The 44062-nt window shown below is 44.6% G+C and carries 31 protein-coding genes and 4 pseudogenes; 21 read left to right on the top strand and 14 right to left on the bottom strand.

All coding sequences use genetic code 11. The features are described 5' to 3' along the window. From RIG27_RS17590 to RIG27_RS17580, 3 genes and pseudogenes are all read right to left on the bottom strand, one after another. Positions 1-531: pseudogene (locus RIG27_RS17590) on the bottom strand (hypothetical protein); the annotation flags it as partial. Positions 532-1823: 1292 nt separating this feature from the next. Further along, on the bottom strand, positions 1824-2798 hold the full coding sequence (locus RIG27_RS17585; RefSeq protein WP_446347236.1) for a LysR family transcriptional regulator: 975 nt from the start codon (positions 2796-2798) through the stop codon (positions 1824-1826). A 669-nt stretch (positions 2799-3467) separates the two neighbouring features. Further along, positions 3468-4814 carry a TldD/PmbA family protein gene (locus RIG27_RS17580; RefSeq protein WP_446347234.1) on the bottom strand — a complete coding sequence of 449 codons (1347 nt, stop codon included), beginning with the start codon at positions 4812-4814 and terminating at the stop codon, positions 3468-3470. A gap of 111 nt (positions 4815-4925) precedes the next feature. Between RIG27_RS17580 and RIG27_RS17575 the strand changes: the two genes are divergently transcribed. The 3 genes from RIG27_RS17575 (at position 4926) to RIG27_RS17565 (ending at position 11195) form a co-directional block, all read left to right on the top strand. Then, the gene (locus RIG27_RS17575) at positions 4926-5675 is read left to right on the top strand and encodes an FkbM family methyltransferase (protein WP_446347232.1); all 750 of its coding nucleotides are present in this window, start codon (positions 4926-4928) and stop codon (positions 5673-5675) included. 204 nt (positions 5676-5879) lie between these two features. Next, positions 5880-7082 (top strand): pentapeptide repeat-containing protein, encoded by a 1203-nt coding sequence (locus tag RIG27_RS17570; protein ID WP_446347230.1) that lies wholly within the window; start codon positions 5880-5882, stop codon positions 7080-7082. Between the two features lie 504 nt (positions 7083-7586). Next, positions 7587-11195: a beta strand repeat-containing protein gene (locus RIG27_RS17565; RefSeq protein WP_446347228.1), complete on the top strand. Its 3609-nt coding sequence runs from the start codon at positions 7587-7589 to the stop codon at positions 11193-11195. A 24-nt stretch (positions 11196-11219) separates the two neighbouring features. On the opposite strand, the gene larA is transcribed toward RIG27_RS17565, so the two are convergent. Further along, the gene (larA, locus tag RIG27_RS17560) at positions 11220-12506 is read right to left on the bottom strand and encodes a nickel-dependent lactate racemase (protein WP_446347226.1); all 1287 of its coding nucleotides are present in this window, start codon (positions 12504-12506) and stop codon (positions 11220-11222) included. Positions 12507-12595: 89 nt separating this feature from the next. Then, complete coding sequence (gene rpe, locus RIG27_RS17555; RefSeq protein WP_446347224.1) at positions 12596-13303, bottom strand: ribulose-phosphate 3-epimerase; 708 nt, start codon at positions 13301-13303, stop codon at positions 12596-12598. Positions 13304-13591: 288 nt separating this feature from the next. Here rpe and RIG27_RS17550 point away from each other — a divergent pair, with 288 nt between their 5' ends. The 7 genes from RIG27_RS17550 to RIG27_RS17520 all read left to right on the top strand — a co-directional run bounded on the left by RIG27_RS17550 (position 13592) and on the right by RIG27_RS17520 (position 22822). After that, positions 13592-15190 (top strand): S8 family serine peptidase, encoded by a 1599-nt coding sequence (locus RIG27_RS17550; protein ID WP_446347242.1) that lies wholly within the window; start codon positions 13592-13594, stop codon positions 15188-15190. Between the two features lie 130 nt (positions 15191-15320). Further along, a complete protein-coding gene (locus RIG27_RS17545) occupies positions 15321-15734 on the top strand; it encodes a hypothetical protein (RefSeq protein ID WP_446347222.1) in 414 nt (137 codons plus the stop codon). Further along, the gene (locus RIG27_RS17540; protein WP_446347220.1) at positions 15734-19513 is read left to right on the top strand and encodes a CHAT domain-containing protein; all 3780 of its coding nucleotides are present in this window, start codon (positions 15734-15736) and stop codon (positions 19511-19513) included. The genes RIG27_RS17545 and RIG27_RS17540 overlap by 1 nt, the downstream gene beginning before the upstream one ends. A gap of 87 nt (positions 19514-19600) precedes the next feature. After that, on the top strand, positions 19601-19936 hold the full coding sequence (locus RIG27_RS17535) for a DUF433 domain-containing protein (protein WP_446347219.1): 336 nt from the start codon (positions 19601-19603) through the stop codon (positions 19934-19936). Positions 19937-20322: 386 nt separating this feature from the next. Next, positions 20323-21594 carry a serpin family protein gene (locus RIG27_RS17530; RefSeq protein WP_446347217.1) on the top strand — a complete coding sequence of 424 codons (1272 nt, stop codon included), beginning with the start codon at positions 20323-20325 and terminating at the stop codon, positions 21592-21594. Positions 21595-21787: 193 nt separating this feature from the next. Next, complete coding sequence (locus RIG27_RS17525; protein ID WP_446347216.1) at positions 21788-22327, top strand: Uma2 family endonuclease; 540 nt, start codon at positions 21788-21790, stop codon at positions 22325-22327. Between the two features lie 117 nt (positions 22328-22444). Further along, a complete protein-coding gene (locus RIG27_RS17520) occupies positions 22445-22822 on the top strand; it encodes a phasin family protein (RefSeq protein WP_446347214.1) in 378 nt (125 codons plus the stop codon). Here RIG27_RS17520 and RIG27_RS17515 read toward each other — a convergent pair. Further along, positions 22809-23024 carry a hypothetical protein gene (locus RIG27_RS17515; protein WP_446347212.1) on the bottom strand — a complete coding sequence of 72 codons (216 nt, stop codon included), beginning with the start codon at positions 23022-23024 and terminating at the stop codon, positions 22809-22811. The genes RIG27_RS17520 and RIG27_RS17515 overlap by 14 nt on opposite strands. Before the next feature lie 127 nt (positions 23025-23151). Here RIG27_RS17515 and RIG27_RS17510 point away from each other — a divergent pair, with 127 nt between their 5' ends. Further along, positions 23152-23562, top strand: a complete 411-nt coding sequence (locus RIG27_RS17510; protein WP_446347210.1) for a hypothetical protein — start codon at positions 23152-23154, stop codon at positions 23560-23562. Positions 23563-23729: 167 nt separating this feature from the next. Continuing rightward, positions 23730-24188 (top strand): preQ(1) synthase, encoded by a 459-nt coding sequence (gene queF, locus RIG27_RS17505; RefSeq protein ID WP_446347208.1) that lies wholly within the window; start codon positions 23730-23732, stop codon positions 24186-24188. Positions 24189-24201: 13 nt separating this feature from the next. Here the strand turns inward: queF and RIG27_RS17500 are convergent, their stop codons facing one another. Next, the gene (locus tag RIG27_RS17500) at positions 24202-25530 is read right to left on the bottom strand and encodes a glucosyl-3-phosphoglycerate synthase (protein ID WP_446347206.1); all 1329 of its coding nucleotides are present in this window, start codon (positions 25528-25530) and stop codon (positions 24202-24204) included. 275 nt (positions 25531-25805) lie between these two features. Here RIG27_RS17500 and RIG27_RS17495 point away from each other — a divergent pair, with 275 nt between their 5' ends. The 4 genes and pseudogenes from RIG27_RS17495 to RIG27_RS17480 all read left to right on the top strand — a co-directional run bounded on the left by RIG27_RS17495 (position 25806) and on the right by RIG27_RS17480 (position 30811). After that, a complete protein-coding gene (locus tag RIG27_RS17495) occupies positions 25806-27590 on the top strand; it encodes an alpha-amylase family glycosyl hydrolase (RefSeq protein ID WP_446347240.1) in 1785 nt (594 codons plus the stop codon). Positions 27591-27856: 266 nt separating this feature from the next. Continuing rightward, on the top strand, positions 27857-28426 hold the full coding sequence (locus RIG27_RS17490) for a DUF1206 domain-containing protein (RefSeq protein WP_446347238.1): 570 nt from the start codon (positions 27857-27859) through the stop codon (positions 28424-28426). A 248-nt stretch (positions 28427-28674) separates the two neighbouring features. After that, the gene (locus tag RIG27_RS17485; protein WP_446347204.1) at positions 28675-29115 is read left to right on the top strand and encodes a potassium channel family protein; all 441 of its coding nucleotides are present in this window, start codon (positions 28675-28677) and stop codon (positions 29113-29115) included. Positions 29116-29361: 246 nt separating this feature from the next. After that, positions 29362-30811 (top strand): annotated as a pseudogene (locus tag RIG27_RS17480) (TrkH family potassium uptake protein). Between the two features lie 245 nt (positions 30812-31056). Here RIG27_RS17480 and RIG27_RS17475 read toward each other — a convergent pair. Continuing rightward, positions 31057-31236, bottom strand: coding sequence for a CsbD family protein (locus RIG27_RS17475; RefSeq protein WP_446347202.1), 180 nt, complete (start codon positions 31234-31236; stop codon positions 31057-31059). A gap of 218 nt (positions 31237-31454) precedes the next feature. On the opposite strand from RIG27_RS17475, the pseudogene RIG27_RS17470 reads away from it, so the two are divergent. Beyond that, positions 31455-31805 (top strand): annotated as a pseudogene (locus RIG27_RS17470) (diacylglycerol kinase family protein); the annotation flags it as partial. A gap of 351 nt (positions 31806-32156) precedes the next feature. Here the strand turns inward: RIG27_RS17470 and RIG27_RS17465 are convergent. Then, positions 32157-32330, bottom strand: a complete 174-nt coding sequence (locus RIG27_RS17465; protein WP_446343136.1) for a YqaE/Pmp3 family membrane protein — start codon at positions 32328-32330, stop codon at positions 32157-32159. A 351-nt stretch (positions 32331-32681) separates the two neighbouring features. Here RIG27_RS17465 and RIG27_RS17460 point away from each other — a divergent pair, with 351 nt between their 5' ends. Together RIG27_RS17460 and RIG27_RS17455 are read left to right on the top strand one after the other, a co-directional pair. Continuing rightward, positions 32682-33047 (top strand): phage holin family protein, encoded by a 366-nt coding sequence (locus tag RIG27_RS17460; protein ID WP_446343134.1) that lies wholly within the window; start codon positions 32682-32684, stop codon positions 33045-33047. Between the two features lie 335 nt (positions 33048-33382). Then, positions 33383-33523: a hypothetical protein gene (locus tag RIG27_RS17455; protein WP_446347200.1), complete on the top strand. Its 141-nt coding sequence runs from the start codon at positions 33383-33385 to the stop codon at positions 33521-33523. A 120-nt stretch (positions 33524-33643) separates the two neighbouring features. Here the strand turns inward: RIG27_RS17455 and RIG27_RS17450 are convergent, their stop codons facing one another. The 5 genes and pseudogenes from RIG27_RS17450 to RIG27_RS17430 all read right to left on the bottom strand — a co-directional run bounded on the left by RIG27_RS17450 (position 33644) and on the right by RIG27_RS17430 (position 41748). Continuing rightward, positions 33644-33790 carry a hypothetical protein gene (locus RIG27_RS17450; RefSeq protein ID WP_446347198.1) on the bottom strand — a complete coding sequence of 49 codons (147 nt, stop codon included), beginning with the start codon at positions 33788-33790 and terminating at the stop codon, positions 33644-33646. A gap of 63 nt (positions 33791-33853) precedes the next feature. Continuing rightward, complete coding sequence (locus RIG27_RS17445) at positions 33854-37399, bottom strand: GAF domain-containing protein (protein WP_446347196.1); 3546 nt, start codon at positions 37397-37399, stop codon at positions 33854-33856. 9 nt (positions 37400-37408) lie between these two features. Further along, on the bottom strand, positions 37409-37582 hold the full coding sequence (locus RIG27_RS17440) for a hypothetical protein (RefSeq protein WP_006100703.1): 174 nt from the start codon (positions 37580-37582) through the stop codon (positions 37409-37411). 235 nt (positions 37583-37817) lie between these two features. After that, positions 37818-39968 (bottom strand): annotated as a pseudogene (locus tag RIG27_RS17435) (AAA-like domain-containing protein); the annotation flags it as partial. 67 nt (positions 39969-40035) lie between these two features. Then, entirely contained in the window at positions 40036-41748 is a 1713-nt protein-coding gene (locus RIG27_RS17430; protein ID WP_446347194.1) for an AAA-like domain-containing protein, read from the bottom strand. Positions 41749-42540: 792 nt separating this feature from the next. On the opposite strand from RIG27_RS17430, the gene RIG27_RS17425 reads away from it, so the two are divergent. After that, positions 42541-42744, top strand: coding sequence for a hypothetical protein (locus RIG27_RS17425; RefSeq protein WP_446347192.1), 204 nt, complete (start codon positions 42541-42543; stop codon positions 42742-42744). A gap of 42 nt (positions 42745-42786) precedes the next feature. After that, the gene (locus tag RIG27_RS17420) at positions 42787-43983 is read left to right on the top strand and encodes a phosphotransferase family protein (RefSeq protein WP_446347191.1); all 1197 of its coding nucleotides are present in this window, start codon (positions 42787-42789) and stop codon (positions 43981-43983) included. The last annotated feature ends 79 nt before the right edge of the window (positions 43984-44062 follow it).

The following is a 44062-nucleotide window of genomic DNA, read 5'->3' as shown; positions in this document are numbered from 1 at the left end:
CTCCTCCATCCCTTCTAAACTAAAGACGGCGAGTTCACCTTCATATCCCCCACCATCAAAAAGGAAATCAACACTAACCTCCCCAGTTTGTCCAACCGTAAACACGCCGGATTCAAATGTCACACTAGAACTGTCTAACCCGGTTAATAGCGATTCATTTAACGGCGTTTCTTCCGTCAGCGCTTCATCAGTGGCTTCACTTTCCGCCACGTCATCCAGTGAAGTAACAAAGGGAATCTCCTCTAAGGTTTCCTCTCCTTCAACCGACGTGACGAAAGCAATCTCCTCTAAATCATTATCTGAAGTATCGCCAAAACTTTCCTCAATCTCCGGGATATCAATATCAGCAATTTGGTCAGCCGAGATATCGATATCCACGATATCTATAGGATTATCCGTACCATCCAATAAACCACTGGGCGTTAAAATCGGTTCTAAAATAAAAGCTTGCGGTAACTCCTGACTCTTCCTTTTCGGCGCAAATCCTTGAGCATCAGGACGTTTCTTTGATGAAAAGTTAAACCAAGGCATAGATGACCCTTTTGTGGAATAGTGCAGGTAAAATTACAGATTAAACCAAGTTGCAAAATCTATCAGATATTATGAGTCGCTAAGGGGTTAAACCCATTCAAATTAGCAGGCAATTTCGACTTTAACCAAGCCCATAACTATAACGATGAATTAAGGAAACACTGAATAAGCACGCTGAAACCAAAACGCGGCTGCCAGTCAATGTAAACAAATTGTCCAGCAAATCATGTTACTGAATAGAGCAGCAATTGCCAGCAGCAAACTCGGACAGAAAACCTATTAAGTTTAAGGTAAAATCAACTGAACGGAAATCTAGCTTGTTCACTATTCTATCCCGAAATAATAAACTTTGTCTTCAGTTTTTGATAAAGTTTTCATAAAGCGGGGAACTTTTCCCTGATTATCAGCAATAGGTCGTAAATGTTACAGTTTTTGACTTAACCCCCCTTAACCAAGGTGTCATGGATTAATTTGATTTTTCACAGGAAGTCTACAAACTATTGTATGTAGAGACGCGCCATGGCGCGTCTGGGCGGGTTTAGTTACATCTGGGTGCAACCGAAAAGATAGTCGTGAAACCCGCCCCTACACAATTCACACATCAGCCTGTTCTCCGTAAAATTACGGAAACGGTAAACTCCCCATGTCAGCTTATGTCGTAGAGCCACTGAACGCTCTGTTTAAAGATTTGATAAAGGTATTAAAAAATGGTTGATTTCCCTTAACATTTCCGTTTACAGAATAGCGATGGTGAAAGCCCTCGCGTTTTAACCGAGGGATGAAACCGAATTTCGACAAGACTTCGGCGTGATCGCTCAGTCGAACGCTCAATTGCCGCGATGCGTTCAGCCTAGCAACTTTAGTTGCTTTTATTGTCAAATTTGGGTACAATAGTAACATGAGAAACAGAGTTTGTAGGTGATTACTCTGTACATATAAAAACCTCCTGAAAAACATAAATGGTGTAATTGGTCTTGCTAGGATTTCAAACGAGCCAAAATTCGTACAATGCCGATTTTTTCAGTCGGAATAGCACTTTTGGTAAAAACTAAATAGTTAATAAGTACCGTAGGGCATCCGGTAACTTCCTAATTAATTTAGGTAAAAGCTTGGAGAGCTACCCAAAAAAGAGGAGTTCTAGATATTAAGTGATATTCTAGTTGACTTCGGGTAGGACATAATCGTGTAAGACCTAATTAGAGGTGACTCTTGCATGGCAGTGATTAGCTCAAGAATCCCCCGTCTTTTAAGCGGGGGAGTGTCAAATCCCCTCCCTGTTTCACGCAATGTTGTTAAGGAGCGATCGCGGAAGTTATTCCCACAGTCTCTTGAACTGTTGTATGACAGGTAGGTATAAGTTCCAGCACCATGTTATAAAAGGAGCGAATCGGTGGGATTTGCAGTCGATCTTGTGTCGTGACTAACACCACTTGCCGGGTCAAGGTTTGTTTCGGAGGTGATCCATTTTCAGTAGCAGCAGCGGCAATCGAACGCACAGCCAGAGTAGGATCACCTAGGGCTTCTACCAAGGCAGATCGGGGGAGCAGCGAAATTAAATGTCCCTGACGCACAACTCCCCGAAAAGCATCCAGGGAATTTAATTCTAAGCTAGCGTTAAGGGTGCCACTTTGCCGGGAGAACAAGTCTTGTACCAATCGCTGCATCCCATAGCCATCTTTAAATATCACATGGGGATAGCACGTTAGGGCATCCATTGGCACTAGGGTATATTTGGTTAACGGATGATCGGCTGCCATTAAGACTTCGATGGGTTCGTCATACAATTGCTCCGTCACCATTTCGGCGCTGGCGGTTAAGTAGCGGTTATTCATGACAATCGCTAAATCAACCAAGCCATCTTTCAAGACTTTCAGGGCGCGATCGCTCCCCAATGCCGTTACCCGCAGTTGCACGTTGGGATAATCCTGACAAAAACGCTGTAAAACTGGGGGCAAGTAATGGGCGCAGACGGAGTGAATAGCGGCGACACAGAGTTCAGGTTGTTTTCCGTCTAACAAGTCAGATAATTCTTGGGTTGCGGTTTTCCATTCATGGCAGATTTTACGGGCGCGAAATAAAAAGCGATCGCCTCCTAAGGTTAATGTCGCCCGAGCCGTTCGATGGAACAAGGGTAGCCCCAGTTCAGCTTCTAACCCTTGAATTTGGCGGCTAATCGTCGATTGGGTAACACCGCATTCACGGGCGGCTTGTTGAAAGCTGCCTGTCTCAGCAACGGCTAAAAAAGCTTGTAACTGCTCTAGACGCATGATAACTAATTCTCGAAAACTTTGACTTTATGTGATAATATGGAAAAAGTGGAACGTTTCCACTTTCTATTGGATGGCTATTCCATTGGTCAAAACCTCTATAAGTTGTTGTTCGACTCAACCCATCAGCTACTTGTAGATGGAATAGACAAAGGGACAAAGCGTACTGGTTGAGCAGTTTTTGTCCTGTGGCGGTAGTTTAGGGTCGCCGTTTGCCAAAAAGTTCATTTCGTCAAAGTTTTGAACAACCATGATGGTGTAGCGGAGATATAGTGAACTACTTAGGCTTACTTCGTAGAAGCCTGAGCTTCTGATTTCACAGGGGATTACTTAACGTGAGATTAGCTTAATCGATATCTTACCTCAACTTAGCTTATCCGGCGAGAAGCCCCACGCTCTAATCTTCGATTGAGCGTGGGATGAATCGCCAGTTTATTATTGACAACTTGCTTGTTGTAAGCTAATATGAATTCTCTTGCGATAAGCAAGAAGTGGGGCTGGGCGTATTCCCCACTATAAAACGCCGGAAGCGTCGTTCTGAAACGGCGACAAAGGAAGCCTACAACCGTACCCGTAGGGTCGGTGTAGGAGGACGTCACTAATACTTGATACGGCAGCTTAATCTCCGAACCGTAGGCAAGGTAAGGTGGGCATTGCCCACCCTACTGTTTAAACGCTATCAGTGACGCTGCTAAAATTAAACGCCTTAACTCGTACCCCTGGTATCACCCGACCCCCGAAACGCTGTACCGTACTCAGAGCATCAATATCCCGTAACATATCGGGCAAACTTTGGTTAAATCGCAGATTTTTAATCGGATAAGCAATTTTCCCGTCTTCAATCCAGAATGTACCATCACGGGTCATTCCTGTCACCTCTAAGGTACGTGGATTGACATAGCGCACATACCAAGCGCGATTAACCAAGATTCCCCGTTCCGTTTGAGCAATCAAATCGCTCAGGCTTTGCTCAGATCCAGACATAACGATGGGAAACAATGATCCCGTCGGTTCTTTTCCCTGCTGTTGCGCCCAGTAGCGACTATACGACAATGTTTGAGGCACTCCATCCTGAATAATCTCCAGGTAGTGATTGCTCAATCCATCACTAAAGCAGGTTCCTCTCTGCAACAATGGATGGGCGGGATGGCGCTGCACTTGTACCAAGGGACTAAATAGGGGTTCGCCAAGGCGGTTCCCCACAGGTTGACCTGTGTCATCCGTGCGAGACATAAATGATCGCCCTTCATCGGCGGATCGTGCATTTAAATTGAATATCACCCAGGGAAGTACATCCGCAAACGCCGGATTATTAAAGATGACAGGGTAAACACCCGGTTGAATTTCACGGGGATTACGGGCAGCAAAAGCACGCTCAATCAGGGGTTCAATCAGGGAATCTAGGGGTAACTGAGCGATCGCAAACCCTGTGCGCTGACTCCAACTCGATCCATCCTCAATTCGAGCGGTAAAGCTCAACTCCGCCTCTGTGCCGCGATCGCAGGCGCGTAATCCCAGGGAGTTGCCCACGGCTTGAGCAAAGGCTTGAGTACTCAATCGTCCAGAACCTTCCACTCCGGCTTTAGCACTCTTAGCACAGATTTGTTGTACCATTTCTCCGCGTGCTAAGGGTGATAAAGTGACTGTAGCGTCGTCAAAGGCAGGAACACGCGACTCGTAGACTTGGGGTTCAAGCAAGGGAACCCATTCTGGATCTTCGGGTGCAATCCGAGCTAATTCCTCGGAGCGCTGGATGGTATCGGTAATTGCATCGGGTAAAAATTCTGTGGTGGAAGCCGAGGCGCTGCGTTTGCCGAAATAACTGGTAACGGTGAGGGTAAATTTATGGCGGTTAATATTCTGGCTAATTTGATTTTCTGAGAAGCGGCTGAGAGCAGATTCACTGGAACTAACGCTGACGAATACTCCCTCGGCTTGGGATTGCTGGATCACCGAATCCACGAGGGATAAGGCTTGGTCTTCGCTGATTAATGTTGGGACTGTAGCTAGGCTCACGGCGGTTTACGTTAGGGATGGTGGGTAGAGAGACATACTTTATGATTAAATCCTCAACTTATTATAGTATTCTGGACAATGCACACCCGACTCCCGATCTTATCTGTGAACATGGAATACAATAGAAACACTCAATGTTCCCCACTCGCTCAAACTTCAAAGAAAGATTTACCTATTGGTTTGGATGTTGTTGCCGATATCCATAAAGTCTATCCGGATTTAGGCAAAATTAAGACAATTTTTGATGTGGGGGCTAATATTGGACAAACATCCCGCCACTTTCATCAGGGGTTTAGTCATGCCACGATTTTTTCCTTTGAACCGATTCAACAAACCTTTATTCAGTTACAGAAAAATACCGCCGATTTAACCAGAATTCGCTATTTTAATCATGCCTTTGGGGATAAACCGGAAACGAAGACTGTTTATGTCCAAGAGGAGTCTGTAATGAATTCATTAGTCGATGAACTCCAAGATGTATCCCGTCCATCTGAACGGGTTCAGGTTAAGACGATTGATGAGTTTGGCAAGGAGCATCAGATCGATGCGATCGATCTCCTGAAAACAGATACAGAAGGTTGGGAACTCAATGTGATTCAAGGAGCGAGCCGTTATTTAGCCCAGAAAAAGATAAAATTTATTTATTCGGAAGTCGGCTGGCTCGAAACAGATAAACGACATACATTTTTTTCAGAACTTTATTCCTATCTCATCCCCAAAGGGTTTAGAATGTATGCGCTATATGATCATTGTCATCACTTTTATGATGATCATTCATTTGGATTAGTGTTTGCCAATGCCTTATTTATTAATTCGGAAGCGATAAACGATCCGATTAATCCAGAATGGTGGTTAAGCTGATCCGGGGTAGGATGGGCAAAGGGACATCATTTATGATGATTAAATCATCCGAGTAAGTCGGTGGGTGGAAATAAACAAAGGCGAGATGAATTTTTTTTAACACACCTCAAACTCTGACAAATGACGAATGACGAATGACAAATGACAAATGACGAATGACGAATGACAAATGACAAATGACGAATGACAAATGACAAATGACAAATGACGAATCTACCTGATCCATCTCCGTCTAACTCAACCCTCCAGTCAACCCACCCTGATCCGGAGTCAGAGGCGGTGTATCGGGTGTCTATGACTCAATTCCCGGAGCGATACCCTACTACTAGTAAAGCATTGGCTGATCCTGCCCTTGTCACCCTCTGCGCGATCGCGGTTTTGATTGTTGGCTTAGTTTTGGATAACAACTGGGTGATTCTCGCCGGGGTAATCGTGACGTTACTCCTATCCCTGTCGGTGATTTGGTCACCTTTACAGCAATGGTTTCAGAAGTCTCTCTCTCAAGAGCAGCGATCGCAACTGATTGCGGTTTGTGGTGTGAGCCTGGCAATCGTTGGGATTGCTGCTTTAACCGGATTTACCAAAGCGTTTGATTCGGTGGGTTCTTTAGCGGAATGGATTGGTGCTTTAGGGCAAATTCTGATTGCTATTCTCGCCGTATATATCGCTTGGCGACAGTATGTTATTTCTAAAGATCTTACCATTCAGCAAAATACAATTACCCAACAGCAAACCATTGATGCCTACTTTCAGGGTATTTGTGACCTCGCTTTAGACGATGAAGGATTGCTAGAAGATTGGCCCCAAGAACGGGCGTTTTGTGAGGGACGAACCTCTGCTATTCTCAATAGTATAGACGCTGGCGGCAAAGCGAAAGTCTTGCGGTTTTTGTCTCAATCCAAATTACTGACACCCTTAAAACGCGATCGCCACTTGGGACGTCCAATACTAGATGGTTATGGCGGGTATCAAGAAGATCGGGTTTATGGCGTGCGGGTTATTGCTCTAAATGTTATGTTAGCCTGGGCTGATTTGGCAGGTACGGATCTACGCTGGACAGAATTAAGTGAAGCCAATATGGTTCAAGCCAATCTGAGCCATTGTGACCTAGCCGGAGCGAATTTGTCTCGCACGATTCTCTATAAAGCGAATTTATCCAACTCTGATCTCAAAGGTGTGCGCCTGTTCTATGGATCAGTGGAAACCGCCAGTCCCCGCAGTCGTACTGAACCGCCTGATTATCGCACTGGAATTCACACGGGTGCTGTGGTTGAGGGAGCGAATTTTACTGAGGTGCAACGGTTAGGGGAAGAACAACGCCACTACTGCTGTTCCTGGTGCGGGGAACAGTCTCGCCGAACGATTCCAGGAGGGTGCGATGGGATTACTAATAAATTAGGGCGTTGACACTATACCTATAATATGATATTTGGTGTACGGTGTACGATTCGTTCAGCCTAAATAGGGGAAAGCTGAATAAGTGTTGTAGTAAGCTGTCATGCATTTAAATTGGGTATTATAGCAAGTCGCTAGGCGTGTATTTACAACTCTCGTAGCTGAAACTTAGTCCAGGTAAGATGTTTCTGAATCCAAAGTGTAAATAGATCAGCGCGAAGCGCTATAGTAGCGAGCAAGATGCTCGCACTACAAGGATTTCGTCATTATTGACATTAAGGTTTAAATGCCGAACAGCTTAGGGAACTCACGGGCAGGGAACAGAAAACATGAGAAAAGTGTAAACTCCTCCTTGCTTTATAAGCCAAATGCCCGCTTCACGCTTGGCTTATTCAGACAAATCAGAATTAGGACTTAATATTAGGTTTAGTTTAAAAAAGTATTCCATTGTCAGGAATTGGGGGTGCTTCTGTTGAGTGTAGGTTAAGGTAAAAAAATCGATTGGCGATCGCGTGTATGAACAGCTTGGTTATATTACTCTGGATTAGCTTCTGTTTTACCCCTTTCTTGATTCCGGCGGCTATAGCCCAAACGGAGATTCCATTACTCCCAAAAGCCGATGCTGTTCCTAAATATCACCCCTCCGTGGGAAGTTCTCTTCAAGCGCAAACGGCAGATTCTCCCCCGTCTACCACTCCAGATTTAACAACGCTACAAATTAAACCTCGCTGGGGAATTGGTTACAGTACTTCCGGTGCGGGATATGATGGTTTTACCCGCTTGGACAGCTTTCTCCCTCTCTTGCAAATTCCCGGTAGTACGCTGACGTTTTTAGAAGGACAATTGCAGTTAGATAATAGTGCGAATCTCGGTGGTAATCTGTTAGTGGGACACCGCTTTCATAGTCAGTCTCTCAATCGAATTTTTGGTGGTTATGTGGGGGTTGATCGTCGAGATACGGGAAATACTACATTCCATCAACTCGGTGTAGGGTTAGAAACATTGGGAGAGGTTTGGGATGTGCGCCTCAATGGTTATTTTCCTCTGGGTGATACTCGCGATTTAGTGGATGAAACAGCATTTGATACAGGATTTCAACTGACTGATCGTTTCTTTTCTGACCATTTTTTAGTGGTTCAGGGACAACGACAACGGGGACAAGTGCGCCAGTTTGAAGCGGCGATGACGGGGTTTGATCTGGAAGTCGGTGCAAGATTGGCGCAATGGGGTGAAGGGGGAGGATTACGAGGGTATGGTGGACTTTATTATTACGATGCAACCGGAAGTGATTCCAGTCTGGGTTGGCGGATGCGATTGGAAATACAACCCACCGATACCCTAAATTTCGGTGTGGCGGTGCAAGATGATCAGATATTTGGCACAAATGTAATTGTTAGTGTGGGGGCGATTTTCGGGAAAACTCGTTCCTCAGGGGATGCTAGTATTTTATCCCGTTTAGGGGATGGCGTGGGACGTACTTCCAGTATCACGGTTGATAGTCAAACAGAATCTGATTTTTTCAGCGAAGAAATTACTACCGCCGCAACGAATCCCCAAACCGGTGAACCTTATGTTTTTCAGCACGTTAATTTAGGCGCGAGTGGCGGAAATGGTACAGTTGAAACACCGTTTGGGACAGTCGATTCAGCCCTAGCCGCGACGCAATCCGATGGGAATGATATTGTTTATGTACAAGAGGGAACTAATCCCGGTATTCCGGCTTTTACAATTCCTGATCAGGTGCAAGTTTTGTCCACAGCACCCATTCAGCAATTGGATACGGTGGAATTTGGTGGCGTACAACTTCCATTATCCGGTGCTGGCGTTTTTCCTCAGGTTACGGATACAGTAACGTTGGGAAATAATACGGTGTTATCCGGATTTACAATAACTGGGGTAACCAATCCAGGAATTGTGGCGAGGGATATTTCAAATGGGGAAGTTCGAGACAGTATCATTAATAGTTCCAGTCAAGCTGGGGTTTTACTGGAAAATACTGGAGGTTCTATTTCATTTACCAATAGTGCGATCGCGGGAAATGGCGTTCCTAGTTTAAGTGTTACATCGGTTAATGATGTCGCGATCGCGAATAGCACTCTCACCAGTACCAATTCGGCTACAGAAGGGATTTCTCTGGACACAGTTAGTGGAAATTTCGACATCAGCGATAGCACAATTACGATTGAAAATCCAGCCAGTAATGGTATCCTAGCCAAGGCTATCCAGGGAACCGCGACAATTTCAGCCAATCAAGGAAGTCAGATTATCACACAGGGAAATCAAGCCGGAATTTCCCTAACTGAAAGTATGGGTACGATTAATTTATCGGGTGTAACCGTGTCAAGTACAGAGGGTGCAGTTGTGGAAGTGAGTAATATTAATAATGGCGCGATCGCGAACAGTACTCTCACCAGTACCAATTCGTCTACAGAAGGGATTTCTCTGGACACAGTTAGTGGAAATTTCGATATCAGCGATAGCACAATCACGATTGAAAATCCCACCAGTAATGGTATATTCGCCACGAATATCCAGGGAAGCGCTATAATTTCAGCTAATCAAGGAAGTCAGGTTACCACAGAGGGGAATCAAGCCGTAATTTCTCTAACTGAAAGTACAGGTGAGATTAATTTATCCGGTGTCACCGTGTCAAGTATAGAGGGTGCAGTTGTCGAAGTGAGTAATATTAATAATGGCGCGATCGCTGCTAGCACTCTCACCAGTACGGATTCTGCAACCGCAGGGATTTCTTTAGAAATAGTTACTGGAAATTTCGATATCAGCGATAGCACAATTAGGATTGAAAATCCAGCCAGTAACGGTATCCTCGCCACGAATATTCAAGGAACCGCGACAATTTCCGCCCAGGAAGGAAGTCAGATTACCACAACAACGGCTAAGGCTGGAATCTTACTCGCTGAAAGTCCGGGAACAATCAATTTAACAGGATTAGAGGTAAATAGTACTAATGGTGCAGCATTAGTCGGGACTACTATTAATAATGCCACAATTTCAGATAGCACCCTTACCAGTATCAATTCATCAACAGAAGGTATATCAATTAACGGGGTTAGTGGTACAGTTGATATTAGCAATAGTACGATCACGATTACTGATCCACTTGATAACATTAACGGCATATCCGTTGGCAATATCACAGGAACAGTGAATATAGCCGCCAATGAGGGAAGTCAGATTACTCAGGCAAATCAAGGAATTGAACTCTTTGATGCTACGGGCGCGATCGCTATTTCTGGATTTGAGATTCGGAATACTGAGGATAATGGTATTTTTGGAACCAATCTCAGTAACGTCACCCTGGCAAATAACCGCATTGAAGAGGCAACTAATCGAGGAATTATTCTAGCAAATACGGAAGGAGATGTGACGATATCTCAGAACACTATCATCAATATAATTGGTGTTGATAATTTTATTTTACCTACGGGTCAGGGGATTTTATTGGAAAATGTTACTGGAACAGTTGAAATTATAGGAAACACCATTACGGGAACAACTGGTTTTCCGGCGAGGCTGCTACAATTCCCAAGCGGACAAGGTATAGTGATCAATAACAATCAGGAGTCTATAAATATAACGATTTCAGACAATTCATTATTTAATAATTACGAAGATGCAATATTGTTTGGTTTTGGGGTGTTTCCCCCTGGTAATCCTATTGTCAATTTAACTATAGAGGGAAATCAAATAGAAAGTAATGGTGGAAACGCTCCAATTCGAGGTGACGGCATTGGTATTGGCATGGAAAATAATGCATTGATCGAGAATCTAACTATTTCAGGTAATACGCTGAGCGGAAATTTTGATGATGGAATTGACATTCGTATGGGAGAAGAGCTTCCCAATTCTACAGCTAAAATTCAGCAAGCTATTATTGAAAACAATGAAATTACAGATCACATTCAACAAGGTATAAATATAGAACTATTTGAGCAGACAGCAATATTTATGAATATTGTATCAAATATCATCAGCAATAATTCCACGGACGTTATAGTTAAACCCAATACTACAGAGGAAATTTGCTTGTATTTTAGCGAAAATAGTGATAATACAACCTTTAATTTAAATGGACTAACACCGAATAATTCTTCTTGTTTTTAAGTGATTTTAACTGTATTAAGCCAATCACAGATGACTGATTACAGGTAAAGTCAGCAAAGCATGAGGAACAACTAACACATCCAACTCCTTGCCCAAATCAGCAGCCACCCTCGCTAACGCCTCATCCATCGTCTCGGCTGGAATCATTTTACAAGCCTCCACAACCTCTGGATAATCACTCCCGACAATAATTACCGAATTTTGTTCTAAAACCTTCGCCATGACAAACGCACGTTGTTGACCCGGTGGATACCCATGTTTACGCCCTTCCTGTAGAATCTGTTGTACCGAAGGAATATCTCGCATCGCCGCCAAGAAACGCTGTTCTCCCACTCCTGCACCCACACCTTCTGGACATTGTGCGGGGATAATAAAATAACCTCCTGGACGCACAACCGGAGTCGGGGCAAAAAACAGATAACTCGCTGCACGACTGGCTTGATAAAGGTTAGCATCTTTGGGAAACCCAACCCCACCAATTACCACATCGTATTGCTGAGAAATTGAGACTTGATTAAGAGTTTTTGCCTGTTCTACCAGTCGCTTATGGGTTTCTCTGGGTTCTCCTGCTAATACCGAAACAATTTGTTTTTGGTCATCCAGAACCACATTAATAATAAATCCCAATCCCGCCCGCATCGCCGCCTCTGTCACCGCCTGCTGAAACGGATTTTCCTCCAATTTGCCCAGGCGACAGTTGGGATGATCGATAAACTTAGGACTATGACTATAGGCAATTAAAGGTTCTCCCGCCGCACCCACAGCAACGGTTTTACACCCACCCGAATAGCCAGCATATTGATGAGGTTCGACAATGCCAGTCGCGATGAGGATATCGGCATGATAAGCTACTTTATTAACTGATAAAGGGATACCATTAATCACGCCTAAATCGACTAACTGATCAGGATTTTGCGGTTCGTGGTCAATCACCCGATACCGATCAACCACCGCTTGTCCTAACTTCGTCACCTTTTCCGCCATGGTGCTAGGGCGATGCATTCCAATCCCACACAATAGGGTAATATCTTGGTCACTTACCCCCGCTTTTTCTAACTGCTGTAATATCGGTGGAATCAATACCTGATCAGGACTATCGCGAGTGATATCCGTAAACACAATACAAACGCGATCGCCTGGATGTGCCAATTGGGTGAGGGGTGGGGAATTAATCGGGGTTGAGAGAGTTTGCGCGATCGCACCCTCAACATCTGTCAAGGGTTGGACTGCTTCAGACTTCACTAATGTCCCTTGCATCCCTGGCGGTAAATCAAAGTCTAGAAACGTTTTTCCGTAAGGGACTTGGTACATAGAAAGGGAATTTGACACATAACAGGTAGAGACGTTGCATGCAACGTCTCTACAACCTACAAGGGAAAAAGGTTTATCCGATAAAAGGTTTAAACCCTGGCTAATTCCGGTTCGGGACGCTTGCTATTGCGAATTCCGGTAATCGCCTTGGCGTAATCATCCTGCTTAAATACACCAGAACCAGAAACGATCGCGTTTGCGCCTGCTTCCAAAACTTGCCAGGTGTTGTCTGCTTTGAGTCCACCATCCACTTCAATCCAAGGATCAAGTCCGCGTTCATCGCAGATTTGACGCAACTTACGAATTTTGGGAAGTACACCCGGAATGAAGCTTTGACCGCCAAAACCAGGGTTGACACTCATAATCAACACCAAGTCACAGACATCTAACACATAGTCAATCAACTCTAACGGTGTAGACGGATTGAGAACCACACCCGATTGCTTACCCAATTCTTGAATCTGAGTCAGGGTACGGTGCAAATGGGGGGAAGCGTTGTGTTCCGCATGAACCGAAATAATATCCGCCCCAGCTTTGGCAAAGTCCTCAACATACTTTTCCGGTTCCACAATCATCAAATGGACATCCAGAGGCTTTTTCGTCACTGGGCGTAGCGCTTTGACAATCAGAGGACCGATGGTGATATTGGGGACAAATCGCCCATCCATCACATCAACGTGAATCCAGTCAGCACCAGCAGCATCCACTGCCTGTACTTGTTCCCCCAGTCGGCTGAAATCGGCGGATAAAATGGAGGGGGCAACGACGATGGGTTTTTGGGATTGCGTTTGGGTCATAACTGGTGATAGTCTCCTATGTCCTCTGTTGTGTTAAGTTTTATCTTAACAAAGTCTTTAGCAATCCCCTAACAAAACGTGACCTAATTGACTGAATCGATAAATCTAGCCCCCAAGCAACCGTCATCAATCGCATCAATCCGGATAAAAACGACTCCCACGTCCCAACTCGAAACTTAGGCAAGGGAGATCGTGTAGAAACGTTATCATTAGTAGCAATACGAAGTGGTTAAACCCACCCCAATACCCTCACAACTATTTTCACAGTTAGGAGAACCTGCCTTGGCTATGCGGTCGCTGATCAAAAAACTGGGATGGATGATTGGAGGTGTAGGACTCTCTACTCTGACCACCCCAATCTTAGCGTCACCGATTTCCATTGGAGAAGCTGGAATTGATGCATTGCGACTCCATGCTTCCCCCTACAACTTGAGAGGTGATAAAATCGCCATTGGTCAGGTGGAAATCGGTAGACCGGGTTTATTTGGCGTTGATAAAGCCGTATCTTGGAATCCCGCGATCGCACTTGAGCGAGTCTTTTATCGCGATCGACCCGCGAAAGCCGATACGGATGTAGATACCCATGCAGCAATGGTGGCGGGTGTGATGGTAAGTAAAGATAAAACCTTACCCGGCGTTGCTCCCGGTGCCAGACTCTACGCTTCGGCTGTTGGTTCCCCCATCCGCAGTGGACAGCCGGAAGAATGCCTATCCTCCCAACACGTTGCTTTGCAAAATAGTGGTGATGTTCGGGCAATTAACTTTAGTTTTGGTGAATCCCTGCAACGAGATGCCAGAGGATCACAAGCGGCGCTTGATGGCAATGCCCTGTTAACAAAATGTATTGATTGGTCAGCTCGGACTCATAATGTTCTCTACGTCATTGCAGGCAACCAAGGCAAAGGTGGCATTCCCATTCCCACCGATCACTATAACGGGATTACCACTGCCTATACCACCCAAAGGCAAGGACAATTTGCCAAGGTAGACTTTGCCAACTTGAGTGATCTGCCAGAGGGAATTGGTCGGCGTTTAATTCAACGGGAAATTAACCAGGGAACTCGCCGTGCGATTAATTTAGTCGCACCAGGAAGTCGTATTTTAGTCTACGACCTGGATGGAAAAATTGTCGAAGTGAGTGGGACTAGTTTCGCCGCGCCTCATATTACCGCCTCAGTCGCCCTAATTCAAGAATTTGGCGATCGCCAACTCAACGCCAATCAACCCCAATGGACTACCGATTCCAGACGCCATGAAGTGATGAAAGCGGTGTTACTTAACTCCGCTGACAAAATCCAAGACGAGGGGGATGGGTTGCATCTAGGAATGAACCGCACCCTGTTGAGCAAAGATAATTACACCTGGTTAGAATCGGATGCTTATCTTGATGCCAAAATTCCCCTCGATATACAAACGGGAACCGGACACCTGAATGTTTTCCGGGCTTATCAACAATTTAGTCCCGGTCAGTGGAGTTCAACGGGGGCTGTACCGCCTGTGGGTTGGAATTATAGTTCAGTTAAGACTAAATCGTTTCAGGATTATGTCTTAGAAAAACCCTTAAAGGCAGACAGTTATGTGGCGTTGACGCTAGCGTGGGATCGCTTAGTTGAGCTAAAAGATGAGAATGGAAATGAGGTGTATGATGTCGGCGAAAATTTTCGCGATCGCGGTTTGAATAATCTCGACCTTTACCTGATACCTCTTGATGAAAATGATACCAGCAAAAGTGCCTGTGCTTCTGTAAGTGAAGTGGATAGTGTAGAACATATTTTCTGTCCCGTTCCGGTTTCAGGTCGCTATAAAATCCGGGTTCAATATCGCCAACAGGAAAATGAAGAATCCCAACCCTACGGCTTAGCCTGGTGGACAGTACCGGACAGATAAATTTTAGCCCAACGCTATTGCTAGATAGGCATAGCGTATCTGTAGGGGCGGGTTTCACGACTATCTTTGATGCCCTCACCCAGATGTGAATAAACCCGCCCCAAGGTTTCAATTGAGAAATAAACCCAGTATGACTACCATTTTTACACCCGAAAAAACGGCGGAACTATCCAATCAAATTGATCGCCAACTTCAGGAACTGGAAACACAACCCTATTCGCCAACCAAACTTCCAGAAACGCCACCGGGATTCCCAGTTAAGCAAAGCCAAGCCATTGAAGAAGTTACCAAAGAAAAGCCAGAACGCTTTTTGCAGAAATTTGGACGGGCGGCGAAAAGCGATTTATGTGAAGAAGGGGGATTACTGAATAGTCAGTGGAAAAAGTGGGGAGACTTGAATAATACAGATGTTGTAGATAAATTTGGCGTATTGTTAGTGGCGATGGGATTTTCCGGCGCGGCGTTAGAAATCTTGGTGGTTGCCATTGCCGTGATTGTGATTCATATTGGAATTAAGGCTTTCTGTGAGGATTATTCCCAGTGATGCTGGAGTTAAATCTGCGCTTTCCCAAAATTAATCAAGTGATTGTCACATTTGACGATGACGAAACTGACACACTTGATTTTGTCTCACCCCTGAGTCAAGAAGACCTAAAAGACATCCAGTGGTATTTAGAAATCTACGGCAGCCGATATACCACAGACGTGGATGATGAAACGGCAAAGGGAATTGAGGCAAAATTACAGAAATGGGGCGCAGATTTATTTAACGCTGTTTTCGGTGAACGTCCTGCCCAGCGACTGTTTAATGCGTTCCAGGATGAGGATGAATCCGGACGGTTGCTGACAATTAGTGCCAGTCATCCCGCCATTTTATCCCTACCTTGGGAACTATTGCGCGACCCCGACGGCACGTATTTAGTTCATGATAATCCTCGGATTGCTGTTCGTCGCCGTTTGGCAGGTGCAGGGGGTGGACGGAAACCGTTTAAGGTACAGATAAAAGATAAATTGCGCTTGCTGTTTATCGTGAGTCGTCCCAGCGATGCTGCATTCATTGACCCATACGGAGAAGCGCAGGCGGTATTGGATGCGATTGAACAAGAAGCAGCCGGACGAGTTGAGGTGGAGTTTTTGCGTCCAGCAACCTTAGATAATTTGGTGGCACGGTTAGAAGACCGACATAAACCGCCTATCGATATCGTACATTTTGATGGGCATGGTGTGTTTGACTCCGATGGGCGGTGGCGAGAACGGGCGAAACTGAATAACTCAGTCGCACCGACGAAAGGGGGGAATGGAGATGATAGTAATACAGGATATCTGTTATTTGAGGATAAAGACGGAAAACAAGCGCTGATTAGTGCTGAAACCTTGGCGGATATGCTCAATCGCCAAAGGGTAGGGTTAATTGTTCTATCTGCCTGTCAGTCAGCGGCGATGGGGGGTGAGGATAAAGACGATGCCATGGGGTGTGTGGCGGCAAGGTTAACCCATGCGGGGATTCCAGCAGTTTTGGCGATGACGCATTCGGTATTGGTGAGAACTACCCGTCAGTTGTTTGCCACATTTTATCAGCGTTTGGTATCGGGGGAAGGGATAGGCGAAGCGTTGGATAATGCGCGGCGGGATTTGTATTTAAACCGAGAACGAGGGGAACGGCAACGGGGAGACAAGCGGATTACGCTGAAGTTGCAGGATTGGTTTCTACCAGCGCTGTATCAGGCGGGGAAGGATACACCATTTTTGAGTGACTTAACCCCCCCAGCCCCCCTGAAGAGCGACGGAAGGGGGCAGGGGTCAATCTGGGGCAATATCCGCCCATTACAGGAAGCGGGATTTTTTGGTCGCAGTCACGAATTGTGGCAGATTGAACGGTGGTTTGTACAGGGGACGCGCCGCATTACTATATCGGGTTTTGGCGGACAGGGGAAGACATTTTTAGTTGAGGAAGCAGGGCGCTGGTTGCACCGCACTGGAATGGTTGAGAGGGTGTGTTTTGTCGATTATGCGGCATTTCAGGGTGTGGATGCGGTGGGGTGGGCGGTGAGTACCCTGGCGATGGTGTTAGGTAAGAGTTTGGTGGATAAGTTGGCGGCAAATCAGGCATTGCAGGAAACGCCGACGTTGGTGATTTTGGATAACTTGGAAAGCTTGCAGCCGCAGCCGTTGCGAGAGTTATTGGATGTAGCAAAAGACTGGTCTGAGGTGGGGGATTGTCGGGTGTTACTGACGACTCGGATGCTAGATTTTCACCATCCTGATTATCCCACTGAGGGGAGTTTGAGACATCGGTCGTTACCCTTGGGTGGGTTAGCACAAGAAGATGCGCTGGCATATTTCCAGAGGTTGATGGAGTTTCCTCCACCACCCCTATTTGACTTGCCGCAACGGGAAGTGTTGGAAAGATTGTTTAAGTTAGTCGATTTTCATCCCTTGTCGATTGGGTTGTTGGCGAGGCAGTTGAAAATGCGTCGTCCGGCAGAATTGGGGGAACGGTTGGAGGTGTTGGTTGCCCAAACCCCAGATAATCCTTTGTTGGCGTCGTTAAATTTATCGCTGGAACGGTTGGACGATGAGGCGCAGCAGTTGTTACCTCGGTTGGGGGTGTTTCAGGGTGGGGCGATGGAACATATATTACTGATGATTACTGAATTATCCCAGGAACAGTGGCAAAAATTACGTCCTGCGTTGGAAACTACTGGCTTGATTCAGCCAGAAATTATGCCTGGTTTTGCTGTACCTTATCTCAAGTTTCACCCTACTTTAGCCCCTGCCTTGTGGTCGCGTCTTTCCTCTGAAAAACAAGCTCAACTGCTTGCCCGCCATCGGCAGATATATGCTGGGCTATCTGAGCATTTGTATATAAAAGATACACCAAATCCTTCTGAAACCCGTGTCCTTGCCCAGGCGGAATTGCGAAATTTGTTGTTTGCTGTTGACGGTGCTTTGGATGTCGGTGAAGAACAGGTAGTGGATTTTGTTGACTGCTTAAGCAGATTTCTGTGTATCTTTGGACTTATACGGGATGAGGCTAAATTAGTCCAACGGGTTGAACAAGCGTTTGGGGAAGTTGGTTCTAATACATGGTATCTCACCCGTATCCATAAAGGTGATCGATTACGTCGTGCAGGTTGCTATCCTGAAGCCGTACAGGTGTTTAATGAGATTCTGGTTGGATTGGGTGATCAACCCAGTTATGAGCGCTGTGTTACTTTGGGTTGCTTAGGGCAATGCTTACAGGCACAAGGTCAAGAAAAACAGGCAGTAGCACTCTACCATCAAGCGTTGGAAGTGGCACAGCAGTTAGAAGTGTCTGACAGTGTGAAGCGACAGATGTCAACCTGGCAAACTCAATTGGCAGAACTGCTGACAGATACAGGTGAGTATGATCAGGCACGAACAGCTTCTGAACAAGCTCTTGCCTTGAAAAAGGAGATTGGTGATACCAGAGGAGAAGCTGCTATAGAACTTAACCTCGGCTATCTAGCCTTCCGGCGAGGCAACTTATTAGAAGCCGAGCAACTATTGCGTCAATCGCTAATTACATTCCGGGAACTGAAGGAACCGAACACGGAGGCATTGGCTTGGCATCGACTGGGTATGGTTTATGCACAAGACAAACAGTGGGATGCAGCAGAGCAAGCATACCGAGAAGCAGGACAGATTAGGGAATCTCTAGGTAATCTGGCATATGCAGGACAAACTTGGCATCAATTAGCTGTAGTCAAGAAAGATGCTGGCAACCTAGAAGAGGCAGAAGCTTGGTATCGCAAGACTATTGAAGTTGCAAAATCTGCCGGAGATTGGTTTTTAGCATCGAAGTCTCTCAGCACCCTCGCTAACCTACTGCGAAACCAACCCAACCGCTTGCAAGAAGCGCGGCTATTGGCAGAAGAAGCATTAGCTATCAAGCAAAAGTTAGACCCGGCTGCGACTGAGATTTGGAATACCTATGAAATCTTGGCAGATATTACCTACCAACAGGACGACACTGCCCAAGCTATAGAATATCGTCGCTTGTCACGGCACGCAAGAGCAGCATTTCCAGGAACGTGGTTTCAGTTAGGGAAATTGAGACAGCGTATTACAGAAGTGGTTGATGCCGTAAATAATGCAGAAGTTAGGGAACATCTAGAACCTACACTGGAAGAATGGACACAAGCTGGCTGGGGTCGTCTTGTCGCTGCTATCCGTGAGATATTAAAGGGTGAACGAGATGAGGATGTGCTGTGTGAGTCGTTGGATATGTACGATTCTATGATTATCTACGCTATCCTAAGCGGTATTGCTGACCCAGAAACGCTGAAGCCGTTGTTATAATTGTCGCGCGATATTCGCACTCTCCTGCTCGACTCTGTTTTTGCTACGATTTAAGACTATGCGCCTTGTTTGTTGCTGAAAATACAGATGGAATCAGTAATATCAGAACATATAGAAATGACTCCCGGTGTATGTGGCGGTAAACCACGCATTGCTGGACATCGGATCAAAGTGCAGGATGTGGTGATCTGGCATGAACAAATGGGACTTTCACTGGATGAGATCATCTCACACTATCCAACCATCACCTTAGCTGATGTGTACGCTGCCTTGGCATATTATCACGATCATCGAGAAGAAATTAGACAGCAAATTCGAGAGGATAAAGCTTTTGCCCAACAATTACAGGCAAAAACATCTTCTTTAGTTCAGCAGAAATTAAGGAATCGAAATGGCGTAAACAATTCGGTTCCACTTGGATAAAAATATCAGCCATGCAATCGCTTTGTGACATTAGGGTTGAGAATATAGAGCAGTCCAAGCAAATTGAGCGGATTCCCATTGTTAATACTAAATCCGGGTTAGCTACCCCCGTTATCACCAAGTCCGCGCAGGCGGACTTTGTTTGTGTAGCAGCGATTTCAATCGCCGCCTCAAAAAGGGGTAATACAATCGCCGCCTCAAAAACGGATAATACAATCGCCTCTTCAAAAGGGGTAATAAAGACAGATTTGGTATAATTTTGCTAGGCGGGTCGCCCCTACACATACTGATCACCTGCTGATTCGTTACCAAAACAGCAACCTGTGGAACACCTTTAACCCAAATCGGTCATCCTTAAACAGAACATGGGTCATGGAGGTATAATAATGAATCAACAGATACTCCGTCGCACTGGGATTATCGCCGCAGGTATCATTTTTGCCGGATTGCTAGCCGGATTAATCAGCCAAAAAATCAATGCCCAAAACTCCCCAAACCCTCAAAAGCCAGAGTTAACAGAACAGCAACCAAACCTATCTGTGGATACCCAAATCGTTGAAGCCAATACCAAATTTGGCTTTAAGTTATTTTCTGAGATTCTTCAGGAAAATAGCAATAAGAACGTTTTTATCTCTCCAACCAGCGTCGCGATCGCGCTAGCCATGACGTACAATGGTGCAAGCGGTGAAACCCAAGCGGCTATGGCAAACGCGCTAGAACTTCAAGGGATGAGTCTGTCAGAGGTTAACCAGGCAAATGAAGCCTTAAAAACTACCTTAGAAAACGCCGACTCGGATATTCAGCTTTCCATCGCCAACTCGCTTTGGGCAAAACAAGACATTTCATTTAAACCTGAATTCCTGCGACGTAATCAGGAATTTTATGATGCTCAAGTAACCGATATAGACTTTGCTAACCCTGAAGCTAAACGCATCATCAATAACTGGGTCAAGGAAAATACTAACGGCAAAATACCGCAAATTATTAGCGAAATCCAACCCGATGATATTCTATTTTTAATCAATGCTATCTATTTTAAAGGCAATTGGGCGGATAAATTTGATAAAGAACAAACGGTAGAGCGTCCCTTTTATTTAGCCGATGGAACTCAGAAACAACACCCGATGATGTCTCAATTGGGAGAGTATCAATATTATGAAGATGACAGCGTACAAGCCATCAGCTTACCTTACGGTAAAGGACGCCTAAGTTTCTATATCTTCCTCCCCCGTGAAACTGTAAGTCTAGATACCTTTGAGCAGCAACTCACTCCAGAAAAATGGCAACAATGGATGAATCGGTTCGGTAAACGGGATGGCTCAATCGTACTACCGCGCTTTAAATTGGAGTACGAAATTAAACTCAACGAAGCCCTAAAAGCCTTAGGTATGGACGTTGCTTTTGATAATCGGGCTGATTTTTCTAATATGACAGAGGCAGATGTCTTAATTAATCAAGTCAAGCATAAAACCTTTGTCGAAGTCAATGAAGAAGGCACAGAAGCGGCAGCAGCGACTTCTGTTGGCATGGTTCTCACCTCTGCGGCTATTCCCCAAACCCCCTTCGAGATGGTGGTTGATCGTCCCTTTTTCTGTGCGATTCGCGATAATCAAACGGGAACAATTTTATTCATGGGTTCCATTCGAGAACCCAAGTAGAAATTAGAACTATCAAGTAATAATGTAGCTTACTGAGTAAATAAACCTTTGAACCCGTTAAAACTGGTTGAAGCTTTAAGCCAGAACTTTAGTTCTAGGCTCAAGGCTCATTTTATTCAGATTAGAGTTGTTATTTTTGGATAAATTAGAATAGGGAAATACTCCAAAGCGTGATCAGGACGAGGAAATAACAATGGGAACAGCAACTCTTATCCCAGACAAGTTCTCACTGGACGACTTTATGGTCAATCCACCTGAGAAAATGGAGTGGGTGAATGGTCAACTGGTGGAAAAAAACGGTATGACACTCAGACATGGCAAAATTCAATTGAGGCTAGGTCGCTACTGGGACGATTACAAAAAGTCCAGTGGTCAAGGTGGAGAGGTTTATACTGACGTGCCTTGTCGCACCAATAAACAGGGACGTTCTCCTGATGTGGCATATTTGACCCCGGAACTGGTAGCGCAGTTTGGCAATGTAGCTACATTGCCTCAGAGTTTTCCCTTATGTGCTGAGATTGTTTCGCCAACGGATATAGCTGAGACGGTGTTGCTCAAAGCCCAGGAGTATTTAGAATCGGGGGGTGAAGAAGTTTGGCTGGTGTTTCCGGAGAGTCGCTGGGTGATGGTGATGACGGAAAATCAGGGGTTGATGTTTACATCGGGTCAACAGGTGAGTACACAGAAAGCCTTACAGGGTTTTATTGTGTCTGTGGATGAATTGTTGGCGTAAGCTGCATCCTTTCCCATCCCCTCATGTTTCTCTATACACTATAGAAGTAGGCAGTTTGCCAGCGTCACTCGTATCCTAGAAAAGAGTTCTTGCGTACTTAAAGGAGCATCAGTTATTATGGCGGACTTGGGAAATCTGTTTCAAAAAGCGTTTTATCTTGGCGTTGGTTTAGCCTCTTATGCGAGTGAGAAAGCTGGGGGAACAATCGGGGAACTGCGAACTCAAGCTCAAAAGCTGGCGGATGAACTGGTTGCTCGTGGTGAAATGACCACTGAAGAAGCTCGCAAGATGGTTGATGATATGGTGCAACAAGCTCAACAGCAGCAGCAATCGGCTCAACCTCCGCAACCCGACAAGACGGGAACTGAACCCCGCCGGATTGAAATTATTTCTGACGACGAGGAGCAAGCCTCTAGCGAAGAGCAGAATATTGACGCTATGCGCCAACAGGTTCAGGCGATGCAAGAGGAACTGCGTCGGCTCAAGCGTGAATAATAGAGCCATGTAGAGACATCAGACGTGCTTTTGAAGCGTCTGGAAGCATTGACATTCCCCAGTATTCAGGCTTTCGACTTAGGTCGGTTGGTGGAAATAAACCCAACACTATTAAGTTCTGTAAATATACCTCAAACCCCGACCAATGACCAATGACCAATGACCAATGACGATTCTCGCCATTCAGGTTAATATTTCCCACTGACTGAATCTCTCAAAATTGGCTATTGTTGTACTATTCTAAACAAACACCTCCCTTAGCCATGACCTGACCTCTAGCTAAGCGAGGATTTGCCAAACGAGGAGAAGTTTTTACTATCCGTTCCCTTATGGATGAGTGGTCTAAAAGTTTTTTGGAATCCCTGGAATCATTGGTAGATGTAGTCGATGAGGTTGTCGTGGAAGTCGCGGACATCATCGAAGACTTTGCTCAAGAGTGGCAAAATACCATTGGTGCCGAAATAGATAAGTGCTTAGAGGATATCTTTGAACCCATTATTGAGATTTATTTAGAGTATGACGAGATAGATATGACGACGGATTCGGACATGGGCTTTACCTATCCCGGAGATCCCACGCCGGAACGACATCCTGCTTGTATCGGTTGTCGTCATTACCATGGTCAAGTCTACGGGGGTAATTTATTAGTCTGTGGAATGCATCCCTATGGTTGGGATGGTGAAAATTGCCCAGACTGGGAATCGAATCCTTCCATCCATGATGACTTTAACCCATTTTAGGATTCTAAGGATTCTAAGCTGCACTAGGTCGTGGTAAGGGAATTGCGGCTTAATAATGTACCAATCAAGCTTGGCTGAGTTAATGAATTCAGCTTTTTTTACTGGGACTTTATTTTTACGCAGCTCCCTAAATGGCATAAGACATAAGATCAATAATTGAACAGGCTATGACTTATCCCCCAACTCAGAACACTGCTGTCTCAGATGTACCGACGATGAAATATGGTGAACGTGCCATTGCTGAAGGACAGCTGATCACGTTCCCTAACCCTCGAATTGGGCGTCGTTACCACATCGATATCACGTTGCCAGAGTTTACCTGTAAATGCCCATTTTCTGGCTATCCTGACTTTGCCACCATCCATATCCGCTACATTCCCAATGAGCGGGTGGTAGAACTCAAAGCGATTAAACTTTATATCAATAGTTTCCGCGATCGCTATATTTCTCACGAAGAATCCGTTAATCAGATTTTGGATGACTTTGTAGAAGCCTGTGATCCTTTAGAGGTAACGATAAAAGGCGATTTTGCCCCACGAGGGAATGTACACACCGTCATCGAAGTCCAACACCAGAAAGAGGAGAAGCAGAAGAAGCAGAAAAAGCAAAAGAAGGGAAAGAAATAGCTCCAGATCTATATTATCGAGATATATAAATTCCAGCGTCGTTTTTCAATTCCATGGTTTCTGCTGGCAATCCTGGCGACTCCAGATGCAAGGGGTTTATCATCTTCGGTGTCAGGGTTGACGCTAAAACTTGGGCGGTAACTTGAGCAACATCCTGTTGAACACAATAGATGAGTCGTTCGCGCAGATCAGGCATAACCGCTAATGCTCTTGTCCAATCGGGAATCTGAGCGCCTACTGGATCATTAAAATACTGTTCACCTGCGTGCGAAATAACCTGTTCAAAACATTCGATCGCGATTTCTTCTTGGTGGCGATCATAGGACAAATCATTGAAGCGAGCATCGATAAAATACTTACGAGTGAAGCTTTGAGCTTCCCGGCGGAATTTGACGCGCAGCGCATGGATATGCTCCCTGGTAATCACCACCTGTTCCGTTTCGGTTAGGGTTCGCAGGATGGAACGGAAAATATCGCGACACATTTTTTGCAACCCCGAATTCACATCTTCACCCAAAGGTTGATGTTTGTGGTCAAAAATACCTAAATCGACTTGAGCAATGCGTTTGCATGGCATACTGCGATAGACTTCGGCAAGTAAGCCAATTTCTAAACCCCAATTTGCCGGAATGCGGGTGTGTAAGGCTAAATCGCTAGTCAGGGCAAATTCACCGGCTAGGGGGTAACGATAAGCACTCAGGTAGCGTAAGTAGTTCTTTTCGCCGAACACCTCCTTTAACACATTGAGTAACGGCGCAATAAACAAACGCACCACTCGCCCATGAAAACGCTGGGGATAATTGCTTAAACGGGTATAGTAGGCTTTATTAAAGTCAATGCCGAATTCCTTATCTAGCAGGGGATACAGCAGTTTGAGTGGATAGGAGCAGTCATAGGTAATAATATCAGCATCATGGAGTGCGATCGCATTAGCACTCAAAGACGCGACGCCTAAGCCTAACCAAACCGCTAACCCCTTTCCCTTAAACTTCAGTAAATCCAGCCCCCTCTCCCGCACATCGGCTAAAAGCTGAGTAACTCGTGGACCATTTTCCCAAATAATTAGGGTTTTTTGCGGTAGGGTTTGAAAAAATTGTAAGGTTTTGGCATAATCAGTCACCGTTGGTGCATTCACACAAACGATAACCGTCTTGACAAACTCGCAAGCAGCCAGATGATCGCGAATTTTAGTTAACGCGGGTCTTTTGAATTCCTCGTAGAGCGCTGGAATTAAAACCGCCGTGGGAGATTCTTCACTTAAGCGGGTCAATCGGGTTACAAGAGCATCCAGATTACAGCCAAAGTCATGAATCGTTGTGATCAATTCTTGCTTATAGTCCATTAGACTGATGACACCTCTGCACAACCGTTTGATTATTTAATTAATTTAAGAATTATGCTGTGATAATCTATACAAACTGGGAACAGGGAACAGGGTTCGTAGGTTCGTAGTAGGCACTTTAGTGCCATAAACCTGAGGGGGTGACAAGGGACTTGAAGGTACTACTGGGTATCGGGTGTCGGGTGTCGGGTGTCGGGTGTCGGGAAAAATTGAACTTTACTCAGTCTGATATCCTGCCGACGAACTATTTCCCAAATGATCTGTGTTGGAACGTTATGTCGCCGTCAAGCCAACTGGTCAACTCTTTTGAGTCACGCATCAAGCCGCTGCTGGAAGTCATCTATCCAGAGGCAGATATCGAGCAACTAGCGAATCGCTTATTGCAGTTGCTGCGTCCCCACTATTGCGATTCAGTAGCGAAAAATCCCGATAAGTGGAATGAACAGAAGATAGTACTGATTACCTATGGCGACAGTATCTATCGTCAGGGTGATCAAAAACCCTTGATTACGCTGAAACAGTTTCTCAATCACTATCTTCAGGACACAATAACTGGCGTTCATATTTTACCCGTTTGTCCCTACAGTTCCGATGATGGATTTGCCATCATTGATTATCTCAAGGTTAATCCAGAATTAGGTTCCTGGGAAGATATCAAATCCATTGCCCAAACCTTTGATTTAATGCTGGATTTAGTCCTCAATCATGTTTCTAGTCAAAGTGCCTGGTTTGAACAGTTTAAACAGGGGATAAAGCCGGGGTGTAATTATTTCATTGAAGTTGACCCAACGACTGATTTATCCCAAGTGGTGCGTCCCCGGAGTAGCCCTTTATTAGTCAAAGTGGATACCGTAAACGGCGATAAACACGTCTGGGCGACGTTTAGTAATGACCAAATTGATGTCAATTTTGCCAATCCAGATCTGTTGGTAGAGTATGTCAAAATTCTGTTATTTTATGTTGTCAATATTGGTGCTAAATATATCCGACTGGATGCCGTGGGATATTTGTGGAAACACATCGGGTCATCCTGTATTCATTTACCCGAAACTCATGCCCTGATCCGGCTACTGCGAGAACTATTACAACTCGTTGATCCAGCGGTGGTAATTATTACAGAAACCAATGTACCAAACCGAGAAAACTTGAGTTATTTTGGCAACGGAAATGAAGCGCATATTATTTACAATTTTAGTCTACCGCCGCTGTTGCTGAATGCTTTACTTCAGGGAAAATCCGATCATCTAAAAACCTGGATGATGAGTATGCCACCTGCACCGATGGGTTGTGCCTATTTGAATTTTACCGCATCTCATGATGGCATCGGTTTGCGTCCGGCAGAGGGATTGTTATCGGATGACGAATATGAGACGTTACTTCAATGTGTTACTCAATTTGGCGGAGAAATTAGCTATCGCCGTCAACCCGATGGGACGGAAACTCCTTATGAAATTAATATTGCTTTATTTGATGCCCTGAAAGGAACCGTAAAGGGAGAAGATCAATGGCAAATTCAGCGTTTTATCTGCTCACAAACCATTATGATGTCCTTAGAAGGAATTCCCGCATTTTACCTTCACAGTTTGCTAGGGACGGGTAGCGATCGCACAGGCATGCAGCAGACGGGTAGAAAACGCTCAATTAACCGCCATCGTTGGGATATAGCGGAACTGGAGAGGGAGTTAGAACAGGTAAACTCACCCCACGCGATCGTGTTTCGCGAATTGTCTCGATTGATTCAAATTCGTCGCCGTCAGCAGGCATTTCATCCCAATGCAACGCAATATACACTACATCCCTCAAATCAGGCACTGTTGGTATTTTGGCGACAGAGTATGAAGCGAGATCAGAGTATTTTCTCGATCCATAATTTGAGCGATAAGCCCCAAACATTACCGTTATTGGAATTAAATTTAATTGCCACGGATGAGTGGTGTGACTTGATTAGTGGAAAAATTATTCCCGATATCCATGATACGTTTACGCTACAGCCTTACCAATCAGCGTGGATTACCAATACGTTTTGTCGCAACAGTTATTTTAGTAAGGGAAGCAGATAAATTAGGAGTGTAGGGGCGGGTTTTACAGATAACTTTTGCGACTTTCCCTAAACTTGACTAAACCCGCACTTCAAGGAGAAAAAATTAAATTATTGGCACCCACACTCCCTATTTTGGCATATAGAGTCGAGATTTAAATTTCATCCCGACGATAGATATAATTGTGTCGGCAAATAGATAATATTTGTACATTACCTAAAAGAAGAGTTGAGGGCAAAGTATTGTTATGTCTCAAACACGTAAACGTAATGAAAGTACATGGATAGATTCAAGATCCTGATCATACAGGCAAAAGTAATGATGCTGACGATATTGTCAGGCGTATTGGTTACGGAATTAGTGGTTTGATTTATGCAAGTTTAGCCTTTAGTGCGATTCAAATCATTGTGAGTGCGACTCAGAGTGCTAGCGATGGAAGTAAAAAGCAAACGTGGACAGCCCGCCTGCTTGCCCAACCCTTTGGTCAGTGGTTAGTGGGTATAATTGGGGCAATTATTATTGGTTATGGCTTTTACCAATTTTATAAAGCTTACAAAGCTAAATTCCGCAAAAAGCTGAAGTTGTACGAGATGAGTGATACTGAGGAAACTTGGGCAACTCGTGCGGGACGATTGGGTTTAGCGGCGCGTGGTGTAGTCTTTGTGATGATTGGTTTCTTTGCGATTCAGGCAGGTCGTCAGTATGATTCGAGTGAAGTCAGAGGACTCGATGGGGCGTTAGAAACACTGACTCGACAACCTTATGGAGCTTGGTTATTGGGAATTGTTGCCATTGGTTTAATTGCCTACGGAATTCACATGTTTGTCCAGGCAGAATATCGGCGGATTCGGGCGTAAACTCAATAGTGTTTTAGAGTTAAAATTGTCGAATTCATCGATAAAAACATTTTCAGGTAAGATATTTGCTAAGTAGGTTGGTGGAAATAAACTCAACCCTATTTAGTTATGTTAACAAGCCTCAAACCCTGACAAATGACAAATGACAAATGACAAATGACAAATGACAAATGACGATGCCCACCGTTAACTTTAATTGTCCCCACCCACTTATCTGTTATTGCTTGTTTTTTTAGAGAAGAATTGTCATGTACTTGATTGTCTTAGGCGCAGGACCGGAGGGGGCTAGCTTAATTGACTTAGCCCTTAAAGATGGTCATGAGGTTGCCCTGATTGAAGAAGATGTAGAACGAGCCAGAAAGGTTCTCAAAAGCCACGATATTAATGTATTTCAAGGGGATATTGCCAAGGGTAATCTCCTGGAAGAAGCCAGCGCTGATCGGGCTGATGCCCTGATCGCCGCAACCAGTGATGATTCAGCTAATCTGATGGCTATGTTTCTGGGCAAAGAGTACGAAATTAAGACGCTGATTAGCATGGTCAATCAATCCAATCATCAGTCTCTTTTTGAACGTTTGGGAGTACAGGTTCTCACTAATCCAGAAATGATTATTGCCAAGTCTCTCTATGGGATGATGGAAGATTCTGACAATGAATACAAGTTAAACCATGGGGAACTTTCAGACTGATCCGTTAGACCGATAGGGTAAAAAATTCCAATTAGCCCCACTCCGCAACTCAAACCTTGGTCGGGGCGGGTTTAGTCAAATTTGGGTGAGGTAAGAAACGATAATAGTGAAACCAGCCCCTACACAAAATCATACCCTTGAGCCTAGGGTTTGGTCAAAACTTAAACCTATTTTCAAATTATCGTGAATCGACATATTAAAACAATCCTACGTGACCTAGGTTTATTTCTGTATGTTCCAGGCGCCATGGCATTAGTGTCTATACCTATCACCATTTTGTTGGGTGAATATTATGCAATATTGCCCTTCTTCGGGACAGCATTAGCGTCATTAGCGGCAGGACAAGGACTTTATCGTCTGTTTCGCCATGCAGAAGCCTCACGCCTACCTCATGCGTTGGTGGCTGTTGCCCTCAGTTGGGGTCTAATTCCCTTTTTTGGTGCGATCCCATTGGTCTTAATTGCGTCTCATTTAGCCAATGTTACTCTTCCTTCCATGACTATGCTTAATTTTCAGGAACCCTGGAATGCTTTATTTGAAGCGTTTTCTGGGTTTACGAGTACAGGACTAAGCATGGCGCTGCGATCGAGTGATTTGCCACGTAGTATCCAGTGGTGGCGTTCCTTTATGGAATGGATTGGCGGCGTGGGTGTGATTGTGTTGATGGTTTCAGTCTTAGAACCCAGTACTGATGCTTATCAACTTTACTATGCTGAAGGACGCCAGAAGCGAATTGGTTTAACGATTACAGAAACAGTACGTCAAATTTGGTGGATTTATCTTCTATACACGGTGGTAAGTGTCGTCTGGTTGCGCTTAGTCGGAATGCCATGGTGGGATGCGCTGAATCATGGCATGACCGGAATTTCTACGGGGATTTGCTATAACTGATAATAGTATTGGTTCCTATAGTCCCCAAATCCAGTTAGCCGTCATCCCGATTATGATTGCGGGGGCGATTAGTTTTCCCATTCACTATCAATTGCTTCGCCAGCGAAAGCTATCAGCATTATGGCAAGATACTCAACATCGGGCGCTGTGGATATTGCTAGCTGGGGGTGTCGTGATCCTGGTTCTCGAAGACTATTGGTTTAGAGGTCAAATTCGGTGGATTGATAGTATATTCCAGTGGGCTTCAGCCTTCGGAACTTGTGGTTTTAGTACGACAAACTTGCGATTGTGGAGTCCCACAACTAAACTCTTATTAACCTTTGGCATGATTTGCGGTGGGGCTTCCGGTTCTACAGTGGGTGGGTTGAAACTGACTCGTGTCGTATCCCTGTTCAAAGGGATTATGTGGCGCTTTCAACGCATTATCCTAAAACCCCATCAGATGATGCGCTATAAATTAGATGGCAAAGTCATTACGGAAAATGAAGCGAATCGCCGGATTGAGTCGGCGGCTGTTCTGGCAATACTTTGGGTAAGTTCAATTGCCCTTGGTGTTGTAGTTTTACTCCATATCGTCACACCTCAATATAATTTAAGTGACATTATCTTTGAAGCCGCCTCTGCCCTGGGAAGTGTCGGTTTGTCTACAGGCATTACCCATCCTAATTTGCCGTGGCTAGGTAAGTTGACGTTGATTTTATTCATGTGGATGGGACGCTTGGAGATTATTCCCGTACTGCTTTTGCTATCTTGGCCCCTAGGTGGCGTCGGCAAGATGATTGGCAGGAAAATCCGTCGGATGTGAGGGCAGGGAACAGGGAACAGGGAACAGGGAATGAGAAACAGTAGTGCTAACGTCTCTCTAGCTATTTTATTTGGTTTTTTATCTATCAAGGCTGGAGTAATAAGCTGTAACGCATTTAATTTGATAAGGCAATCTAAGCTATCAAAGGGTTTCAGGAGCTAAATTATTGGATTTAGCTGCATAGCAGCTTAGTAGAGGCAATTCATGAATTGCCCCTACTTGGTATAAAAAAATACACAGATTAGTCAATTTTTTTTCTTGACTTTTTCTTTTACATTTTCCACCGAATGGCGCACTTGAGCTTCGGTTTGTTTAGCTTTACCTTCTGCCTTATCTTCTGGATCGCCCGTAATTTCTCCCAGAGCTTCCTGGGCTTTCCCTTCAATATTCTTAGCTGTGGCTTTCATTCGATCTTCATTACTCATGGTGATATATTTATCAACTTCTACACTATAAATTATATCGAATCCGGTATACTTATGCTTCTAGCTGAAGACGTACACCTTTAGAAATAGGTATTATTATAGATAGCAATAGTTTAGGCTAGCTATTACAATAATATAAACTTAACCTTAACTAACGGCATTATTTTTCTACCTCGCCCTAGCCCAATCAAAACTATTGAGGCAGTATATTAATAGTCATGACTCGTTCAGCGTGCCTAATTTTTAATCCTGTTGCGGGTCAAAATGACCCCGACAAAGATTTAAAGAAAATCGTTAATATTTTGGAGCCAGAAATTGAACTCGATGTTCAATGCACCACGCCAGAAAAGGATGCGGCTCAACTGACGAAAACTGCCGTTGAGCGAGGTGTTCAGACTATCATTGCGTCTGGAGGAGACGGGACGCTCTCGGCGGCGGCTGGCGCACTGGTGGAAACAGGTATTCCTTTGGGTATTATTCCCCGGGGAACGGCTAACGCTATTGCCTCAGCTTTGGGAATTCATGACACGATTAAAGCAGCGTGTCAAACGATTTTAGACGGGAAAACTGGTTCTTCAGTACTTATTATGCTAAATTGTTAGTTGAAATATTCAAAACCTTTATATAACAAAAGGTTTGGGAGTTATCTGGATGTTTTTATCAATTCTGAATAGCTTAAGCGCTACAATTATTATGGGGCTTGGTTTTTGATTGTTTAAACTGATAGTTTAGCATAGTAACTCCGGAATAACCGTTAAAGTGACCACAAAACCTGCCCAGAAAATTGCCTTGGATGGAGAAGTTATTGGTGAAACTCCAATTAATGTGGACTGTATTCCTGGAGGTTTAACGGTCTTTATGCCGATGCAGCCAAACTAAAAAAGAGACGTGCCACGGCACGTCTCTACAAAGGGGCGGTATTAAGCGTATTTTTCTTCATGTTTGACAATAACCCAAACCGCGTGAATGGAACCCGGAAGCAAACCCAGTAAAGTTAACAAAATGTTAATTAAAAAGGCTGAACTAATTCCTGTGGTCAGAAAAACGCCCACAGGTGGGAGCAGGATTCCCAAAACTATTCGGAGTAATTTCATAAGGATTAATAAATTCAGTTTGTCGGTTACTCTATAGAGCTTAACGGCTAAACTAGGCTATTAACCTCCATCTGGAGAATGATTTTGTCGTAATTGTGGCGTAGGTAAGGTGAATCAACTCCTTGGTGTTACTTTGGTAGGTTGGGTTAAACGACGTGAAACCCCTCAGGCTAAAGGCAGCTTGTGTTGGGTCTCGTTCCTCGACCCAACCTACCTCAATTTATATAGAAAGCTAATCTGACAGGCTGTAAAATCTATCTCTGTAGAGATGACGATCAGACCCATAGAGATGGATAGTAAGAGTAGTATCGTTTTTTCAGATATTTGAACATTACAAGTGAGGAAAAATTTATGAAGGCATTCTTTTTTACCTTGTTAGCTACAGCCTTGAGCTTATTGGTTGTTGATCTAATTGTTCCAGGTGTTGACCTAGCCACGTTTATAGCGGCTTTATTAGGGGCTGCATCCATTGGCGTGGTGAACTCATTTATCAAGCCAATTCTGTCTGTGTTATCTCTCCCATTGAATATCGTGACACTCGGATTATTTTCTTTGGTGGTCAATGGATTGTGTTTTTGGTTAGCTGCTGTAGCTGTACCTGGATTTGCCGTTCAGGGCTTACCCGCGTTTATTTTGGGTCCGATTGTCCTATCTCTGGTTAATACCTTCTTGAGTAACTACTTTGCTCAACGCGAACCTGAACTTGAGATGGAATAAGGACAACGTTGTATTGCTCGAAACCTGAATTTTAATTGAAGAGTCGCCAGAGTACCACTTTTAGAGGATGATGGTTAGTGCCATGTATCCTCAAGTACAGTTGTCACAAGAGTAGCTCATCCCCGGTTAAACTGAATCACTGACTTTCAAGTTATCACTTGCTTTGAGTATAAGTACGCAGATACTGATTCAAGTCAACAAGCGTGAAAACTAGGATTCGGTTAAGCGAACTAGACACAACGTCTTTTTTATCCTAAATTGGGGATGGGTATTTGCCCTAATTTATCAATAACGTATTTTAAATCGGTTTTGACGATAACCTGTGGAGGAAAGCTATGACAGTTTTAGAACGAGTACAGGAGATGTTTGATTACCTTTGGGGAGGCGTCAAGCGAATTTTTGGCGCTAACGATGATGAATATCCAGATACAGGTGTTCAACCCTTTGAAGGTGATCGCCCTAAGGAACGGCGATAAATTAGGTGTGATTTAGCCATCCTATTTAAGTTGGGAAATGCTAGATGCTCAGATCCCTTGCTCAGATCCCCGACTTCTTCAAGAAGTCGGGGATCTTGTCCTCATTCGGTTATCGGTGAGCTAGGGCGGGTTTTGTTGTTCCATTATCGGTGAGGAGGGCGGGTTTTGTTGTTCCGTTAATGGTGGGGAGGGCGGGTTTTGTTGTTCCGTTATCGGTAAATAGCGGAATTTAGTCCCTAAACCCGCCCCTACATACAATTGTGCCAAAGCCAGCCCCTACCGTGTCTAAAGGGAAACCAGACAATGGATTTAATTAATCCCTAACTTTTGTTACTCGACTGACGCTTTAGACAGCCTACCCAAAATTTCACTTTTTAATACATCCTGCTGTTGATTGCTTTGAACAATCACGGCGACTTGATTATTGAATATCTCCATATATCGGCGATCGCGTTCATTAAAACTTGTCTTGAAATAATCAGGAACATCAAGAGAATCAGCGGGATTATTCTCCGAAACAGTCCCCCGTTTGCGCTTGTTGAGTAACTGTGTCACCCCCAATAACTCCCCATCGCGACTTAAAACAGGCATACAGAGTAAACTATAGGTACGATATCCGGTTTCTAAATCCATTTGTTTGGCGTGTAATGCGCCATCATGATCATATAAATCATAGGGAATCATCATCAGTTTACCTGATGTTGCCACTTGACCCGCAAAACCCATACCAATTTCACAGCGAATTTCGCCAACACCGGGAAGTTCAGTCCATAAATCACCTCGTTGGCGATCAACTAGCCACAGGATACTGCGATCAGCATTGGTCAACGTTTGCGCTGCATCCATGACTTTTTGCAGAATTTCCTGAGAGGTCCAATTCCCTTGACTAATTGAACTAATTGCTAACCATAATGCATCGATCGCTTGGCGTCCCTGAATGATCCGCATTTCTCGATAAAAGGATTGTACGCCTTCCAGAATCGGCAGAATTGAAGGGACAGATTGAGCCAGGTGCTTTTCGTCGGCTTTGCGAAACCCTTTCGGGTCAATGCGTTCTGATAAGGGTGCGTTGCGATCGCTAGTAGGTTTGAGTTTATTAATTAATTCAATCAGTGCTACCACAGTCTGCTGCGAATTGACGATAGGATAGACTAAATGACTGTGAATCAGATAATCCTTAAATTGAGGAGTAGCTGTTTGAATTAACGTCGAGAGGCTGGGATTATTCTGACTAATTTGATGTCGCATTGGTTTAGAGCCAGAGGCTAACGCGCTTCCATCAGCAGTAAGCTGAACTTCTCTTAATTTACCCGTTTCATTATCAACAATTAATGACCAAAACGTTTGGTTTTCGCTATTCAAGACAAAAATTGTCGTCTGTTCAGTATCCAGCGTCTTGGTCACTGATTTGGCAATAAAATTTAGCATGTTATGCATCACTTCATCACTACGATTGCCCACGGCTTGATTTAGAATCACCAGGGTATTGTGAACCCCTTCTTTGGGTTGAATTTGGGTAAACTGCTTTAAAGTTTCATGAGTCTTGGCATATTGCAAAATCACACCCACTCGCTCATTAAACACTTGCATAGACTGGCAGTCATGCTCATCAAAACTGGCTTTAAATTGTTCAGGTGGTTGGGGCCAATCTTCTGGTTTATAAGCGGGAAAAGGTCTCGACTTGCGTTTATTAACCAATTGCGTCACGCCAATTAATTCACCATCGGCGTTAAAAACAGGCATACAGAGCAAGCTACAGGTGCGATAACCCGTGGTGCGGTCAAATTTGCGCGAATTCGTCGCATCGGGATGATCATACAGATCAAAAGGAATATTCAGAGGTTGACCCGTTTTCGCCACCTTACCTACAAATCCTACACCGACAGGGACTCGCATTTGGGTTAAGGAACCATCAGCTTGGGGAATTTTAGTCCACAAATCACGGCGATCGCGATCCAAAAGCCATAAGGTACTGCGGTCAGCATTCATCAGTTTCTTCGCTGCATCCATGACCCGTGGCAGGATTTCTTGAATGTCTAAACTACTTTTATCTAGAGAACGAGTGGCTTCGGCTAAAGCAGCGGTTGCTCGCAGTTTCTTTGTGGCACGATAACAGGATTGACAGCTTTCCAGGATTCGGCAAATTGCTGGAACAAATTCTGCTAATTGCTTTTGATCACGTTGACTAAAACCGTGGCGATTGATTAACCAATGTCCCTGATTATCGGAGTTTTTGGGTCGCTTTAATTTGTTGAGTAATTGAATGACAGCAATAACTTGCTGATTTTCATTGGTAATTGGCAACGCCAAGACATTATAGGTATAATAATTGTATTTTTCGTCATAGGCTTTAACCAATTCAGACCGCGCATCTTGGTAAACATTCGAGCGAATATTAATGGATTTTCGAGTTTTTGCCACTTGACCCGCAATTCCTTCCCCTAATCGTACCTGAATATCCAGAAATTCACTCCCTTCATTCTCAGCCACGACTGACCAAAGTTCCGTTTTCTCTTCATTGAGTAAAAAGATGGTCGCTCGATCAGCGCTGAGTAAATCACCAATGCGTAAGGTTACCTCTCGCAACACCTCATACAGCGCCTGCGCCGAATCTCTACCATCAGCAACACAAGCTAGTTGAGAGACTAACAGTTTTCGCTCCATTTCAGCTAGAGTTTTCTGAAATTGGGAATACTGAGGTTCAGGTTCTAAAGCGGCTAGATGTTTTTTTACCCAACTGGGGTTAAAAACTGACCGATAAATGCGATTGTGAACGTTTAAAATACTCCCTTGTTTGACTACTAATCCCGATAATCGTAGTTCCATTTGTTCAGGACTATCATCATCAATAATTTCTCCGTATCGATTTGGGGAATTGCCAAAGTCTGATATCCCATGAATGGCAGAGGAATGAGACGAATATAGGATTTTTTGGTAAAGTTTTAACAGGGAACGACTGCGTTGTTCATTTCGGAGTAAGCGATCGCGAATGGTGCGTAAATGTTCGGGTTCATCGTGGCTTTCCCAGTTTTCCAAAATGCGCGATCGCACCAGTTGCTCAACCCAGTGAGATTCTTGTCCGAGCGGCGGTGCATCCTCAGCTTCGACAATCAGCTTGCAGAGTTTCTGCGTCAGGAACGGTTGTCCCTGTGTCCAACTGAGTAACGCTTTCATCAGTTCCTGGGAATTGACGGATTTAACGGTTAACCCGGTGGTAATGGGTTCAGCTTCCTCTAAGCGAAAACCCGTTAATTCAATCGCTTCTCCACAGTTGAACGGAAGAGTATAGGCTTGGGAACGAATTAAATCCGTTGGCGACGCCACGCCTAAAATCGCAAAGGTGAGGCGGTTATATTCCGGTTGATCCGCGCGATTATTGTGACAAGCGCGAATTAAACCAAAAAAGTCATTCACGGAAAAAGGTAAACGTAGAACACTGTCTACTTCATCGACAAAGATAATTAATTTTTTTCCCAAAAGCGATTGATGTTTGAGAAGGACATCTTTAATAAATCGCACTAATCCCTGGGTACTGGATAGGGTTTCATAGTTGCTCCACCAGCTATCAAAGTCGCCAATTTTCTCCAGGAGATGAAAACTATCAGCTAGAGTATAGGTAATACTGCCATAAAATTCACTCGGCGTAATATCGGGACTAATAATTTCGGTTAAATCAATCGCAGCACAGGCAATTCCTTCCGACTGGAGTCGCGTCATGGTTTGGACTCGCAAGCTGGATTTGCCCATCTGTCGGGAATTCAGGACATAACAAAAGAGTCCCGCTTTTAAGGCTGTATAGAGAGCGCGATCGGCTTGTCGCCAGACATAGGTGGGAGCATCAGCTGGGAGACTCCCACCGACTTTATATTCATACATGGTTTAGGTTTACTGAATAAGTCTTGTTGTGGGGTAGGATGCAGGGGAAGCATGTTTCAGACGTGCCATGGCACTATGGCAAGCTGGGGGAGCAAACTTCGAGTATTCTTTGGTAAATCCTCGATAAATCCATAATAACTTTGTTGAAGCATGGTTTCCCAAGGGATTTGTTTGTGTAGGCATCCTGTATTCTAAACTTCCTCCTACCTTGTAATAGTTCGTCTCTGACATGACATAAATTATAGTTAAATTCCCTAGGCAATAAATGAGAAAGTGGCTCGTTTTATCGAACGGGGCGAACAAAGTTGAACGGCTATTGGCAAACCTCTAGTTTTTCTAAGGCTTGAGGATGGGTAACAAAGTAATAGTTGAGCCAATTGCAGCCTCGCAAGAGCATTTCATTTAATTCTTCAACCCGCCATATCCGTGCCGTACCATCATGGGATGCAGTGGCAAGGTACTTTCCGTCGGGACTAAAACTCACACTCGTTACGGCACTCCGATGCCCCTTAAATTCTGCTAGCGGGTTGCCCGATAAATCCCACAACCGGGCAGTACCATCTTCACCAGCCGTGGCAATGTATTCTCCATTCGGGCTAAAACTCACACTCCTTACCCAACCCTGATGCCCCTTAAATTCCGCAAGCAGGTTGCCAGATAAATCCCATAATCGGGCAGTACCATCATGACTAGCCGTGGCGATGTATTCTCCAGTGGGGCTAAAGCTGACATTCGTTATCCAGTCTTGATGCCCTTTAAATCCCGTTAGCGGGTTCCCCGATAAGTGCCAGAATCGAACTGTGCCATCCTCACCAGCCGTGGCGATATACGGCTCATTCGGGCTAAAACTGACATGCCATATTCTTTGCTGATGCCCTTTGATTTGATTCCGTTCTCGAATGTTGTCAAGAATTTGTTGTAGGGCGACAACGGGACTGGTGGTAAGTTCCTCTGGGAGGAGACGACTATCTTGCGCCTGCTTTTGCAAAGCTTGCCCTGCTTCCATGGCAAAAAGTAACCCTTCGATTTCGTCACCCCTACTTTCAAACCGTTGCAAAGCTTGAAAACTGACCCGTTCGAGTCGAGTACTTTCCATCGTCTGTTTTAGTTCTCTAATGACTAAGTTGACGACGATTCCTGCAACTCCTGCGCCAAATAACGAGACGAACAGGATGCCCAAGCCCATGCGAATCGTGCGTTGGGCTTTATGTGTCGCCTCAACCAATATCTGATTTGCCTGTTCGACTGCCTCCTTTTGCTTTCTCTCTAACTCCAAAGCCATTCGTTTATCCAATTCTTGGCTAGCCGCTAAAAAGTGATAATCGCGATTGCTTAAACTTTTATTAGTTGCCCACGCCAAGGCTTCTTGCAATGCCTGTCCCTGCAACAGCCGTGATTGATCTTGACAGTTCGATTCCTCCCAGGCAGTAATTCCCTGACTATAGGGTCGCAGATTGGCTAATTCTTTCTCCACCCAACGATGGTTAAAAATCCCGGCATAAATGGGATTATAAACCTTTAAATTTCCTTGCCGTTTCACCACCAACCCTGTCAGTCGTAATTCGACTTGTTCCGGACTCTCGTCTGTGGGGATTTGTCCCTGCTGTAAAATATGCTGATAGAGTCCCAGTAATCTACCTGCACGCTGTTCATTTGCCAGAATGCGATCGCGGATTGTTCTCAAATGCTCCGGTTCATCCCAGGCTTCCCAGTTTTCTATAATACACTGCTGCACTAACGGCTCAATCTCGTTAGCTGCCGATGACTTGTCGGGATAGAATTCCTGACCCATTGTATCCCATTCTTGAACAATGAGAGAACATAATTTTTGAGTCAGAAACGGTTGTCCTCCTGTCCAATCCAATACCTCAGCTAAAACGGCTTCAGCATTCTCTACGTAATTCTGCAATCCTTTGATTAACGCTGACTTAGCTTCGGCAAAAGTAAACCCGGTTAACTCAATGGCTTGACCAATATTAAATGGGGTGCGCTGTTTGTCGGCAATCAAATCCGATGGCGTAGCCACTCCCAACAAACAAAAGGTGAGACGTTGATAGTCGGGATTATCCACCCGTTGATTATAGCAAGCCCGGATAAAGGCAAAAAAGTCATCTTTGAACTTAATTTTCAGGATACTATCGATTTCATCAATAAAAATAACGATGGTTTCAGATAACTCAATTAGGAGGACATCATCAATAAATTCACTCAACCGTTGTACTGGAGATAACAGAGAGCGATCGCGCCACCAGTTGCTAAAGTTAATTTTCCTAGAAAGTCGAAACCCACGTAATAACTCAGACACCAATCCGCCATACCATTCTTCTGGCGTCACATGACTGCCAATGCGAGTCATATCAATCGCGGCACATTTAATCCCTTGGGCTTTTAGCTTCTTTGTCATCTGCACCCGCAAGCTGGATTTACCCATTTGCCGGGAGTTGAGAACGTAACAGAATTCCCCATTCATTAATCCCTGATACAATCGAGCATCAGCGTTTCGCACCACATAAGTCGGGTGCTGATACTCTAAACTTCCTCCTATTTTGTAATAATTGCTATCTGACATAGAGTCATTTTAGATTAGTGTAATCCCAGTAGAGACGCGCCATGGCGCGTCTCTACTATTTGGGTCGCTAGAATTCATAATTCATAATTCGCTGAAAATAGTGCCGATATAACTGACAACGAGGAATGACGCGATCGCGCTTTCGCTGAATCAGTCCCATACTGTATAATTGATACGCCTGCATGGTTTCGATTTGTACGGGTTCGGTGGCACTGACAACCTGTTTTAGGGCGGCGGCTAATTCCGCATTTTCTCTGAGCATTCCCCAATGTCGGCGCAAATGTGCTTCATAGATTCCTGCTTCGGTTGGCGCATCTTGCAATAATTTGCTGAGTGTCACATCCTGACGGGCTAAGTGATAAAGTCCCAATCGCACTAAATACGGATGTCCCCCTACCATCGCCATTAACTGTAGAACTTGCGTTTCATCCCAATCCAGTTGATAGCGTTGAGCTAAATCGGCGACTTGTTGCGAGGTAAACTCTGGCAATTCTATCGGTAATCCCACATTAAACGGCGATTGATTAATATCCAATAGTCCATAATCTTCCGTTGAATGCGCCACCACCAATCGCAATTCTTCCCAAATATCAACCGTCTTGGCTTCCTCATGCCAACTGCGTAAAATGGGAAAGAATCCTTGTGCAATATCTGGGGACTGAAACACTCGATCCGCTTCATCTAATGCCAAGACTAAAGGAGAATCCAGTTGTTCTAATAAATGCTCTTGGATGTAGGTTGTACAATTAACAATACTGCCCCGATCCTGATCCCAATACTCATCCAGTTGAGCATCCAGTTTGAGTTTAGAACTGATACAAACACACAACCAGCGTAAAAATCGATTCAGACTGCTAAAAACGTCTGCCTCAGCTTGTAGCAAATTTAACCGCACCGTGGCATAACCTTGCTGTTCTGCATAGTCCAGAATTCGATCCAGCAGCGACGTTTTACCCATTTGCCGAGGTGCTTTAATCCGAATCAGCGCCCCAGGTTGACGAATTGTCTGATAACAACGCTCCTCAATGGGAGGGCGTTCTATATAAAACTGAGAATTGAGTTTCACTGGATCATTCGGTAGTTCTAACCCATTTCCTAACGGTGGAGATGACCGATAAATTTGCCTAGACGTGCCATGAGACGTGCCATGGCACGTCTCTACATCATGCTTCGTCTTCCGTGATTGTACGCCTGTAGTTACAGAAGGCGGTGGTGATGCACTAGGGGCGACTTGTTTTGACTTTTCCGGGCGGCGACGTTCCCACTCTAGATTAAACCGTTGCATAATCGCATCTTTATCGTACCGCTCGTGCCAGAGTTTCAGGGTAAAGTGCCAATCATGTAATCCTTTCTTTCCCGGACGATTATCTTCTAGAATCTCGACAAAATCTGCCAGCCGTCTCAGCGCTTCCTTAATTTGTTCGCTATTTAATTTGCCTTCATAGGGATCTAAGGATGTCAATTCTTGGAGAAATCGCACTTTTGTCCTGACAACCAACTGGTTCTCACTTTGCCAGTTGACCTTTATCTGTAGATGTTCTGTATTCTCCCACTCGTCATTGGCGTAAGCCAGCAACGCTTCTAACAGGCGTTTTGCCCGTTTTTTCGCTTGAGGTCCATAGTTCGGTCTAGCCATCGACAAGTCCCACCCAGTAAAACGTTGGGGGATTCCCCTAAGTTGGGTAACTTCCCCTAACGATTTATCCCCCATTGTAGGGAACTTCTCGCCACCAGCACAGGTAGCAGAGTTGAGGGTAGTTCCCCCGTTGGTAGTAGGCACTTTAGTGCCTCAAGCACCCCAATAAGGGATAGTTTGTAGGTTGGGTAGAGCGTAAGCGTTACCCAACAGGCTAACCCGATTGGGTTGGGTTACTCTACCCTTCGGAAACACCAAAGGTGAACGAGAAGGCTCCGTCTAAGCTGTCATGCATTTAAATTGGGAATGGGTAGCGAGCAAGATGAATGGGTAGCGAGCAAGATGAATGGGTAGCGAGCAAGATGAATGGGTAGCGAGCAAGATGAATGGGTAGCGAGCAAGATGAATGGGTAGCGAGCAAGATGAATGGGTAGCGAGCAAGATGCTCGCACTACCTACAATGATTTCGCCATTATTGACATTAAGATTTAAATGCCGAACAGCCTACGTTCTCATAGCCCCACAAAGGTGACATGCTCTCGTTTAGTTATTTTGACCTCTGCTAGCGGCTATTCGGAAAAAATTGTCACAATAATTATCCAGGTTCTGGAAAAAAGCCAGTTCAGCTTGAGCGGCTTTTACTGTCCTCATTAGTCAGGAAACGTCTCGGTATTTAATATGGCTCTGTTATAGGCTGGTTCTGGCTTTGAGTAGTTTTAGACGGTGTGGATTCAGCTTTCTTTAACATGGGGTTCAATCCCATAGGAGTGAGGGGTTGACCCAGTTCAATCTATTTTGTTTTCTGTTGGCATTAAAGGAAATGAGATAAAACTTCTTTATTTTTTTCTAAACAAGTTCTAACTTAAGCTTGAAGTCTAAAGTTTGAGTGAACTATAGTAACGGTGGATTAATCAGAGGGTTAAGCGAAGTCAACCTATGTCTAGGATTACCGTCTCCGATTTACCTTTAGCTGGTTCTGACTTGTTTCAAGGTGCTGAAAGCTTTCTGAGTGATCTGACAGAAGATGACTTGTCTATTACGGCTGGATATCTATCCCCCTTAAGGGGAATCAGCATCGTTGATACGGTTCCACTCGGTGGCGAGGATGTTTTCTCTAAGTCTATTTCTTACCTTTGGTAAGGGATTGGTCGTTCCCTTGTTTAATTTAGAGCTTCATCGGTTATGACATTCCTGTTGAATTCTGATAATATTTTCGATTATTTAGTGGAGCATGGTTTCTGCCATCCCTCAGAGCTAGCTCTCAGTCAGGTTGAGCCAGTTGCTGCCAAAAACTTTAACTTATTGGTAAAATTTACTGACACTCATAAGCTTTTGGTTAAGCAGGAACGGCACAATCAGGACGGAAAAGCGGCTGGTGAGTTTTGGGGGGAGTGGCAGATGCAACTGTTTTTGCAACAATTTCCTGACGTTGAACACCTACGCCCATTTCTGCCAGACGTGCTGCATTTTGATCGGGATCATTCCATTCTTGTCTGCCGTTATCTGGATGATTACCGGGATTTAATGGAGTTCTATACGAAGGAAAATAGTTTTCCTACAGAAATTACGGTGGCAATGGGTAGGTTTCTGGGAACTCTCCATCGCGATACATTTAACTGTCAAGACTATCAGCATTTCTTTGCTCAACAGTCGGATACTCTTACAACTGAGCAAGTCCCTAAATTGATTCGGGGGTTGGAACGAATTGGACCCGAAGTTTTTGGTCAAGTACCTGCTGATGGGTTGAAGTTTTTTGCCCTTTATCAGCGGTATGATAGTTTGGGGTGTGCGATCGCGGAATTGGGCAGTGCTTTTTCTCCCTGTTGCCTGACGCACAATGACCTGAAGTTGAATAATATCCTGCTGCACAGGGATTGGGAGCAAACCGATGATAGCATTGTGCGTTTCATTGACTGGGAGCGCTCGACGTGGGGAGATCCAGCGTTTGATTTGGGAACATTGATTGCTAGCTATGTGCAAATTTGGCTGGGTAGTTTGGTGATCAGTAATTCACTCAGTCTCGAAGAGTCTCTGCGGTTAGCGGCGACACCTCTGGAACAGCTTCAGCCTTCTATTGCGGCTCTGACTCAAGCTTATTTTGACAGGTTTCCGGAAATATTAAACCATCGCCCTGATTTCTTGCGGCGGGTGGTGCAATTTGCGGGTTTGGCGTTGATTCAACAGATTCAGGCGATGATTCAGTATCAAAAGTCTTTTGGCAATATGGGGATTGCCATGCTTCAGGTGGCTAAGACGTTGTTATCTCGTCCGGAACAATCGATGGCGACGATTTTTGGTGCTGCGGCGGTTCAATTGAGTAGGGGCACGGCACTGCCCATTGGTGTCAACTTAACCAGAAGAAGCCCAGATTTCTTTTGAGCGAGCGGCATTGTCTCGATGCCGCTTGCGCTCAGTTTTGACTAAACCTAAGAGCTTGTAATGATCAACCAAATAACTC

Source organism: Coleofasciculus sp. F4-SAH-05 (assembly GCF_040222985.1).
In the GTDB taxonomy this organism is placed as follows: domain Bacteria; phylum Cyanobacteriota; class Cyanobacteriia; order Cyanobacteriales; family Coleofasciculaceae; genus Coleofasciculus; species Coleofasciculus chthonoplastes.
Note: the sequence above shows the minus strand (reverse complement) of the source record. Positions and strands in the feature narration are given on the sequence as shown.

What these genes read in the sequence shown, in the direction of transcription:
- RIG27_RS17465 (WP_446343136.1), bottom strand. Translation starts at nt 32,330, where the DNA reads ATGAAATTACTCCGAATAGTTTTGGGAATCCTGCTCCCACCTGTGGGC.
- RIG27_RS17495 (WP_446347240.1), top strand. Translation starts at nt 25,806, where the DNA reads ATGTCGCCGTCAAGCCAACTGGTCAACTCTTTTGAGTCACGCATCAAG.
- RIG27_RS17500 (WP_446347206.1), bottom strand. Translation starts at nt 25,530, where the DNA reads ATGGACTATAAGCAAGAATTGATCACAACGATTCATGACTTTGGCTGT.
- RIG27_RS17520 (WP_446347214.1), top strand. Translation starts at nt 22,445, where the DNA reads ATGGCGGACTTGGGAAATCTGTTTCAAAAAGCGTTTTATCTTGGCGTT.
- RIG27_RS17575 (WP_446347232.1), top strand. Translation starts at nt 4,926, where the DNA reads ATGGAATACAATAGAAACACTCAATGTTCCCCACTCGCTCAAACTTCA.
- RIG27_RS17545 (WP_446347222.1), top strand. Translation starts at nt 15,321, where the DNA reads ATGACTACCATTTTTACACCCGAAAAAACGGCGGAACTATCCAATCAA.
- RIG27_RS17585 (WP_446347236.1), bottom strand. Translation starts at nt 2,798, where the DNA reads ATGCGTCTAGAGCAGTTACAAGCTTTTTTAGCCGTTGCTGAGACAGGC.
- RIG27_RS17550 (WP_446347242.1), top strand. Translation starts at nt 13,592, where the DNA reads ATGCGGTCGCTGATCAAAAAACTGGGATGGATGATTGGAGGTGTAGGA.
- RIG27_RS17540 (WP_446347220.1), top strand. Translation starts at nt 15,734, where the DNA reads ATGCTGGAGTTAAATCTGCGCTTTCCCAAAATTAATCAAGTGATTGTC.
- RIG27_RS17460 (WP_446343134.1), top strand. Translation starts at nt 32,682, where the DNA reads ATGAAGGCATTCTTTTTTACCTTGTTAGCTACAGCCTTGAGCTTATTG.
- RIG27_RS17510 (WP_446347210.1), top strand. Translation starts at nt 23,152, where the DNA reads ATGGATGAGTGGTCTAAAAGTTTTTTGGAATCCCTGGAATCATTGGTA.
- RIG27_RS17445 (WP_446347196.1), bottom strand. Translation starts at nt 37,399, where the DNA reads ATGTATGAATATAAAGTCGGTGGGAGTCTCCCAGCTGATGCTCCCACC.
- RIG27_RS17530 (WP_446347217.1), top strand. Translation starts at nt 20,323, where the DNA reads ATGAATCAACAGATACTCCGTCGCACTGGGATTATCGCCGCAGGTATC.
- RIG27_RS17535 (WP_446347219.1), top strand. Translation starts at nt 19,601, where the DNA reads ATGGAATCAGTAATATCAGAACATATAGAAATGACTCCCGGTGTATGT.
- RIG27_RS17475 (WP_446347202.1), bottom strand. Translation starts at nt 31,236, where the DNA reads ATGAGTAATGAAGATCGAATGAAAGCCACAGCTAAGAATATTGAAGGG.
- larA (WP_446347226.1), bottom strand. Translation starts at nt 12,506, where the DNA reads ATGTACCAAGTCCCTTACGGAAAAACGTTTCTAGACTTTGATTTACCG.
- RIG27_RS17420 (WP_446347191.1), top strand. Translation starts at nt 42,787, where the DNA reads ATGACATTCCTGTTGAATTCTGATAATATTTTCGATTATTTAGTGGAG.
- RIG27_RS17570 (WP_446347230.1), top strand. Translation starts at nt 5,880, where the DNA reads ATGACGAATCTACCTGATCCATCTCCGTCTAACTCAACCCTCCAGTCA.
- RIG27_RS17565 (WP_446347228.1), top strand. Translation starts at nt 7,587, where the DNA reads ATGAACAGCTTGGTTATATTACTCTGGATTAGCTTCTGTTTTACCCCT.
- RIG27_RS17455 (WP_446347200.1), top strand. Translation starts at nt 33,383, where the DNA reads ATGACAGTTTTAGAACGAGTACAGGAGATGTTTGATTACCTTTGGGGA.
- queF (WP_446347208.1), top strand. Translation starts at nt 23,730, where the DNA reads ATGACTTATCCCCCAACTCAGAACACTGCTGTCTCAGATGTACCGACG.
- RIG27_RS17425 (WP_446347192.1), top strand. Translation starts at nt 42,541, where the DNA reads ATGTCTAGGATTACCGTCTCCGATTTACCTTTAGCTGGTTCTGACTTG.
- RIG27_RS17485 (WP_446347204.1), top strand. Translation starts at nt 28,675, where the DNA reads ATGTACTTGATTGTCTTAGGCGCAGGACCGGAGGGGGCTAGCTTAATT.
- RIG27_RS17525 (WP_446347216.1), top strand. Translation starts at nt 21,788, where the DNA reads ATGGGAACAGCAACTCTTATCCCAGACAAGTTCTCACTGGACGACTTT.
- RIG27_RS17440 (WP_006100703.1), bottom strand. Translation starts at nt 37,582, where the DNA reads ATGCCTACACAAACAAATCCCTTGGGAAACCATGCTTCAACAAAGTTA.
- rpe (WP_446347224.1), bottom strand. Translation starts at nt 13,303, where the DNA reads ATGACCCAAACGCAATCCCAAAAACCCATCGTCGTTGCCCCCTCCATT.